The sequence below is a fragment of the Peribacillus sp. NPDC056705 genome (assembly GCF_043656335.1).
In genome coordinates this window covers 312,072-369,742 of sequence record NZ_JBHTYI010000001.1, presented here as the reverse complement: position 1 = coordinate 369,742, position 57,671 = coordinate 312,072, and the positions used below count along the sequence as shown (strand labels likewise).

General features: G+C 42.5%; 51 protein-coding genes, 1 tRNA gene and 1 other RNA gene (1 of these 53 only partly in view). 9 read left to right on the top strand and 44 right to left on the bottom strand.

Annotated elements, in window-relative coordinates; all coding sequences use genetic code 11:
• The 5 genes from ltaS to ACFRAK_RS01695 form a co-directional block, all read right to left on the bottom strand.
• On the bottom strand, positions 1 to 1,788 hold the 5' portion of the coding sequence (gene ltaS, locus ACFRAK_RS01715; protein WP_394571204.1) for a lipoteichoic acid synthase. It extends 186 nt beyond the left edge of the window; the window shows 1,788 of its 1,974 coding nt (coding positions 1–1,788); it begins with the start codon at positions 1,786 to 1,788; the stop codon falls past the left edge of the window.
• A gap of 1,068 nt (positions 1,789 to 2,856) precedes the next feature.
• A complete protein-coding gene (locus ACFRAK_RS01710) occupies positions 2,857 to 3,801 on the bottom strand; it encodes a siderophore ABC transporter substrate-binding protein (RefSeq protein ID WP_483878277.1) in 945 nt (314 codons plus the stop codon).
• Positions 3,802 to 4,011: 210 nt separating this feature from the next.
• Positions 4,012 to 4,770 carry an iron ABC transporter ATP-binding protein gene (locus ACFRAK_RS01705; RefSeq protein ID WP_387604090.1) on the bottom strand — a complete coding sequence of 253 codons (759 nt, stop codon included), beginning with the start codon at positions 4,768 to 4,770 and terminating at the stop codon, positions 4,012 to 4,014.
• The gene (locus tag ACFRAK_RS01700) at positions 4,764 to 5,711 is read right to left on the bottom strand and encodes an iron chelate uptake ABC transporter family permease subunit (protein ID WP_387604092.1); all 948 of its coding nucleotides are present in this window, start codon (positions 5,709 to 5,711) and stop codon (positions 4,764 to 4,766) included. Before ACFRAK_RS01700 ends, ACFRAK_RS01705 begins: the two co-directional genes overlap by 7 nt.
• The gene (locus tag ACFRAK_RS01695) at positions 5,704 to 6,654 is read right to left on the bottom strand and encodes an ABC transporter permease (RefSeq protein WP_387604094.1); all 951 of its coding nucleotides are present in this window, start codon (positions 6,652 to 6,654) and stop codon (positions 5,704 to 5,706) included. The genes ACFRAK_RS01700 and ACFRAK_RS01695 overlap by 8 nt, the downstream gene beginning before the upstream one ends.
• Positions 6,655 to 6,919: 265 nt before the next feature.
• Between ACFRAK_RS01695 and ACFRAK_RS01690 the strand changes: the two genes are divergently transcribed.
• The 3 genes from ACFRAK_RS01690 (at position 6,920) to shc (ACFRAK_RS01680) (ending at position 11,194) form a co-directional block, all read left to right on the top strand.
• The gene (locus ACFRAK_RS01690; RefSeq protein WP_387604096.1) at positions 6,920 to 7,261 is read left to right on the top strand and encodes a DUF1450 domain-containing protein; all 342 of its coding nucleotides are present in this window, start codon (positions 6,920 to 6,922) and stop codon (positions 7,259 to 7,261) included.
• A 219-nt stretch (positions 7,262 to 7,480) separates the two neighbouring features.
• Complete coding sequence (locus tag ACFRAK_RS01685) at positions 7,481 to 9,130, top strand: M14 family metallopeptidase (RefSeq protein ID WP_394571203.1); 1,650 nt, start codon at positions 7,481 to 7,483, stop codon at positions 9,128 to 9,130.
• Positions 9,131 to 9,298: 168 nt separating this feature from the next.
• On the top strand, positions 9,299 to 11,194 hold the full coding sequence (gene shc / locus ACFRAK_RS01680) for a squalene--hopene cyclase (protein WP_387704276.1): 1,896 nt from the start codon (positions 9,299 to 9,301) through the stop codon (positions 11,192 to 11,194).
• 225 nt (positions 11,195 to 11,419) lie between these two features.
• On the opposite strand, the gene ACFRAK_RS01675 is transcribed toward shc (ACFRAK_RS01680), so the two are convergent.
• The 16 genes from ACFRAK_RS01675 to ACFRAK_RS01600 all read right to left on the bottom strand — a co-directional run bounded on the left by ACFRAK_RS01675 (position 11,420) and on the right by ACFRAK_RS01600 (position 26,526).
• Positions 11,420 to 11,902: a tetratricopeptide repeat protein gene (locus ACFRAK_RS01675; protein ID WP_387704278.1), complete on the bottom strand. Its 483-nt coding sequence runs from the start codon at positions 11,900 to 11,902 to the stop codon at positions 11,420 to 11,422.
• A gap of 251 nt (positions 11,903 to 12,153) precedes the next feature.
• The gene (locus tag ACFRAK_RS01670) at positions 12,154 to 12,702 is read right to left on the bottom strand and encodes a PepSY domain-containing protein (protein ID WP_387704280.1); all 549 of its coding nucleotides are present in this window, start codon (positions 12,700 to 12,702) and stop codon (positions 12,154 to 12,156) included.
• A gap of 65 nt (positions 12,703 to 12,767) precedes the next feature.
• Positions 12,768 to 14,123, bottom strand: coding sequence for a sensor histidine kinase (locus tag ACFRAK_RS01665; protein ID WP_387704282.1), 1,356 nt, complete (start codon positions 14,121 to 14,123; stop codon positions 12,768 to 12,770).
• Positions 14,120 to 14,815, bottom strand: coding sequence for a response regulator transcription factor (locus ACFRAK_RS01660; RefSeq protein WP_387604108.1), 696 nt, complete (start codon positions 14,813 to 14,815; stop codon positions 14,120 to 14,122). Before ACFRAK_RS01660 ends, ACFRAK_RS01665 begins: the two co-directional genes overlap by 4 nt.
• Before the next feature lie 136 nt (positions 14,816 to 14,951).
• Positions 14,952 to 15,473, bottom strand: coding sequence for a peptide-methionine (S)-S-oxide reductase MsrA (msrA, locus tag ACFRAK_RS01655; protein ID WP_387604110.1), 522 nt, complete (start codon positions 15,471 to 15,473; stop codon positions 14,952 to 14,954).
• A 119-nt stretch (positions 15,474 to 15,592) separates the two neighbouring features.
• Positions 15,593 to 16,201, bottom strand: coding sequence for a response regulator (locus ACFRAK_RS01650; protein WP_387604112.1), 609 nt, complete (start codon positions 16,199 to 16,201; stop codon positions 15,593 to 15,595).
• A gap of 12 nt (positions 16,202 to 16,213) precedes the next feature.
• Entirely contained in the window at positions 16,214 to 17,335 is a 1,122-nt protein-coding gene (locus ACFRAK_RS01645; protein ID WP_387604114.1) for a sensor histidine kinase, read from the bottom strand.
• Positions 17,336 to 17,595: 260 nt separating this feature from the next.
• Positions 17,596 to 18,303, bottom strand: coding sequence for a response regulator (locus ACFRAK_RS01640; protein WP_260286267.1), 708 nt, complete (start codon positions 18,301 to 18,303; stop codon positions 17,596 to 17,598).
• Positions 18,303 to 19,892 (bottom strand): ATP-binding protein, encoded by a 1,590-nt coding sequence (locus ACFRAK_RS01635; RefSeq protein ID WP_387604117.1) that lies wholly within the window; start codon positions 19,890 to 19,892, stop codon positions 18,303 to 18,305. Before ACFRAK_RS01635 ends, ACFRAK_RS01640 begins: the two co-directional genes overlap by 1 nt.
• A gap of 79 nt (positions 19,893 to 19,971) precedes the next feature.
• On the bottom strand, positions 19,972 to 21,498 hold the full coding sequence (locus tag ACFRAK_RS01630; RefSeq protein ID WP_387604119.1) for a tripartite tricarboxylate transporter permease: 1,527 nt from the start codon (positions 21,496 to 21,498) through the stop codon (positions 19,972 to 19,974).
• An 18-nt stretch (positions 21,499 to 21,516) separates the two neighbouring features.
• Positions 21,517 to 21,972: a tripartite tricarboxylate transporter TctB family protein gene (locus ACFRAK_RS01625; protein ID WP_387604121.1), complete on the bottom strand. Its 456-nt coding sequence runs from the start codon at positions 21,970 to 21,972 to the stop codon at positions 21,517 to 21,519.
• Between the two features lie 56 nt (positions 21,973 to 22,028).
• On the bottom strand, positions 22,029 to 23,051 hold the full coding sequence (locus ACFRAK_RS01620; protein ID WP_387704285.1) for a Bug family tripartite tricarboxylate transporter substrate binding protein: 1,023 nt from the start codon (positions 23,049 to 23,051) through the stop codon (positions 22,029 to 22,031).
• A gap of 159 nt (positions 23,052 to 23,210) precedes the next feature.
• Positions 23,211 to 24,137, bottom strand: coding sequence for an AEC family transporter (locus tag ACFRAK_RS01615; protein WP_387704286.1), 927 nt, complete (start codon positions 24,135 to 24,137; stop codon positions 23,211 to 23,213).
• 155 nt (positions 24,138 to 24,292) lie between these two features.
• A complete protein-coding gene (locus ACFRAK_RS01610) occupies positions 24,293 to 25,165 on the bottom strand; it encodes a LysR family transcriptional regulator (RefSeq protein WP_394571201.1) in 873 nt (290 codons plus the stop codon).
• A 145-nt stretch (positions 25,166 to 25,310) separates the two neighbouring features.
• Positions 25,311 to 26,108, bottom strand: coding sequence for a formate dehydrogenase accessory sulfurtransferase FdhD (fdhD, locus tag ACFRAK_RS01605; protein ID WP_260286273.1), 798 nt, complete (start codon positions 26,106 to 26,108; stop codon positions 25,311 to 25,313).
• 55 nt (positions 26,109 to 26,163) lie between these two features.
• On the bottom strand, positions 26,164 to 26,526 hold the full coding sequence (locus tag ACFRAK_RS01600; protein ID WP_076368224.1) for a Na-translocating system protein MpsC family protein: 363 nt from the start codon (positions 26,524 to 26,526) through the stop codon (positions 26,164 to 26,166).
• Positions 26,527 to 26,859: 333 nt separating this feature from the next.
• Between ACFRAK_RS01600 and fdhF the strand changes: the two genes are divergently transcribed.
• Together fdhF and ACFRAK_RS01590 are read left to right on the top strand one after the other, a co-directional pair.
• Positions 26,860 to 29,799: a formate dehydrogenase subunit alpha gene (fdhF, locus tag ACFRAK_RS01595; protein WP_394571200.1), complete on the top strand. Its 2,940-nt coding sequence runs from the start codon at positions 26,860 to 26,862 to the stop codon at positions 29,797 to 29,799.
• A gap of 18 nt (positions 29,800 to 29,817) precedes the next feature.
• Positions 29,818 to 30,294, top strand: a complete 477-nt coding sequence (locus tag ACFRAK_RS01590; protein WP_387604130.1) for a helical membrane plugin domain-containing protein — start codon at positions 29,818 to 29,820, stop codon at positions 30,292 to 30,294.
• Between the two features lie 119 nt (positions 30,295 to 30,413).
• On the opposite strand, the gene ACFRAK_RS01585 is transcribed toward ACFRAK_RS01590, so the two are convergent.
• From ACFRAK_RS01585 to shc (ACFRAK_RS01570), 4 genes are all read right to left on the bottom strand, one after another.
• Positions 30,414 to 31,382, bottom strand: coding sequence for a nuclease-related domain-containing protein (locus tag ACFRAK_RS01585; RefSeq protein WP_394571199.1), 969 nt, complete (start codon positions 31,380 to 31,382; stop codon positions 30,414 to 30,416).
• Positions 31,383 to 31,835: 453 nt separating this feature from the next.
• Positions 31,836 to 32,738 carry a TIGR01777 family oxidoreductase gene (locus tag ACFRAK_RS01580; protein WP_387604133.1) on the bottom strand — a complete coding sequence of 301 codons (903 nt, stop codon included), beginning with the start codon at positions 32,736 to 32,738 and terminating at the stop codon, positions 31,836 to 31,838.
• A 36-nt stretch (positions 32,739 to 32,774) separates the two neighbouring features.
• Positions 32,775 to 33,320, bottom strand: coding sequence for an HXXEE domain-containing protein (locus tag ACFRAK_RS01575; protein ID WP_387604135.1), 546 nt, complete (start codon positions 33,318 to 33,320; stop codon positions 32,775 to 32,777).
• Positions 33,321 to 33,421: 101 nt separating this feature from the next.
• Complete coding sequence (gene shc, locus ACFRAK_RS01570) at positions 33,422 to 35,290, bottom strand: squalene--hopene cyclase (RefSeq protein WP_387604137.1); 1,869 nt, start codon at positions 35,288 to 35,290, stop codon at positions 33,422 to 33,424.
• Positions 35,291 to 35,389: 99 nt separating this feature from the next.
• Here shc (ACFRAK_RS01570) and ACFRAK_RS01565 point away from each other — a divergent pair, with 99 nt between their 5' ends.
• Positions 35,390 to 36,544 (top strand): DUF2515 family protein, encoded by a 1,155-nt coding sequence (locus ACFRAK_RS01565; protein WP_387604139.1) that lies wholly within the window; start codon positions 35,390 to 35,392, stop codon positions 36,542 to 36,544.
• 324 nt (positions 36,545 to 36,868) lie between these two features.
• Here ACFRAK_RS01565 and ssrA read toward each other — a convergent pair.
• The 5 genes from ssrA to secG form a co-directional block, all read right to left on the bottom strand.
• Positions 36,869 to 37,230: a transfer-messenger RNA gene (ssrA, locus tag ACFRAK_RS01560) on the bottom strand.
• A gap of 123 nt (positions 37,231 to 37,353) precedes the next feature.
• Positions 37,354 to 37,821 (bottom strand): SsrA-binding protein SmpB, encoded by a 468-nt coding sequence (gene smpB, locus ACFRAK_RS01555; protein WP_387604141.1) that lies wholly within the window; start codon positions 37,819 to 37,821, stop codon positions 37,354 to 37,356.
• A 66-nt stretch (positions 37,822 to 37,887) separates the two neighbouring features.
• The gene (gene rnr, locus ACFRAK_RS01550; protein WP_387604143.1) at positions 37,888 to 40,245 is read right to left on the bottom strand and encodes a ribonuclease R; all 2,358 of its coding nucleotides are present in this window, start codon (positions 40,243 to 40,245) and stop codon (positions 37,888 to 37,890) included.
• 33 nt (positions 40,246 to 40,278) lie between these two features.
• Positions 40,279 to 41,025, bottom strand: coding sequence for an alpha/beta hydrolase (locus tag ACFRAK_RS01545; RefSeq protein WP_387604145.1), 747 nt, complete (start codon positions 41,023 to 41,025; stop codon positions 40,279 to 40,281).
• Between the two features lie 140 nt (positions 41,026 to 41,165).
• Positions 41,166 to 41,399, bottom strand: coding sequence for a preprotein translocase subunit SecG (gene secG / locus ACFRAK_RS01540; RefSeq protein ID WP_057912046.1), 234 nt, complete (start codon positions 41,397 to 41,399; stop codon positions 41,166 to 41,168).
• Positions 41,400 to 41,574: 175 nt separating this feature from the next.
• On the opposite strand from secG, the gene ACFRAK_RS01535 reads away from it, so the two are divergent.
• Positions 41,575 to 42,117, top strand: coding sequence for a hypothetical protein (locus ACFRAK_RS01535; protein WP_387604147.1), 543 nt, complete (start codon positions 41,575 to 41,577; stop codon positions 42,115 to 42,117).
• Positions 42,118 to 42,172: 55 nt separating this feature from the next.
• On the top strand, positions 42,173 to 42,997 hold the full coding sequence (locus ACFRAK_RS01530) for a M15 family metallopeptidase (RefSeq protein ID WP_260286285.1): 825 nt from the start codon (positions 42,173 to 42,175) through the stop codon (positions 42,995 to 42,997).
• 212 nt (positions 42,998 to 43,209) lie between these two features.
• On the opposite strand, the gene eno is transcribed toward ACFRAK_RS01530, so the two are convergent.
• From eno to ACFRAK_RS01485, 9 genes are all read right to left on the bottom strand, one after another.
• Positions 43,210 to 44,505 (bottom strand): phosphopyruvate hydratase, encoded by a 1,296-nt coding sequence (eno, locus tag ACFRAK_RS01525; protein ID WP_063574712.1) that lies wholly within the window; start codon positions 44,503 to 44,505, stop codon positions 43,210 to 43,212.
• Between the two features lie 30 nt (positions 44,506 to 44,535).
• Positions 44,536 to 46,071, bottom strand: a complete 1,536-nt coding sequence (gene gpmI, locus ACFRAK_RS01520) for a 2,3-bisphosphoglycerate-independent phosphoglycerate mutase (protein ID WP_387601048.1) — start codon at positions 46,069 to 46,071, stop codon at positions 44,536 to 44,538.
• A complete protein-coding gene (tpiA, locus tag ACFRAK_RS01515) occupies positions 46,064 to 46,825 on the bottom strand; it encodes a triose-phosphate isomerase (RefSeq protein WP_106027029.1) in 762 nt (253 codons plus the stop codon). Before tpiA ends, gpmI begins: the two co-directional genes overlap by 8 nt.
• A gap of 46 nt (positions 46,826 to 46,871) precedes the next feature.
• Positions 46,872 to 48,056, bottom strand: a complete 1,185-nt coding sequence (locus tag ACFRAK_RS01510) for a phosphoglycerate kinase (RefSeq protein ID WP_192207076.1) — start codon at positions 48,054 to 48,056, stop codon at positions 46,872 to 46,874.
• A gap of 247 nt (positions 48,057 to 48,303) precedes the next feature.
• Complete coding sequence (gene gap, locus ACFRAK_RS01505) at positions 48,304 to 49,311, bottom strand: type I glyceraldehyde-3-phosphate dehydrogenase (protein WP_076368241.1); 1,008 nt, start codon at positions 49,309 to 49,311, stop codon at positions 48,304 to 48,306.
• 32 nt (positions 49,312 to 49,343) lie between these two features.
• The gene (locus ACFRAK_RS01500; RefSeq protein ID WP_098371545.1) at positions 49,344 to 50,378 is read right to left on the bottom strand and encodes a sugar-binding transcriptional regulator; all 1,035 of its coding nucleotides are present in this window, start codon (positions 50,376 to 50,378) and stop codon (positions 49,344 to 49,346) included.
• A 139-nt stretch (positions 50,379 to 50,517) separates the two neighbouring features.
• A complete protein-coding gene (locus tag ACFRAK_RS01495) occupies positions 50,518 to 50,760 on the bottom strand; it encodes a glutaredoxin family protein (RefSeq protein WP_394571198.1) in 243 nt (80 codons plus the stop codon).
• A 14-nt stretch (positions 50,761 to 50,774) separates the two neighbouring features.
• On the bottom strand, positions 50,775 to 52,112 hold the full coding sequence (gene rpoN, locus ACFRAK_RS01490; RefSeq protein WP_394571197.1) for an RNA polymerase factor sigma-54: 1,338 nt from the start codon (positions 52,110 to 52,112) through the stop codon (positions 50,775 to 50,777).
• A gap of 316 nt (positions 52,113 to 52,428) precedes the next feature.
• Positions 52,429 to 52,500 (bottom strand) — tRNA-Arg (locus ACFRAK_RS01485).
• A 289-nt stretch (positions 52,501 to 52,789) separates the two neighbouring features.
• On the opposite strand from ACFRAK_RS01485, the gene clpP reads away from it, so the two are divergent.
• Positions 52,790 to 53,398 (top strand): ATP-dependent Clp endopeptidase proteolytic subunit ClpP, encoded by a 609-nt coding sequence (clpP, locus tag ACFRAK_RS01480; RefSeq protein ID WP_063233960.1) that lies wholly within the window; start codon positions 52,790 to 52,792, stop codon positions 53,396 to 53,398.
• Positions 53,399 to 53,494: 96 nt separating this feature from the next.
• Here clpP and ACFRAK_RS01475 read toward each other — a convergent pair whose 3' ends face one another.
• From ACFRAK_RS01475 to ACFRAK_RS01455, 5 genes are all read right to left on the bottom strand, one after another.
• A complete protein-coding gene (locus ACFRAK_RS01475; RefSeq protein WP_048688029.1) occupies positions 53,495 to 53,752 on the bottom strand; it encodes an HPr family phosphocarrier protein in 258 nt (85 codons plus the stop codon).
• A 20-nt stretch (positions 53,753 to 53,772) separates the two neighbouring features.
• Positions 53,773 to 54,726: a DNA-binding protein WhiA gene (gene whiA / locus ACFRAK_RS01470; protein ID WP_387601062.1), complete on the bottom strand. Its 954-nt coding sequence runs from the start codon at positions 54,724 to 54,726 to the stop codon at positions 53,773 to 53,775.
• A gap of 67 nt (positions 54,727 to 54,793) precedes the next feature.
• Positions 54,794 to 55,780, bottom strand: a complete 987-nt coding sequence (locus ACFRAK_RS01465) for a gluconeogenesis factor YvcK family protein (RefSeq protein WP_387601064.1) — start codon at positions 55,778 to 55,780, stop codon at positions 54,794 to 54,796.
• Positions 55,770 to 56,669: an RNase adapter RapZ gene (gene rapZ, locus ACFRAK_RS01460; protein WP_141992821.1), complete on the bottom strand. Its 900-nt coding sequence runs from the start codon at positions 56,667 to 56,669 to the stop codon at positions 55,770 to 55,772. The genes ACFRAK_RS01465 and rapZ overlap by 11 nt, the downstream gene beginning before the upstream one ends.
• A gap of 43 nt (positions 56,670 to 56,712) precedes the next feature.
• Entirely contained in the window at positions 56,713 to 57,171 is a 459-nt protein-coding gene (locus ACFRAK_RS01455; protein WP_063233957.1) for an NUDIX hydrolase, read from the bottom strand.
• Positions 57,172 to 57,671 lie beyond the last annotated feature (500 nt).

Below are 57,671 nucleotides of genomic sequence, written 5' to 3'. Positions count from 1 at the left end.
CTCGACCAATTCCCCTGTTTTAGTATCGTAGTATTTACCTTTAATGGAAGTGACATCAGGTGTAACAAAATCACCATTCCTGAAAGGTACCACTTCATTATGATCTTTTGACAATAAATCCGAACCGAATTGTACATAATCTTTAGATTCGATTCCTAACAGATGCAATAGAGTCGGGAGAAGGTCGATTTGTCCTCCGTATTGGTGCATTTCCCCGCCTTCAACACCCGGAACATGAATCAATAATGGTACACGTTGCAATTGGGCATTCTCAAATGCGCCAACATCCTTGCCAAGCACTTTTGACATGGCTTCTTTATGGTTTTCGGAAATACCATAGTGATCACCATACATAACGATTACCGAGTTATCATATAGACCGGATTCCTTCAGATAATCGAAAAACTCTTTAAGCGCCTCATCGGCATAGCGTGCAGTCTGGAAGTAATTATCTACGGAAGCATCGCCTGTCGTATGCTTACCGATTGTTGCTTTTTCCTGGTCCATCGAATATGGGAAATGATGAGATACCGTTATGAATTTTGTATAGAAAGGCTGTTTAAGCGTTTCTAACATTGGAATCGATTCCTTGAAGAAAGGCTTATCCATTAATCCATAACTTAGTACTTCCTCTTTATTTTCCATATTATAATGGTTTGCATCGAAGAACTGATTAAAACCAAGAGACTTATACATATTATCCCGGTTCCAGAAAGATTTATAATTACCATGGAACACAGCCGATGTGTATCCTTGTTGTCCTAAAATCGCTGGTGCTGCTTGATACGTATTTTGGGAACGGTTTGTGAATGCTGCCCCCTGTGGTAAACCAAACAGGGAGTTTTCAAGCATGAATTCAGCATCCGCCGTTTTACCTTGGCCCACTTGATGGAAGAAATTATCAAAGCGCATGAAATCTGACTTATCATGTGCAAGTGAGTTCAAGAATGGAGTTACTTCCTCCCCATTCAACTTATAATCGATCAGGAAATTCTGCATCGATTCCAAATGCAGGTAGATAACATTCTTACCTTTGGCTGCACCAAAATATTTAGGGTTCGGTTCAGCGCTTGTTGCCTTCGTATAGTTGACGACTTCTGCGATATCCGTGCTGTTTGCAGTCGCACGCTGAGCGTATGTTTTAGTATTCTGAACGGCATCATAAACCGTATAGTTGAACATGCCCAAATATTTGACGATATAGTTCCGGTCGAATGTTCTTGATAATAATTGCGGGCGATCCTTTTCAGCAAGTCCCAAATTGATTGCGAAAATTGCAAGTCCCGCTAGGTAAACCATTCCAACTGTACGGCGTTTGACTTTGAAGTCTTCCACTTTAAAGTCTTTGAATCTGTACAACACGATCAAAAGAACCGTATCAAGGAAATAAAGTACATCATGGGGTTTAAATAATTCTAAAATACTCGGCCCCAAATCCCCTGCATTATTTTGCACTTGCGTCAAGGTTGGCAATGTAATGAAATCGGTAAATGAACGGTAGTATACAATATTGCAGAATAGCCATAAGGACATCAATAGGTTCAACCTGATGATCCATTTAAACGATTTCTTGCCTCTAGCCAATAGTGCCAAGCCAAAGAATAAAATGGCTGAACTAATTGGGTTTATGAACAGTAAGAACTGCTGCAGGCCATTTTCAATACCTAAGTTAAATTCAACTCGATATCCAATATAAGTTTTTATCCAAAACAAGACTACCGCAATAAAGAAAAAGCCTAGTATGTTATCTGCAAATAAATGCCGGCTTTTTTTTAGAAAATTATTCATGCTTTCACCTCTATTAATCTAGTGGTTTATTTATATAAATTTTTACAAACTTACAAAAGACGGAAAATCGGAAACACTATAATAGCATTCTTTCACTTGGATAGTCAAGATTGTGATAACCACCTTTTGTCACATCCATAACTCCTCTATCCAGAACACTTCTTTAGCTTATGAACAAGCCTTTGAAAAAATAACAGAGTTTCGCCCGTCTCGAATGTACAGCGCACCTATAACAAATATATAGGAACTCCATGTCTTAATCCAATAAATATCACCGTAACTTTTTGTGATGAATGCGGATGACAGTCGCTAATTAGTTTCACGTCCTTCAGGCTTTTACCATTATAAACGACTCTTTATAAAAAAACCAGTACATTACAAAATATGTAAAGATATAAATCTTCAATTGTTTAAAGACATGGAAAGATCCAGGATTTCTTTCCCGAAGATTCGACAGTTAAAAATGGATGGCCGGTTACATGGATGCATCTCTCCTCCGCACTTTTGATACCCCATCCAAAATCCACTCCTTCAAAAGTTTGACTAGTTTATTATTGGGTCCTGCCACCCCTTGAATTCCATTAAACAACAAATCAGTTTCGCGTAATATCGACATCATTCCCCTTCGGCAAATTTAATTAGCTTTTTCAAATAATTTTTCCTGAAAGTAATGTTCATATTCTGTTTATATTTTTACTTTCCAGGATAATTTACAATCCATAAAAGATCCAATTTACCAAATTTCACTTAAATTACAATTTTAAAATCCCTCCTGGAAACGGAAAGGATGCAAATGACATTATAATAGGAAGAAACTGAATTTTCCCATATCGGCTGAAGGATTATTTTCTTTCGATAGCAGCCCATATGACCATAGCCAGCGGTAAGAGGCTTGAATATAGGTCTTGTCTTTTCCAATCCCCTTAATGGTGGTTGTGGCGCCTTATAAGCTTACCTGTGTTTTGCAAGAAATCTTTTCGTCCCTTTGTTAGTATATTTGTTTCACCCAGCTTTATTATAAAAAATAAAAATCCTGCCCTCGATCGAGGACAGGATTCCTTATTTATATTACTTGATGCCTTCAGAAATTTCTTTAACCATAGCGTCAACAGATTCTAAACCGCCGCCTGATAGGTACCAGTAGTTAGGGTCTAGATAAATGATGTTACCTTCTTTAAATGCTTTTGTATTTTTCACAATGTCATTTTCAATAGTTTCTTTTGCTGCAGCTCCATCACCGGCAACCGCATCCCTATCCACAACGAATAGGTAGTCAGGATTCTTTTCAGCGATGTATTCGAAAGAAATACTTTGACCATGTGTCGATACTTCCAATTTATCATCTACTGCAGGCACTCCGAATACATCATGGATGATACCGAATCTTGAATCCGGTCCGTAAGCACTTACTTTTCCGCCGCTTGAAAGAACGATTAAACCAGTTTTGTCAGTTGGGGCTTTTTCTTTCAAAGCATTAATGTTTTCTTCAACACTTGCCAATTCTTTAGCTGCTTCGTCTTTTTTATCGAAGATTTTACCTAAAAGTGTTACGTTTTCTTCAAAGGATTCCATATACTTTGTTGTATCCACACCCACAAAAACAGTAGGAGCAATTTTGCTTAATTCTTCATATGCTTCAGATTGACGGCCAGAAATAAGGATTAAGTCAGGAGCAATTTCGTTGATTTTTTCGAAGTCAGGCTCTTTTAATCCGCCGGCATTTTCAGTTGTACCTTCATATTTAGAAAGGTATTCTGGAAGGCCATCATGAGGAACAGCTGCTACGTCCACACCCAATTTATCAAGAGTATCAAGAGCACCCATATCGAATACAACGACTTTTTCAGGGTTTGTTTTCACTTTCGTTTCGCCTAGTTGGTGCTTAACCGTGATTTCTTCGCTTTTAGCATTTTCTTTTTTCGCACTTGATTCTTCTTTTTCCTTATCTGATCCACAAGCTACAGCCACTACAGCCAGCATTGCAACCAAAAGCAGTAAGGATAATTTCTTAATCATTATGGTCACCTCGAAAATTTTTTTATTTAAAATTACATGTTGAATCCTCACCTTCACAGAGTTCACCTTCATCACTTTCCCTGCCGTATGAACAGGAGGCGGCTAAAGTCTTGGGCGCCCGCCAACTCTTAACTGCCTAAGAAGCGTATGAGGTGATTCCGGGAAGGCTACGAATACTGAAGTAATTTAAAACCAAATGGAATGTTCTTACGTGAAGTACACACAGATCTTATTGTCATTGATGCTTTGGATTTCAATATCCATATCATAGATTTCCTTTAATACATTGGAATTGATGACTTGCTCGGTAGGTCCATTATGAACAACCTTGCCATCCTTCAATGCAACAATATAGTCGGAATAGCAGGATGCAAAATTAATGTCATGAATGACGATGATGACCGTTTTCCCTAATTCATCGGCCAATCGCCTCAATACTTTCATGATTTGGACCGAATGCTTCATATCAAGATTGTTCAGGGGTTCATCAAGTAGTACATATTCCGTGTCCTGAGCAATAACCATGGCAATGAAGGCCCTCTGTTGCTGCCCGCCGCTAAGCTGGTCAAGAAACTTATCCTGCATGTCGGCAAGTTCCATATATTCAATCGCTTCATCGACGTGTTTCCAATCCTCTTTGGTCAGCTTTCCTTGTGAATAAGGAAAACGGCCAAAGGCGACGAGTTCACGAATCGTTAAACGGATATTGATGTGGTTAGCCTGCTTTAAGATGGCAATCTTTTTAGCAAGTTCATTGCTATTGAATTTCGCCATATCCTTACCATCGATCAAGACTTCTCCCGAATCCCGGGTAATGAGACGGCTGATCATCGAAAGGACTGTACTTTTCCCCGCTCCATTGGGACCGATGAAGGATGTGATTTTCCCTTTCACTATTTCAATGGAAACATCCTCGACAACCGTTTTACTATTATATTTTTTGAATAACTTTTTCACTTCTACCATGATTTATTCTCCTTTAATAGAAGATAGATGAAATAGACACCGCCGACAAAGTTGATGATGACACTTAGAGTGGTGGTGAACGTAAAGATCCTCTCGACAATGAATTGGCCGCCGACCAGGGCAATCACACTGATCAGCATGGCACCCGGGATGATATGTTTATGCTGATAGGACTTAATGAATTGATAGGCCACATTTGCAACAAGTAATCCGAGGAACGTGATCGGACCGATCAGGGCAGTCGAAATGGAGATCAAAACAGTAACGACGATTAAAACCCGCTTGGTGACAAAATCATAATCCACACCCAAGTTTATGGCTTGGTCCCTCCCAAGGGACATGACATCTAAATATTTCAAAAATCTCATGAAATATACCATTGCCGCTATCATGAGGATAATAGCTAACGTTAACAGGTCCGTGTTGACATTATTGAAGCTGGCGAACATTTTATTTTGAATGATTTGAAACTCATTCGGGTCAATCAATACCTGCATGAATGAAGACATGCTGCCGAATAAGGTTCCGAAGATGATACCGATCAGCAATAAGAAGTAAATATTGCGGTTTTTCTTGAACATGAACTTGAACAGCAGGCTGGAAAAAATAAGCATGGCCGCAAGTGTAATCAGGAAATTGAGATTTTTATTCATGATCATGATATGCGTTGAACCGAAGATGAAAATCACTCCCGTTTGGATCAGCATATACATGGAGTCCAACCCTAAAATGCTCGGTGTCAGGATTTTATTATTCGTGACCGTCTGGAAAATCACCGTTGAAAAAGCTATTGCACAGCCAACCACGATGATGGCGATGATTTTAATAACCCTTCTCGGCAGTGCATAATCCCAATTCGGGCCAAGATCCCAAAAGATATAACCTGCCGTTAAAGCTGCTGCAAGAACAGCCAATATAATGATCCTACTTTTATTATTCATATGCCTTTCTCCTCATTATCAGATAGATAAATACGGCGCTTCCTATCACACCAACCACGAGTCCGATCGGGATTTCAAATGGATATATGAGGATCCTGCCCAGAATATCGCAGAACAATAGGAATACGGCCCCTAGCAATGCTGTATGAGAAAGACTCTTTTTCAAATTGTCACCAAGGTAAAGGGATACAATATTCGGTACGATCAATCCTATGAAAGGAATCGTTCCCACCGTTAACAAAACGACAGTGGAGGATAATGCCACGATGATCAACCCAAAATTGACTATAAACTTATAATTGATTCCTAGATTGATGGCAAACTCTTCACCCATCCCTGCAACAGTGAATTTATTGGCAAAGAAGTATGCGAGAATAACTAGAGGGATACTTACATAAATAAGTTCGTACCTTCCCGACATGATCATCGAGAAATCTCCATTCATCCATGTGTTGAGGCTTTGAATCAAATCATATTTATAAGCAAAGAAAGTCGAGATGGATCCGACGATATTCCCAAACATCAAACCAACCAATGGAATGAAAATCGTATCCTTATATTTCACTTGATCAAGAATTTTCATAAACAAGAATGTACCTGCCAAAGCGAATATGAAAGCGAATGCCATTTTCTCAATAAGTGCTGCCGATGGAAAAATGATAATGGCAAGAAGAAGTCCAAGCCGTGCAGAATCCATGGTTCCAGCAGTCGTCGGGGAAACAAATTTATTGCGGCTCAATTGCTGCATGATCAGACCGCTTATGCTCATCACGATACCGGCAATGACTATGGTCACCATTCTAGGGAAACGGCTTTGCAGCATGATTTGCACTTTATCATCACTTAAATCCAATAAATCCAGGGGAGTAATATCTTTTACTCCAATGAATAATGACGTAAATGATAAAACAATTAACGCCATGACTAAATATCTTATCTTCATCTACATTTCCTACTCTTCCTATCTCATTTAATACAGCGATAATATTTTCAATTAAATATATTTGAATGAAGACTATCACAAAGTCACCTATTAAAGTGGAAATCATGAAGTCGCAATAGTTACAAGGTCTTCCCAATCATGATAATGAGATTCATTATCATTAACTCTTATTCTATCATTTCTCGGACATGTGTCAATATATACAAAGGAATTACTTTGATATTCTCACAATAGTCATATTGTAATGAATTTGGGTGAACCAATCATGCATTTCGTTACAGGAAGTGATAAAATCGAAATAACAAATATTTACTCTTCCAATGAAAGAAGCGATATGATGAAAAACTTGCTATCCAAAGTGTTCTCAAAAAAGGCGAAAATCCAGGTTGAATTTTGCCAAAATAATCTTGACCGCTTCCTTAATGAAAAAACAGTTGCTGATTATGGTAAGTTCTTGGCGAATCCAATGATTCAATATAAGGAGTATGAATGTTTGAGTGAGTGTAAACTTTGTAAGAAAACCCCCTATGCGAAAGTGAACGGCCACGTAATGAGCGGCGAAGATTCACAGGATCTTTTAAATAAGCTGCATGATGAATTGAAATGATACGGGCCAAGCAAATTGCTTGATCCGTATCATTTTGACTTTCCACCTGTAATTATACAGAATACAGGTGATGAACATCTATTAAAAGGAATTCCGAATCATGGCATGGAATCATTCATCTAGTCGTTAATTCCTGTTTTTCACTATTTCCTACGTTTTCACTGTATAAATAGCTTAATATATGATAATTTATGGAAAAAGATAGACAGGAGGACGTCCATGAAAAAAATCATTCCTACCATCGTATCAGCCGTAACACTAAGTCTTGTCACTGGTTTGCCTGGCCCCATAGCCGAAGCAGAAGAATTCACCCCTTATTATGGAAATGGTCCAAGCTACATTCAACCAGATAACCTCTCCCACCTTTTCCCTGAACCTAATGTATCTTTTAACACCCCTGCCTTTAAACAAAACAAGATCGCCTTTACGAGCCAGGAAGAAATGTTGGATCATATCAAGTCCCTTTCCCATAAATACAAGTACATCCAGTTCAAGACGATAGGCAAATCCACAGAAGGACGCGACATCCCGATGCTTCTTTTCAGTAAGGATTCAAAAAGACCGAATAAGGATTCACATAAACCATTGATTTGGATTCAAGGTCAGATCCATGGCAATGAACCCGCTTCAGGTGAATCAACATTAGTCCTTGCACAATGGCTGGCTGAAGGCAAGCTTGGTGATGTTCTCGATAAAGTGAATGTTGCCATCGTTCCACGCGTCAATCCTGATGGCTCTTATTATTTCAAACGATATACCGCAAATGACATGGATGCTAATAGGGACTACTTAAAGGTGGAATATCCAGAAGTACAGACGATTCATCAATCAATCGATGATTATGAACCGGAAGTCATTCTGGATGTACATGAATATACAGTGAATCCCGCTCCCCTGAAAAAAGTGGGAGCAAATGGATCGATCGCTTCCTATGATTTACTCATCTCCTCAGCCAAGAATTTAAATATTCCCAAACAGCTTCGAAAAGCTTCCGATGAACTGCTTTTACCTAATGTTTTTAAAGCATTGGAAAAAGAAAAGCTTTCGTACCACGATTACTATACACTGGCCACTTCTGATGATGGAGTCCTTACCTCCACGGAAGGAAGCACAGAAGCCCGGATTGGCCGAAACGCCCTCGGTTTGAAAAATACAATGACCTATTTAATTGAAACGAGGGGAATCAACATCGGCCGTACGGATTTTAAACGACGTGTTTTTGCTCAAGCTACAGCTCAGGCAGCCTTCATCAAAACGACAGCCGAACAGGCCGGTAAAGTTAAAAAGGCCGTTAAACAGGCCGAAACTGAAATCGTCCAAAAAGGGCGAAAAGCAAATGATCATGATAAAATTGTCATCACAAGTGAAAATAAATTGGTTAAGGATCAAAAATTGACAGTAGTCGATTTAGCAACAGCTAAAATGGCCGATGCCTCCATCGATTGGCTGGATTCTACCGATGCCTACCCTACCCTTGTTAGAGATCGTCCGACAGCCTATATCCTTCCACCGGAATATAAAAATATCGCCAAGAAACTTCAGCTATTAGGGGTAGAAGTTAAACAATTAAAAAAACCTATGAAAATAGCTGTAGAAAGCTATAGTGTCAAGGATTTAAACGTTTCCGCTGAACTGGAAAACGGACATTCCACAAGGGAAATCACGACCACCGTCACTTCAACAACCCGGGATTTCCCAAAAGGAAGCTATGTTTTCGACATGGCCCAGCCTGATGCCAACTTCATCCCCCTTGCCCTCGAACCTGAAGGCATTGACAGCTATGTGACATTCAATTTCATCCCGGCTGAAAAAGGAAAAGAACTGCCGATTTACCGCTATATGCAGCCATCTTCCTTACCAATTAAATGATGCATAGTATCTAAATGACGCATTGGCAGCTTTCATTGCCAATGCGTTTTTTAGTTTCCCCCTCCTTTATTCATGTGGGGCGACGCGCCTGACATGATTTCTTGAATGCGATGACAAGTTTTGAATATACATATAAACGGAAAATGTGTTTTTAGAGGAGGAAAATCATTGAACCAACATGTACAATTGGAAATCAATCGCCTTGTTCATCGCCTGAAACAAGACCAATCCGCTGATGGTTCGTGGAATTATCCCTTTGACACCGGGATAACGGCAGATGCCTATATGATCATATTATTGAAAATTTTAGATATGGAAGATGCTGCCCTTATAGAGGCTTTAGTAAAAAGAATTGAAAGCAAGCAAACGGAGAACGGTTCATGGAAACTATTCCAAGATGAGAAAGACGGCAATGTTACGGTTACGATCGAGGCTTATTATGGCCTTCTTTATAGCGGACTCCGCAATAAGAACGATCCCCATATGAGGAAAGCCCAACAATTCATTCTTTCCAAGGGTGGCATCAAACAGGCCAAAATGTTAACGAAAATGATGCTTACTGTCACCGGACAATATCCATGGCCGCGCCTGTTCCCCATTCCTCTCGAAGTGGTCTTGCTTCCTCCCACCTTTTTCGTCAGCATTTATGATCTTTCCGTATATGGGCGGGTCAACATGATTCCATTGCTATTGCTAGGACATAAAAGGTTTCAGATCAAAACCCCGGACACGCCAAGTTTAAAAGAATTATTTCAAACAAGGGAGGACCTTTCCGAAGAGCATGTGTGGGAAGAGTATCGTACAGAAGAATATCGTTCCTTCTTCTCCAAACTTCAAACAGGCGTCAAAACTTTGATTGGTTATCCCGATTATTTACATTCCCTAGCCTTGGATTCAACGAAGAGGTTCATGCTCGACAGGCTGGAACCAGACGGGACACTGTACAATTATTTCGGTTCAACCTTTTTCATGATCTTTGCCCTCCTTTCAATTGGATATTCGAAAAAGGATCCAGTGATTCTAAAGGCCATTGCCGGTCTGAAGGGGATGGCCTGCTCCATTGAGGGACACACACATATCCAGCTCACGACGCCCCATGTTTGGAATACTTCCTTAATAAGCTACGCCCTTCAAGAAGCTGGCATTCCTTCCAAAGACCCAACGGTCAAGGCCGCCAATCAGTACTTACTGTCACGCCAGCATTATATGTATGGCGATTGGCTGATCCATAATCCTAACGCGATTCCAGGCGGCTGGGGGTTCTCGGATTTCAATACCATGAATCCGGATGTTGATGATACGACCGCCTCACTGCGGGCGCTGGCTAAGCAACTGCAAGCAAAACCTGATAATCGGGACAGTTGGGAGCGCGGTGTCTCCTTCACGATATCCATGCAAAATGATGATGGCGGATTTCCAGCCTTCGAAAGGAATAACGATCATAAATGGCTGCATCTTCTTCCTATTGAGGGTTCGAAATATCTCCTGACTGACCCTTCTACCGCTGATTTGACAGGAAGAACGCTGGAATTCCTAGGGAACTATATAAATATGAAGATACCGGAAGAGGTCAGTAAAAGAGCGGTGGATTGGCTATTGGAAGACCAGAAGCGTGACGGCTCCTGGTATGGGCGCTGGGGCATCTGCTATCTATATGGCACATGGTCTGCACTGACCGGCATGAAGGCAGCAGGGCAAGCCACTGGACATCCATCCATCCAAAAAGCCTTAACTTGGTTGAAGAAAATTCAAAATGAAGATGGTGGCTGGGGTGAATCTTGTTACAGTGATATTAAGCAACGATACATCCCCCTCGGAGAAAGTACACTGACACATACAGCTTGGGCTGTGGATGCGTTAATATCGGCATCCGAAAAGCCGACAGCCGAAATGGAAAAAGGCATTGCCTATCTCATCCGTGCAGGCCAACAGGACAGCTGGACCAATGATTATCCTGCAGGCCAGGGAATGGCCGATTTTTTGTATATGCATTATCATAGCTATCGCTATATTTATCCCCTTTTAGCCTTAAGCCATTACAATAAAAAATACCTGAAGACTTAATTGACAGTTTTTTTATCATATAAAGGTGAATATGTGGATTACCTGTGGAAAAGTGGTGAATAACACCGGAAAGTTATCCACAATCCGAGGTTATCCACATTCATTTATCCGTAAATGTGTTAAAAGCAAGAAATTCCCCGTCATATTTGTTGATTAATTCATTTCAGATATGTAAGAATGACTTGTTTTATCCAAGCTTTGTGGATAGTTTGGGGATGATCACTATTATGTGAAGACTTTATCCAGTTTATCACTATAAAATTCTATGGCCTTAGCATAAGATTGTATGTCTCGATCCTTAGAGGTTTCGGCAATTATCTTCAATAAAGATTCCATTGCAAGATCGTGTTGGCTCAAATTATAAAAAGCCATGGCCCTGAATACCAATAAAGCCTTATGTTCAGGAAACTTCGCCAGCCCCGTTTCCAATGTCTGTTTTGATTTTTCATATTCCCCTATGGTGCGATATGTGCTTCCCAATCCTAGGTAGGCCCCTTTTGCATCCTCCTCCGGCAAACCCAATTTGAGTGCCTCTTCATAATAGGGCACCGCCATTGCCTCAAGTCCGAGAATATCCAAACTCCAGGCACACTGATACTGTATGACTGCATCGACGGGATTTTGCTTTGCCAGATCCATCAATAATAGATTGGATTTTTTGAACTCTTTCTTTCCTCGTAATGACAGTGCCATTTCCAAATTCCCCATTTACATTCCTCCATTATATAAGATTCCTTATTACCCCTATTCGCGATTCCTTTTTTAACTCCTTCATGACCGCGAATATTTTCAGAGGTCATCAGCTATTCTCCCCCCACCCGCCTCTTCATCTAAAAGTTTCTTCTTTTCCCCTAATTTCGCTTGAGAACCGTAATGGCATAAAAAAAGGATCTGCCATTCGGCAAATCCTTTCATGCACTTCAGTTCATGATCATTCTTAGATCACAGATTACCATCGATTAATCATCCAATTGGTTTTTCAATACTTTTCCCGTAGTGGCATCTACCACTACATCATATTCCTTTTGTCCTTGTTTTATTTCCAGCTCGTACACAAGGGTGCCATTCTCCGAATCAAGCTCCATGTCCGTTACTTGACCATCCACCGCTTCCAAGGCAATCTTTTCGGCTTGATCACTGCTGACTTTTACAGTTTCCGCCGCTTGTTGTTTGCTCAGATCGTCATCGTCACTGTCTTCCATTTCCTGAGAAAGTATCTCTCCCTTTTCAGCATCAACGTCAACTTCTTGATAGCCTTCTTTCGTTTTAACGGTCATCTCATAGGTCATCGGCTGGTCCCAATCCTTTTCAAATTGAGTGACTTCCCCGCCTAGTTTTTCTGAAATCATTTTGACAGCCTCATCCTCGGATAGGTTACCCTTATTGACTGCATATACCGCCGTTCCAGCAGCACCGCCGAAAAGTAAAACGGAGGCCATTGACACCGTCATGATCACCTTTTTCCTTTGAATGATACCTTCTTTAATCGTACTCCACTGTTTTTTCATGAATGAATTCCTCCTTTAAGTTATTACCTTAATAATAAGCATCCTTCATGAAATGAACATGAGCGTTAGATTAGAATTTGATGAGAAAGAGTAATCGTCACCAACGTTCCCTTTCCCACTTCGCTTTGGATCTCCAATTTACCGTCGAATGACTCGACAAGCGACCGGGCAATGGAAAGCCCGAGTCCATTGCCTCCCGTTTTCCTTGCCCTCGATGAATCCACGCGATAAAAACGTTCAAATACATGCGGGAGATGTTCTGGTGATATCCCTGCGCCGCGATCTTTCACACAGATGATAATTTCATCGGCCTGCCGTTTTATCATGACCTGTATACTTGAGTCACTGTATTTCATAGCATTGTCCAATAGGATGACAATCACCTGTTCAAGCTTACTGGAAATAGTCATTGCATATATTTCCTTAAACTCTGATTCTATCGTTATTTCACGATTCCCCGTCCTTCTGAATGTTTGGGCAATCGCTTCACAAAACGAAATAAGTTCTATTTTCCCTTCCACATCTGCTGAAGGTTCCGTCTGGGAGGCAGACTGCAGAAGATGTTCCGTCAGCTTTTTCATCCGCACGGCTTCATGATGGATTGCCTCCACCGCCTCTTCCTGAATCGCCTCATCCTTCATTCCCCAGCGTTTCAATAGGGAAGAGTAGCTTTCTATGACCGTAATCGGTGTTTTTAATTCATGTGAAGCATCTGAAAGGAATTGCTGCTGTTGGTTATAATTCCGCTCAAGCCTTTCCATCATCTTGTTGAATGCCAATCCCATCACCTGCAGCTCATCCTTTGATTGGTCCGATAGCGGTATCCGTTTGAAGTCCCCGCTTTTCTCAATATCCTTCATCGTTCCGCTCATGATCGATATCGGTTTGAGGATCAGGTTGGCCAGCCATTTACCTGCAAGAATGGATAAAAGAATGACAAAAAGCGATGCACCGCCTAAAACGAGGGCAAGCACCGATAAATTATCAAGGAGGGTATCTTGCGGCTGTGTGACCTCGATCATCCCTAGCTTCTTCCCTTCATCAGGATAAGGATAACGGTAGGTCATGACATATTCCCCGTCAGCTTTGGTAAAATCATAACCTTTCTCGTTAATGGCTTTAACCGCAAGCCCCTCAAGGTCCTCTTCATCGGTAAATGATTTTATCAACCTTCCATCAGTATCGAATATCCGCACCATTCCATCGTCAGGGATATACGGCTCCATTAAAGCGGGATCACCGGAGATCAAATCTTTCGCCAAGATATTTTCTTCAATTAATGAAGCTTGATTTTCAAGCAGGTCCCGTTCCCTTTCTACTGATATCCAAAGGAAGGCGATTAAAACGATGATACTCAACAATATAAGCATGACACTTAAAAAAAGACTGGAATACGTTTGGATCTTCGTCCGGATCTTCATACTGGCTCCTTCAAGCTGTAACCTACACCGCGGTAAGTATGAATGAGCTGCAGGTCAAAGGGATAATCTATTTTTTTGCGTAAATAACGGATATACACATCAACCACATTCGTATCCCCTGCAAAATCATATCCCCATACATGTGTCAGGATTTGCTCTCTAGAAAGTACTTGATTTTTATTTTGCAAAAGATAAACCAGCAAATCGAACTCGCGGGAAGTCAGCTCAATCCTTTTGCCTTGCCTGTGAATGTCCCTTGTACCAAGGTTCAACTTCAGATCATGAATCTTTAGTTCATCCACTTCCACTTCTGGTTGGCGCTCCCGTACATTGGTACGGAAACAAGCACGGATCCGTGCGAGCAGCTCTTCGATTTCAAACGGTTTCGTTACATAATCATTTGCACCATGGTCAAGGCCATTCACCTTGTCTGGCACAGCATCCCTTGCGGTTAGAAGGATGACCGGTGTTGATCCATTCTTTTTCCGGTAACGCCTAAGTACTTCTATGCCATTCAGCTCGGGCAGCATCACATCCAATAAGATTAAATCCCACTCCTCGGCTTCTGCCCTTTCCAGACCTGCCTTTCCGGTAAATGCCGATTCTGTTTGATAACCCTCATGATTAAGTTCCAGCTGGAGAACCCTCGCAATTTTTTCTTCATCTTCTATAATTAAAATTCTTTTATTCATGATCATCACCACCTACCCCTTAGTGTACTGAAGAAATATGAAAATATCATGAGAAATTGAACTCTATGACTTTAATTTTTGCGCCTTTAAAAAAGGTCAAAAAAAGAATCGGGTGTGAAAACACACCCGATCCTTTTCATTCACCGTTCCAATGCTGGTTAATGAATTCATCGCGGCCCGATTTCGCACGGTCCGCTTTATAGTCATCTTTGTTTTTTTTATGATAGCCTTGATGGTATTCTTCGGCAGGATAAAAGGGTTGGGCCGGAAGGATTTCCGTTACGATGGGTTTCTGGAACCTCCCGCTGGCTGCTACCTTTTCTTTCGATTCAAGAGCCAGTTTCTCTTGAGCTTCATCATGATAGAAGATGGCCGTCCGATATTGGCTTCCTCTGTCATGGAATTGACCGCCATCGTCGGTAGGATCAATTTGCTGCCAATATAGTTCCAGCAATCTTTCATAAGGAAATAACTGAGGATCGAAAGTGATTTCCACGACTTCATAATGTCCCGTAGTTCCCGTCTTCAATTCCTCGTAAGTCGGGTTTTCAATATGTCCTCCCGAATAACCGGATACGATTCCCCCAATCCCCGGTAGTTCATCAAATGGTGTCACCATGCACCAAAAACAGCCTCCAGCAAATGTAGCCTTTTGCATAATGGCCAGCCCCTTTCCTGTATGTAATAAAAATTAATATACCATATTCCAATCCTGACACTGTGCTTTTTTGATTTGAGAAGCCGCCATTAAATGCGCCAAAACTGATTTACCTTTGATCAATCTTTTGACCAGCCCTTTTCCTTGAATCTTACAATCGCTTCAACGCGGTTGCTTACATCCAATTTATCAAGGATGACCGATATATAATTACGAACCGTTCCGTTAGTCAAATAAAGCTGGCTTGCGATTTCTTTTGTTGTCTTACCATCCGCAATCAATTTGAGCACTTGGCACTCTCGTTCAGTCAAAGGGTTTTCTTCTTCGAAAGCCATATCCACCAGCTCAGGGGCATAAACGCGCCGCCCGTCCATGATGACACGGATCGAATTCGCCAACTCATCACTTGGGCTATCCTTCAGCAGATATCCACCTACTTCTGCCTTTCTGGCTCTTTCAAAATACCCAGGACGTGCAAAAGTGGTCAAAATGATGACTTTGCATTGATGGCCCTGATCCTTGATCTCCTCGGCTACATCGAGCCCGGTTTTAACTGGCATTTCAATATCGGTTATGCAGATATCCGGCTTTAATTGATTGACGAGATTCATTGCTTCTTCCCCATTGCTCGCTTTTCCTACAACTTCCATGTCACTTTCCAAATCAAGGATGGAACCTAGCGCGCCAAGCAGCAACCGCTGATCTTCGGCAATTACGATTCGAATCAATGTCAATCTCTCCTATCCATTATTTTTTATCGCATTCGGAACCCTTATATAAAGCGTCGTTCCATCTGTCGTTTGAATATCCAGGCTGCCATTAACGAATTCAAGCCTTTCTTTCATTCCATGAAGCCCATTGCCTTTAAAAAACTCTGATCTATGTGAAAGCCCCACTCCATTATCCTGTACTGTGATCGTCACCCCTGTTTGTAATTCTTCAATGACGATATGACAGCAGTCGGCTCCGCTATGTTTGACGATATTGGTCACAGCTTCTTTCAAGCACATGCTTAAAACCGTTTCAACAAGCAATGGGGTATCTTTCAATTCCGTGGTGCCTTCCAAATTGAATTCTATCCCTGCCGCTTTCAATATTTGCTTGACCCGGATGATTTCATCGCTAAGCTTGGCCCCACGCATTTCCGACACCATTTCACGGACTTCCTTGAGTGCCGTCCTCGCCGTTTGACGGATATCCTTGATTTCCTTCTTGGCCGACTCCGGATTCAAATCGATCAATTTCCCTGCAAGGTCACTTTTCAAGCCAATCAAAGACAGCTTTTGTCCAAGTGTATCATGTAAGTCACGGGCAATCCGCTGGCGTTCTTCAATTTTGCCAAGCTCTGATATTCTTTTATGTGCGTCCTCCAATTGTTCTTCCAGCCTGCCCCGTTTATTTCGATTATATGTGTTGAATGGGAGCAGGATCACGCCTACCACACAAATGAGCATAAAGGGAAATTGCGAAAAGAATGTAGGGTCCTTCATGATGAATCCAATATTGACCGACACGATGGTAGCCAATAGCTGGATCGAATATAATACGAAAAAACCAACCTTATTTTGAACATTCCCAATAAAGAATGCTAAAAACAGCGAAAAGTAAATGTAGCTGAAAAATATGGTCATGGATATGGATATGACTATTTGTATCGCCGTCCATACGTATACGGGCCATCCCTTCGAAACGAATGAGAGACCATATGATATGAAAAACAAAATGATCATGACGATTCCAAAGACTATCTCCAACATCGAAGAGGATTTGAAGATGAAATAAAAAGGAAGGATACAAAAAATGATCCAGACATAAGGGCTCAGCCCTGTGTTTTTCGGAAAGATATGATACCAACTTTGCATGGCGCCGCCTCTATTTCTTTTTATCCTAGTATATACTAAGGAGTTTCATCAAAAAACCATCCAATGGGAATTGTATGGTTTTTTGATGAACAGTTTATTGAAACCTGGACGTTCATTATTGATTTTGTTTTCTTTAAAACGACAGGCGTCTTGTTTTTGCCATTAAGCCTTCCGTAACATTTTGGTACGCAAGGACTAAGATTGTACGTGGTGAAAACCATCATATAGCCAAAAAAAGATCCGCCGTTTGGCGAACCCATTTATAACTTGATGGCATACACCCGTTCAGGGCGTCCTACCGTACCATATGTTAAATCGGCATCAATTTTTTCCTCTGACATCAAGTGCTCCAGATAACGCCTTGCCGTTGTCCTGCTCACCCCGATTTCCTTTGCCACTATTTCGGCCGTTAAGCCAGGGGAGGATTTCCCCAACACAGCCATCACCTTCTCCAAAGTCATCCGATCGATCCCTTTTGGCAGTGAAGACTGTTCCCTCTCATTTTCCTTCACTTCTTTTCGCAAAAGCTTATCAACCTGTTGCTGTGTTACTGGAAAATTGCCCTTTTCCAATTCCGACAGTTTAATGTGATACTCTTGATATCTGTGTAAAGACTGCTTGAAACGTTCAAATGCGACAGGCTTGATAATATAATCAAATATGCCGATTTTGATGGCTTCCTGGACTTTTTCTATTTCTTTAGCCGCCGTTATCATAATGACATCCATTTGTTTGCTTTGCTGCTTGATTTCTTTCAGGATATCGAGCCCATTCATATCCGGAAAATACATGTCGAGAAGCAATAGATCCGGCTGCATGATTTCAATGAAGCTTTTAGCTTCATCATAGCTTGAGGCGATCCCTATCGTTTGAAAACCCTCAAGCTTTTCGATGAATAGCTTTTGTATCTCGGCAATCCGCAGGTCATCTTCTACGATTAAAACTTCTATATCGCGATTGGCCATCATCAAATCACCCCTCTGTTTTTTGGCAGTGCTACAGTAAAAATCGTATATTCCCCTTCTTTTGTCGAAAAAGTGATATACCCCCCTAATCCATCTATCGCTTCCTGAACAAGTCTCAAACCTATACCTGAATTGGTTTGAAGGCTTTTCGTCGTAAAACCGTTCTGGAAAATCAGTTCGGTAACATCTGGATTCATCCCTTTTCCATTATCTTCAACCTCTATGATCAACTCTTTACCCAAGTCCGTGACGAACAACGATACCCTTTTTTCCTCCCTATCGTTTTCCCGTACAGCTTCGAAGGCATTATTGATGAGGTTGCCGATGATCGTCACCAATAAATCCCGATCTATTTCGGGCGGAATATCCTTAAAACTGCTCTCTCTATCAATTGTAAAATCAATTTTCAGCTCGCTCGCCAAACTCACCTTCCCTAAGATGAACCCAGCAATAATCGGATCAGGTATTTCCTTCATTAGAAAGTGAATGAAGCCTTGGGTGACATCGACTTCCTTCGATATGAAATCCATCGCTTCTTTATATGAACCAAGTTGAATCAGGCCTAGCAAAGTATAGAGCCGATTCGAATATTCATGTGTCTGGGCCCTCAGCCCTTCTGCATATGCCTTTACATGTGACAGTTCCTGAAGGAGATTGGATAGTTCCGATTTATTTCTCAAACTTGCAACGGCACCGATGATTTCACCCTGTCCATTCAAAATGGGAATCCGGCTTGCCAAAAAAACTTCACCGTCAATCATGAATTCCTGATCATACTCGGCCCGTGCCGTGCTGACTACATCCAGCAAATGTGTATGCGTTATGACTTCTTCGATTTTTTGCCCGCGAAGCATGACGTCTTTAGGGATATGAAGGATTTTATGCGCCGTTTCATTGACGACCGTGATTTTCCCATGAACATCAATGGCAATGATGCCTTCATGAATGGATTCCAAAATGGCATGCTTCTCTTGGAACATCCAGGCAATCTCTTTCGGCTCCAGACCCAATATCGCCTTTTTTATATTGAATGAAATGAAAAAGGCGATCAATAAACCGCCGATTAATATAAAAGAAATGATCCAGACAATCTTTCTTTGTATACTGGACACTTCTTTTTCAATATCATCCTGAAGGTAGCCAACAGAGACGACTCCGATGACTTTTTCATTTGCGATTATTGGGGCTTTCCCCCTTATGGAAGGACCCAATGTCCCAATGGACTCCGTGATGATGGATTTCCCATCCCACACCTCGGCGTTATCTCCCCCTACCATTTTCCTCCCGATCATGTCGGGATTTGGATGGGACAGTCGTGTTTCATTCTTATCGCCTATTACTATGAATTCCGCATCGATCTGCCTGCGAACCCTTTCCGCGATGGGCTGGATGATTACAGAGGGATTATCCGTTCGAAAAGCTTGTTTAATTTCAGGCAGCAAAGAAATGGTCTGGGCAACCGACAATGCTTTTTCCCCTGTTTCCTGCTTCAGGTTATTTTCCAGGATATTTATAAAAATAACTTCAAAGATTCCGCCCATTAAGATGATTAACGTACAGATCCCCAGCATCAACTTGGTGTGTAAACGCATTCAATCACCTCTACTTACATCATATAAAAAAAAACCCCTTTAAAAAAGGAGTTTTTTCACAACATTCGGAAAATATGAGTTAACCTTCAATATTGATGACAACATCCTTCCCTCTCTTTTTAAGCAAAACCGGAATGAGCAGCCATAATGCCGTTATGATCAGGAATGTCAGGGAAAGCGGCCTGGTAAAAAACAAACTGTAATCCCCATCGGATATCGTCAGGGCCCTGCGCATATTATTTTCTATCATCGGTCCTAAAACCAGCCCTAATACCAATGGGGCGATTGGATAATCATTTTTACTTAAGAAATATCCCAAGACCCCGCACCCTAATAATAGCAATAAATCATAAGTCGATACTTGTACCGCATAAACGCCAAAAATGGAAATCGCGATAATGAGCGGAATCAAATATTTCTTTGGCGTTTCAATGATTTTCGCAAAAACCCTAACGAGCGGGAGATTAAGGATCAGCAGCATCAGATTCCCGATGAACATACTGGCGATAAGCCCCCAAGCTACCTGAGGATGGTCCTCGAATAATAATGGACCTGGCTGAACATTGTACATCATGAGCGCACCCATTAAAATCGCCGTTGTACCGGAACCCGGAATTCCCAGCGTCAATAATGGAATCATCGCTCCGCCAGATGCCGCATTATTGGCCGTTTCAGGTCCAGCCACCCCAGCGATCGCGCCTGTGCCAAATCTCCAGGGTTTTTTTGAAATCCTTTTTTCCATAAGATATGAGAAGAACGAAGCAAGAGTAGCCCCTGCACCCGGCAAGATCCCTACAAAGAAGCCTAAGAGCGACCCCCTCGCAATCGGACCGGCGGATTCCTTGAATTCTTCTTTGGAAGGAATCAAATTTTTGATCTTAGCAATGTCCCCATCATCCTCTTCTTTTTCCAAGATTGTCTTGAATACCTCTCCAAGTGCGAATAGACCCACTGCGATCGTCAGGAACTCGACCCCTTGATAAAGCCAAGGTATGCCGAATGTAAAACGGGCGATCCCGGATACATTATCGATGCCTATCGTCCCGATCAGCAAACCGCAAACCGTCATGATCAGTGCCTTGGTTACGGATTTTCCCGCGAGGCCGCTGACGGCCGCCAACCCTAGAAGCATGAGTGAAAAATACTCCGCCGGACCGAATTTAATGGCAATCGTCGATAATGGCTGTGCCAAGGCAATCATGGCGATAAGGGTGACTATCCCTCCGACGAAGGAGCCGATTGCCGAAATGGATAAAGCACTCCCGGCCCTTCCCTTTTTCGCCATTTGGTAACCATCCAATGTGGTGACGACAGAAGAGGATTCGCCAGGTGTATTCAATAGGATTGAAGTTGTCGATCCTCCATACATCGCTCCATAATAAACACCTGCAAGTAAAATGATGGCGCTTGTTGCCGCTTGCTCTGGTGGAAGTCCCCCTGTAATCGAAGCGGTTACCGGAATCAAAAGAGCCACTCCGCTCATCGGCCCGATCCCCGGCAAAACGCCGACAGCCGTACCGATCAATACTCCGACAAATGCAAAAAGGATGTTATACCAAGTTAGTGCCGTTTCAAAACCATGCAATAAATAATCAAAAGTGCCCACTTCACATCCCCCTTCCTTTTATGAAAACCAGATTGGCCAACCCGGCAGTGTTCCCTTTAAAACATTCACGAATAAATAATAGATGATTCCGGAAAATCCTGCGGAAATGAGGAGCGATGTCATCCACTTATTCCGTTCCATCGTTTGAAAGCAAACAAACAAAAAGAGGAAGGTCGTAATGACATATCCTATCGTTTCCAATGTCAAAATATAAATCAGGGTGGAGAGCAGAATGATGATAAAGGGTTTATATTCCAGCTTTCCTTTACCCGATTCCTGCACCTTGCCCCGAAATGCCTCATAGAACAGGCGAATACTTAAAACAGCGAGAACGAGCCCCAATACAAAAGGGAAAATGTCCGGTCCTACCGAACTTCCATAAGAAGAACTGGCCAGTTTCCTGCTTCCTATCATGAACAGCACCCCGACAGCCAGAAAGGCTACAGATGCAAAGCGATCAAATTTCACGTCCATCTTAATCCCTCCATTTCAGAAAACAAGAAGAAGGTGAAGCACCTCCTTCTCCCCGATTATTTTTCCATGCCTAACGCTTCTAATAATTGCTGCACCTGTTTTTCCTGTTCTTCTAAAAACTTGCTGAATTCTTCACTATTTTTATATTCCCGTTCCCATCCTTGAACTTCCACTTCCTTCTTCCATTCAGAAGTTTCAACTAGCTTCGCAATGGTTCCGTCCCAAAAGGTTTTCGCTTCACCAGACATATTCTGAGGTCCAAAAACCCCTCTCCAAATCGTGAATTCAGCATCAACACCCTGTTCCTTTGCCGTCGGTATGTCTTTAAGATCGCCACCCAAACGTTCAGTCGAGGTTACGGCCAACACTCTAATCTTCCCTGCTTTTAAAAATTCCCTGACACTGGATGCATCCGTTCCGATCACATCCGCATTACCGCCAAGCAAGGCCGTAATCGCTTCCCCGCCCCCGTCATACGAAACGTATTTAAGTTCTGTTGGATTCAAGCCATATTCATAGGCTGGAAGAATGGAAATCAAATGATCCATGGATCCCGGAGCCGATCCTCCTGCAAACGTCAGCTTACGCGGATCTTTCTTCACCGCTTCCAGCACTGATTTCAAATCCTTGAATTCGGAATCCGCCTTTACCACTATCGCCCCATAATCCTTTGTCAGCTGCGCCAAAGGGGTCGTATTTTTATACCCATAAGGGCTGTTGCCTTCTTTTTTAAGGTTATTGATGATGACAGGCGGTGAATTCACGAACAGCATGTCATTATTATCCGCTTGCTGTGTTGCATAATCCGCCATGAATACAGCGCCCCCGCCACCGGGTTTGTTTTCGACGGTCAATGGCTGGTTCACCAGTTTGGTCTCACTCAAGACCTTTGTAAATGAACGGGCGGTTAAATCCCATCCCCCGCCTGCGCCCGATGGAGCAACGACCGATATGGATTTTTTCGGATAGCCTGTACTTTCTTTCTTTTCTCCTGATGTATCCGAACTGCTGCATGCACCTAAACTTAAAGCTAACGAACCTGCCAAAATGACCGCTGAAATCTTTTTACGAGAAAACATAATAATCCTCCTTTTGAAAGCGTTTTCTTGATTCTACAAAAATATCTTCCTTTTCTTTGATTATTAACCTAAGATGCATAAATTCCATAACCTCTATATTGTTCATAAAGTTTTATCGGGAGACATGGGAAAAAGGCCCGCCCATTAAGAGCAGCCCTGCTAGAATAGTATTTTTGATAGATAGACGGCCATCGTTACCGTTATACTGCTGAATAAAGTCGACATCAAGACTGCTTGTGCCGCATACTCCGGATGGTTGTCATATTCCAAAGCGAATAATGCGCTGTTTCTCGATGTTGGAAATGAACTTGCGATAAATAATCCCTGAGCGACAGTCCCTTCCAAGCCCAGCAGGAGGATGATAAGGAATGCGATGGATGGCGAGAGTATTAACCGGCCAATCAAGCTAAGGATAAGCGGAAGCGGGAATTGCGTAATTTTCAAATAGGCACTCTGTGCACCCAATGTGATCAAGGCAATGGCTATGAAAGCACTCGCGATATTTTCAATCGGGGTCCATAAGAACAGCGGAATGTCGAAAGAAGCGGAGTGTAATAGAAAACCGAGTAATAAAGCATAAATGACGGGGTTCTTCAAGAACTCGCGAATGGCGCCCTTCGCACTTTTTGTATGGACGGAAACGGAATTCATCAATCCATAGGTATAGGTCAACAGGTTTTGAAAAATGATCACGATGACTTGGATCGACAGGCCAAGAGGATTCCCATTAAAAACCATCTGGCTTACGGGTAACCCGAAATTGGCTGAGTTATTCAGGACTACACTATTTTTAAACGTGGCAGAAAGACTTTGATCAAACCTGGCAAGTTTAGCAATCACTGTACTCACGATGATAAGGCTTACTGCTTGAAGGGCAAGGAAGCTGAATATCTGGACGATCATCCCCCCGCCCATTTTACTTTGATAGATATTGACAAAGCTAATGGCCGGCATGAGCAGGAAATGATTCAATTTAGATAGCGTATTCATATCCAACTTGAATTTACGATGCAGGATGGCCCCAGCCCCTATTAGGAAAAAGACGGGCACAATGACATTCAGTACGATCAGAAACAGGACACTCACATGACTTCCTCTCCATTCCTAAGGCAAATTCATGATGATTTACATCTCCCATCTATCATAATCCCGGGATAACCATAGTTAAAATACCAATAAATTATCGTTATCCATTCATAAAAGGAATGACAAAAAAAGCACAGAGATATCTGCGCTTCCAGTTAAATATCACTCATGAAATCGACGTCTTTGACAAATTCGACAAACGCTTTGACCAGTTTTAATTCCAGTGACTTTTCATGATATAGCATCCACGTATTCCTGATAAGGGGATTACCCTGCTTATCCCTAAGGTCCATCTGACTTAGACTTTGGTCCTTCTCCAATAAAACACTGGGAAGGATGCCATATCCCAGGCCATTCCTGACCATTTCTTTGCATGTATCACCTTTGTCCACTTCCATCCCAACCAAAGGCGGTCCTGAAAAATTATCTCTCCACCAATTATCGATCATTGTTTTTAAAAGGGCGTCCGTCCCATAATCGATCCTCGGCAAGAAAGGCAGGTCCCGGACTTCGATTTCTTCCTTGGAAGCAATGCAAATCGTTTCCTCAAAAAGATGGTGCCTTGACCCTGCCCATTGATAGTCCCCCCGAACGATCCCTACATGCACTTCTTCCTTGTAAATGAGGTTCAGCACTTCTTTACTCCAACCAGTCGTCACATTGAAATCCACTTTAGGATATCGCTCACGAAATAATCTCAACAGGCCAGGCAATTTATGCAGCGTGATATAATTGGAAACACCCAGCCGTAATGTCCCACTGATCTCCTGACCCATATTGAACGCTGTCTCTTTTATCTGCCGGAGCCTGATCAGCATCTCATCTGCACAGTTGGCCAAATATTCCCCTTGAGGGGTGAACTGGACTCCCCTTGTTCCCCGCTCCACAATCTTTAGATTGAATTCCTTCTCTATTTGCTGAATTCGTTTCGTTAAAGAAGGTTGCGATATATATAAACTTTGCGCCGTTTTAGTAATATTCTTATGCTCATGCAACACCTTTAAAATATGCCAATCCCTTTCATTCATAACCCTTCCCCCGATACCGCCTTTTCCTTGAATGTCCTATCGAAACTGTATAACATAAGGCTTGTTGGATATATCCAAGCCATGCCGGCAAGGACTTTCCCAAAGCGCATTCTCCAGCCCGCCTTAGGAGCGGCATCTTTCACGCTCAGTCATTCAATTGTATTCTTTCAGGGCATGTATAGATATTCAGTGAATCATTACGAATGAACCCGACCGTGGTGATTCCCAATCCTTCAGCCAATTCCAAAGCCAATTCAGTTGGAGCGGACTTCGAAAGGATCAGTTCACAGCCGATTTTCGCCACCTTCAAGAGAATTTCCGATGAAATCCGGCCGCTGAACACGATAGCTTTCCCTTCTATCGAAATACCATTTTTCAAGCAATGGCCGTATATTTTGTCCAAGGCATTATGTCGGCCGATGTCCATCCTGCTTAATACGAGGCCATCGACATCACATAAAGCGGCATTGTGGACCCCTCCTGTGTTCTGGAAGGTGACAGCGGAATTTTGTAAATCCTTCATCAAGCGGAAGCAGTCATCGGGAGTCAGTTTCACCGAAACATTATCCATTTTCTTGGCAGTCAAAGCATCATTCACAAAGACGAACCCTTGTCTGCTCATTCCGCAGCATGATGTAATATACCGTTTATTTTGAAAGTCCTGGAAGTAGGGATTCACTTTATCTGTCTTCACATGAACAAAGCCTTCTTTTTCCTGGACCCAGATTTCTTTTATCTCATCATATTTTTTGATGATGCCTTCCGAAGCCAAATAGCCAATCACCATATCCTCGATGTATTCAGGTGTACAAACCATCGTGACGAATTCCTGGCCATTTATTTTGACAGTGACGGGATACTCCGTTACGATCGTATCTTCCGTCCGCCCGATGTTGCCTTTGGTTATCCGGATGATGTCCCTCTTGCTTTCAATCGCTTTCATGTTCCCACTCCTTTTACTATCCAGGAGCCAATTGACCACTATGTAAGGAACGTGGTCAATGCCCGTTGAGTTTGTCCGCTATATCCTTATCAAATACGAATACGGAAATCGCTATGTTCTCCTTGATTTTGATATCTGAAAACAAATGGACCAGTTTAGCCCCAACCAGTTCCTCCATTCCATCAGGAGGACTCTCCGAATACACATCCTGAACCATTTTGGTACGTGCAGAATGGACCATGTCCCTTCCTTCCTCCGATCTTGATATAAACATTTCCGTAGGAGTCAAATTCCCATATAACGTAGAAACGGCCATATTCTCCACGAAAACCGTGTGTATGCGTTCTGGTCCTTTACCGAATAATTCCTTGCGCAGCTTACGAATCATATCATTGAATTCATGGATAACCTTTGACACCGTTACGTCACTCCAATTCAAGAAAATTAAGTTCTCAATTTTCTAATCATAAATCAACGCGAAGAAAAACGAAAGGAATTTGGGAATGATAGCCTCTTTCCAGGATTGTTTCTTGCTAAAATTAAAGGTATACTATCAAAGAGGAAAGTTGGGAGCATAATAGTGTACTGTTGTGTCCTATCTTTTTTAAAAATCATCCATTATGGTATGGATTGGTATATTGGCAAGCTTTGCTATTAAACTATTCCACCATGACCTACATTTCCGTTCAGAGCCGGAGGTGTGATCATGGTGGTTTTTTTCGTGTTTTTGGCTATAAAAGGGGGAAATATAATGAGCGATTCAAACATCACCATCAAAATCAATGGGAAGGATTATACCGCTAATGAAGGAGCGACAATACTGGAGGTCATCAACCAAAATGAGATAGCTCATCCACAGATTTGTTACGTTCCTGAAGTGGATCCGATCCAAACATGCGACACATGCATCGTCGAAGTTAATGGGGAACTCGTCCGATCATGTTCGACAAAAGCAGCGGGCGGCATGGATATAGCCTTGGATTCAAACAAGGCAAAAGAGGCCCAAACCGAAGCCATGGACCGGATCCTGGAAAACCATTCTTTATACTGTACTGTATGTGATAATAATAACGGAAATTGCAAACTGCATAACACAGCGGAATTAATGGAAATCGAACACCAAAAATATCCTTACACACCGAAAGTGGAATTGGGTGCCGTCGATATGTCCCATCCATTTTACCGCTATGATGCCAATCAATGCATCGCATGCGGCCAATGTGTCGAAGTCTGCCAAAACCTTCAGGTCAACGAGACGCTGTCCATCGACTGGGAAGCGGAACGCCCCCGGGTAATCTGGGATGAAGGAACGGAAATCAATAACTCATCCTGTGTAGGCTGCGGACAGTGTGTAACCATTTGTCCATGTAATGCATTAATGGAAAAATCGATGCTGGGTGAGGCTGGCTTCATGTCAGGTTTGAAAAACGATATGCTTGAACCAATGATTGACCTTGTCAAAGAAGTGGAACCTGGATACAGCGGGATTTTTGCCATTTCAGAGATTGAAGCGGCAATGCGTGATACACGGACGAAGAAGACAAAAACGGTCTGTACGTTCTGTGGGGTAGGATGCACATTCGAAGTCTGGACAAAAGGCCGTAAAATCCTTAAAGTCCAACCTACCCATGAAGCACCCGTCAATGCGATATCCACATGTGTCAAAGGGAAATTCGGCTGGGACTTCGTAAACTCGGAAAAACGTTTAACCAAGCCCCTGATTCGGAAAAATGGGAGATTCGTAGAATCAGGCTGGGATGAAGCACTTGATTTGGTTGCATCCAGACTTGGTTCGATCAAACAGCAATACGGCGGAAATTCAGTAGGCTTCATTTCCTCATCAAAGATCACGAATGAAGAAAACTATGTGATTCAAAAACTGGCACGTCAAATGTTCGAAACGAATAACGTCGATAATTGCTCGCGTTACTGTCAATCCCCGGCAACAGACGGACTGTTCCGTACGGTCGGCATGGGCGGAGATGCTGGTACGATTAAAGATATCGCCGCAGCAGGTCTTGTCATCATCGTTGGCGCTAACCCTGCAGAAGGCCATCCCGTATTGGCGACACGCGTAAAACGGGCACACAAGCTTCACGGACAAAAACTGATCGTAGCTGACATCCGCAAAAACGAAATGGCCGAACGCTCCGACATCCATATCAGTCCAAAACAAGGAACAGACCAGGTTTGGTTGATGGCGGTTACAAAATATATGATCGATCAAGGCTGGCATGATCAAGAATTCATCAATGAAAATGTTAACTTCTTCGACGATTATCAAGAAGTACTTGAAAAATACACCCTGGAATATGCCGAAACACACACAGGCATTTCAAGAGAAACATTGATCCAAATAGCTGAGACCATTCGCGATGCAGACGGAACATGCATCCTCTGGGGAATGGGCGTTACACAAAACACCGGTGCTTCCGATACTTCAGCGGCAATTTCCAACTTGCTATTGGCTACGGGCAACTACCGTCGTCCAGGAGCGGGAGCTTATCCGCTTCGCGGCCATAACAATGTACAAGGCGCTTGCGATATGGGTACCCTGCCAACATGGCTTCCAGGATATCAGCATGTTACCGATGACGTGGCACGTGCTAAGTTCGAAAAAGCTTATGGAGTGAAAATCGATGGCAAACCAGGCTTGAACAATATTGAAATGCTTAAAGCGATAGAAAAAGGCGACATGAAGGCCATGTATCTCGTCGGAGAAGATATGGCACTTGTCGATGCGGATGCAAACCATGTTGATAAAGTGTTATCCGGATTGGATTTCTTTGTTGTCCAGGATATTTTCCTTTCAAGGACAGCCCAATATGCCGACGTGGTATTGCCAGGGGCCCCATCTCTTGAAAAAGACGGAACGTTCACCAATACAGAGCGCCGTGTACAGCGTTTATATAAAGCCCTTCCCACCATGGGGGATTCTAAAGCGGACTGGGAAATCACTCAAGAGATCGCCAACCGCTTAGGTGCAAATTGGAACTACACTCACCCTAGTGAAATCTATGAAGAAATGGCAAGCCTGTCACCGATATTCAGCCAAGCGAATTACGAGGTGCTGGAGGGGTGGAACAGCTTCCTCTGGGGGAGTCATGATGGATCAAACACACCGCTTCTTTATGTGGATGGCTTCAACTTCCCTGATAAAAAAGCGCGCTTTGCACTGGCTGACTGGGTGGAACCTCATAAATTCCCGGAAGAATATGACCTTCATATCAATAATGGACGCATGCTGGAGCATTTCCATGAAGGTAATATGACGAACAAATCCAATGGAATCCAATCGAAAGTACCTGATATTTTCGTTGAGGTATCACCGGAACTTGCCAAAGAACGTAAAGTAGGCGATGGCGGACTCGTTCGCTTAGTGTCTCCATTCGGGGCCGTTAAATTAAAAGCCCTGATTACAGACCGTGTAAAAAATAATGAGCTATTTTTACCGATGAACTCAGTCGATAAAGACTCTGCCATCAACTTCCTGACTGGTCCCATCTATGATCAACGCACAAGCACGCCTGCTTACAAACAGACGATGGTCCGCATGGAAGTATTAAGCGCAAGCGGAGACATCCCATTACCGGGTACCAATCCACGGAACAAAAAACGTCATCCTCAAAATGGTGTCGAGGTTGAACGTAAGTGGGCCCGTCCAGGGTATGTTCACTTAACGGATAAATAAACAGGGAGGGTGAAGATCATGGCAGCTCCTATTACGGAAATCCATAATCCCATTACTGAGGAAGAAATTAAGCTACAAAAACTCGAAGAACTGAAAACACTGATTACCCATAATGAAGAGGCATTGAACAATATGTTTAAAATCGTCAATGAACTGAATGACTCGGGAGTATTCGAAGCCGCGACCTCCATGCTTCAAGGAAAAGAACAAATCGCGAAAATCGCTCTTCAACAAATCACAAGGCAACCTGTCACAAACCTGATCAATACCCTAATGGGGGCAACAGGAGCCTTGATGAACGCCGATGCCGCACAATCCACGAAACTGCTAAACAGCGCACTTGCAGGAATCGATGAAGGAAACAAATTCCTTCAGGCCGATAAGAAGATCGGAGTTTTGGATTTAATGAAAACACTGAATGATCCAGACATAAACCGGGCTATCGGCTTTGGCGTCCACTTCCTAAAGGGAATGGGCAAGGAATTAAAAGAATAGAATCGGAACAAAGACTCAAGAGAAGCTTCTTTTGAGTCTTTTTTATCATGTTTGACGATATTGATGCAAAATTAAGGAATCTGGGGGATTTCCAAAATGTTGATGTACGTAGGGCCAAATCACTCATCAAAATAGAGGCTGTACACCCTCCCCTTATTCGCACCACTGCTTGTCAGATTCAATGATTGCAAGATCCTCGTTGCACTGGATGAAGAGGAAATGTTTAAAAAATCCCTCAACTGCCGATTCGTTATGGTCGAGCCTAATAGATAAAAATAATCTCGTAAAGCCGGGATATGTGCTTTTTTACTGGATAGTTGGCATTGAGGGCAAATCCATGTGCCATGCCTTCTACATAACTGATTCCCCTTGCAATTCTCACATATCACTCCTTTTATTAGGTCCTCTTCGGTAAGGTTGTATCGTTCCAGAATGGAAAAGTCCGCATCGATGTGGTGTTTATTCATTACGCGAACGGCTTTTTTCAAATCTTTTTCACTAAAAATGGAGTCTGTTATGGAGTCTTCCATTTGACTAATTTTAAAAGGAAGTGCATCGCGATGGATAACTTTATAGTGGAGTTTATGGTTACCAGGAGCTGTACGGATGATTGTTTGAGGATTACTGATGACAATTAAAGAAAGGATGGTAAGTGAGGGAAAACCATTTTTCAAGAACCAATTGGTTAACTGTGATTCCTGGCGGCTGACTTGTATGATGGGATCTGGAAATGCCGTCTCTTTTCCTTCTATCGTTCGAATGAGCTGGTTGAAATGCGGATCAAAATAGATTGCCCCTGCAATGTTCTTCACTTCAATAATAAGCGCATATTTCTTGGAGATCAATAAGGTATCCAGTTGAAAAAATCGTGATTGATCCTGCAGCCTTAAATCGTGGAAGATGTAATATCTTTTCGGTTCAAGAAAGCTTAATGGAAAATCAATGGAACATTCCCCTCTATGGCCCGCTTCCCTTTTTTTGAGATCGTTCATGATTAAGGCGAGTTTGGGGTGATTCGGAGGAAGCCTGTACGCTAATGCACGTAATTTTCGGATGGCAAGAGGAACTTTTCGCTTTTTTACAATCAATTAAATCGCTCCAATCTTGGTTTCTCCCAAATGATTCTACAGCAGGAGGGAATATTCCTTTAAATGATGACGATTGTACAATTTATCTGCGAATTTGGGAATATATCTTCGAAAATGGAGATATATCTGCGAAAACTCCTGATTTATCTGCGAATTATGCAATTTATCGATTTTTCGACAAAAACAACTAAAAAAACAAATTGCTATATTGTCATCATAAATTCGTAATCGATACCATAACAGATTTTGAAGATATCTCACCTGTACCTAATCCTAATAGGGGTACCGCCAACAATCCGCTTTTGTCTGACGGTACCCCAAATGCCAGTCAGTGTTTTCTACGAACAGCTGATTAAGGACAAAGCGTGCTATTCAACGCAGGGAGGGCCTGCCGTACTGTCATGACAAAAGCTTAATAATAATTTTCCTTCTTCATACCGGCGCAATGTATCTTTAGCCTAGAATATCAGAAAGTGCACTTTGTACGTTTGGAAATTGAAAGGAGTAATTGTGGTAAAGTGCTTTTTGAGGGAGTACCCGCTGCCCTTTTAATACCAACTGACTCATTTCACCAAGTACTACTTTTACTACAACCCCAGGAACATGAAGCCAATATGGGCGGTGAAGGACGTCTGCAATGGACTGTCCGTATGATGACATGCGTATTGGATGAGGCGAGGTCACATTCAACGGTCCATCTACTTCAGAATTAATTATGGCGAAGTAAACCATCTCAACCGCATCTTGAATGTGCACCCAGGAAATCCATTGCATCCCACTGCCGATTGTCCCCCCAATACCTAATTTATACGGTAGCACTATTCGCGGAAAGGCACCCTCTTGACCCAGAATGATGCCGAAACGCGCGAAGACCGTTCGAACGCCTAATTCTTTCGCCATTGCCCCTTCTTTCTCCCAACTCTTTACAACACTGGCCAAAAAATCATTTGCATCACTTTCGGAGGACTCATTAAACGTTTTGAAGTCTGACATCCCGTAGTAACTTACACCTGAAGCGTTAACAAGAACTTTTGGCCTTGGATGAAGATGTCTCAAAATTCGAATGACCTCTTTTGTGGCTGAAAGACGGCTATTCAAAATAGCCTCCTTTTTACTTTGGATCCACCGTCCGCTATTAATTGATTCCCCGGCTAAATTGACCATCGCATCGACATCCTTAAGTTCGTTTTCAGGTTGATGATCTGCAGAAAGCCAATCAACATAATGAACGAATTCACTTGTTCTTTTATGATCAGGAAGACGCGTTAATATGGTTACTCGATGGCCTTTTTGAGTCAACAGGTGTGTCAAGGCTTGACCTACAAACCCGCTTCCTCCCGTTATAACAACATGCAATTTCCTCACCGCCTTCTTCAGCTGCTTTCTTATAAGTTAGTGAATAACATAACGGCCTAAAAGATTGCCAACAAGAAAAATCGGGATCATGAGCAGGCTGACCGGGAGACTTGCAAAAAGTAAATGCCCGTCTATCAGACCGTGTTCGAACAAACTGTCATAGGCAATAAGACAGTAAGGGATGAGAAGGAATAGTGCCGTTATGATGCCAGGTGTGTAGCCTTTGAAAAAGATGGACTGAACAATATGCATGATCGCTTGCAGAATAAATAAATTGAGAATAGCTGTATATAAAAGAAAGCCCCCTCCGTTTAATGTGAGATGGGCAGTCACCACTGTAGTGAATGAAATAATCAACAAAATCCAAGTAGCCGAAACAGAAAGCTGGGCAGCGGTCGAACCTAGTTTTTCCCTCATATTTAATATTAGTTGGACGAAAGAAGATTTTTGAAACCTATTTTCACTTGCCTTCATGGAAGATTCAATGGTTATGATCTCTTCTAAGTCATGGAAAATAAAAATGATTGGGCACAACCAAATAATTGTATGAAGATCGAAAAATTGGCGGAAAGTTTCAAGCATCTTTTGCCTCCTGCTTGTTGTAGTTTTGTTCATTGAATTGGACAAACTTTAAAAATATGCAAATAGTCACTTGGAAGCTATTTGAATCCACAGATCCCTGTTTAGCTCCCTTCAGCTAATTTTTGATAATGGGCCAAGGCCAATAACGGAAAAACGTATTCGTAACAATGATAATTGATATAAAAGGCTCCCGCCATTCCCCTTCCTTTCGGGTAGGCCTTTGCCCAATCTTTTTCTTTTCCATCTACTAAAAAAGCTGCGCCGCGTTTAATGTCAGGTGTGACTTCAGCCGCGGCTGAGATAAGTGTATCAAGGGCCCATGCTGTATGGGTGCGGGTACTTTCGCCCAACGGCACATAACAATTTTCGATATCACTTTTACAGGATTCCCCCCACCCTCCGTCTTGATTTTGAATGGCTTTTAACCAGTTTACAGCCTTCTGAATGGCAGGATGCTTCGGGGAAATCCCAACCGCAACCATTCCCGTTACAGCCGCCCATGCGCCATAAATATAGACGCCCCAGCGCCCTACCCAAGAACCATCCGACTCTTGATTCTTTAACAGCCAACGAATCCCGCGTTTCACCATAGGATGATGAAAATCCAAATGGGTATAGTTCCCGAAAAACTCTAATGTCCTTCCCGTTAAATCAACTGTCGACGGATCGATCAACAAATCTTTTCCGCCCTCGATCGGTAACAGGTTCAATATTTTCTTATTTACATTCTTTTCGAATGCCGCCCATCCACCGTCATTGTTTTGCATGGAAATGAGCCAGCTGATTCCTCGATCCCATGCCTGTCGACAATCCACCCTTTCGATGGCTAACGTTCGAATCGCTCTTAGTGCTGCCGTTGTGTCGTCAATATCCGGATGGATTGTATTCATGTCCTCAAAGCCCCAGCCTCCCGGCAACAGGTCTGGTTCATGAATGACCCAATCCCCGTATTTGACATGTTGCCGGGAGAGGATATATCGGTTTGCCTTCTGGACGGTATTCGATGAATAAGGGATTCCGGATTCTTGCAGAGCGTAGCTGATTAACGTCGTGTTCCAGACCGTAGCCGTCGCATATTGGCAGTGGAGTTCTCCATCAATCCGGCAGGTCATCGCATTTAATCCTTGCAAGGCACGGGTAATCACCGGATGTGTATTCGAATATCCCCTCGCCAATAAGGCAAAAATCATCATAGAAGTTGAACCGAAATAATTACATAAGGTTCCATCCGGTTCTATTCTATCCAGCATATATTGTTCGGCGCGATTTAAAGCTAACTCGCGAAGATTTCCGGGGTAGTCTTTCAGGCCTTTTATCCCTTTTTGAATCGAATCGATAACCGAGCGGAATTCCGGATCTTCTGTAAAAAAACGATTTTCTTTTTTGAGATACAAATCAGAGAGATCAGGAGACCGCTGCGTTCTCCTGCTAAAACCCAAATTGGCCAGAATCAGTAACGGGATGATGTTCGTTCTGCCAAACATGGAGAAGTCAAAAAGATTTATTGGAAAGGAGTCCGGTATAAGCAGCACTTCAATCTTAATGGGGAAAGGCGGCCACTCGCACTGTCCGGTTAAAGCCAACAGGACTTTAAAAAACATATGGACTTCTGTAGCCCCTCCGTTGGCAAGGATAAACCGCCTGGCTGCCTGGATATCCGGGTCATCCCGATCCCGGTAACCGGAGTAAAGAAGGGCATAATAAGCTTCCACAGTGGACGTAAGGTTCCCTTTTCCTTCATCATAAAACAAACCCCATGAACCATCTTTCTGCTGTTTCCCTGCAATACGCTCCACCAGTTCTTTTATGAACGCCTCATCATTTATCTCCAATGTCCGCAATAAGATAATCATGTGACAGTCTGTTCCGATGCCGGTCTCAAAAGGATATTGCCAGGACCCGTCATCTGATTGGTCCCTAATGAACTGATCGACGATTCGGTTCATTTCCTCATTTACCCGATGTCCCATGTTACCCCCCTCTTTCGAATACTCACGTTGTATTCATATTCCTCTAGCAATATGAATATGCATTTCTTTAATGGGAGAATCGAACGCAGTTAAAATGAAATGTTGATAAGGGATGATGTATTTTTGCTTGATTCCTATTCGGATGTAAAGAAGGATTTGAAAAAAAAATTAAAAAGTAAATCTTCCGGCCTCCTGCCCTTTTTATCCGAAAACGATAAACAACGCATTCACTATATAAGAGAACAGACAAAACAACATAATCAAAACAATGTTACACGGACTCGGGCTTATTATAATTTTTATCTCGAGCATCCAGAAATCCATTGGGCCCTCCTTGGACATATGGTATCGAGGAACGTTGGCTGGAACATGACCGATTTAAAAGGGGATTTGCTGACAAAACTTCTGCCAGAAAGAGATCAGAAGGCGATTTATTCTTTTTTGGAACGCGGCAGCTGGTTGATTTTTCAGGATGTGTATCCCCAGTGTTTGATTTATGACCTAAGTGTGAAAGCCAACCAGGAAATGTTCCACCTTTTACACTTTTTTCACATTTCCACCTTTATGGAAACGATGTGGCGTTATTTTTGGAACAGCGGGGATTCCTACACTCTTGCGATTGCGACTGTGATAAATGAACAAAGTTATTTGGAAAAAAGAGTGATCCAAAATGATCATTTTAAAAAAACCGTAACCGGTACGGCCAGCTTCAAGTTGTATGATTTTTTGCGTTTCAATCACATCCTTTTTCCATACTGTGCAGAGGGAAATAGGCAACGAGCCTTACTAGCCGGCGCTACCTCGCGCCATTTCACTTCGCTTCACGAACGTATTTTATTCGGAAAAAGATTGTATGCCCTTCTTTTTCAGCGTACAAATATTTCAGCGGGCATTTTGAAATGGGCGAACGAACATCCCCATACGGGTTCACGAAAAGATTATTGGCCAGATTTGTTTAACGATGTAAACGAATTTTTCCCCCGTTCCCTTTATAAACCTCGGGTCAAGAATTGTAAGTTGAGAAAAGGCGCCGCCGACCGGTTGTACAGTCCACTGTTAAAATACGCCTGGCCGAATACTTCTCATGAAGATGCGGAAGGTGGTGACTGGTTTGAGGATTGGCATGTTCTGGACTATATTCATAAGGAAGTCGATGTGAATGGAGATATATTCGGGAATTATTGCAAAACGCTTGAAATAATTGAGCTTGCGGTCATGGGAAAGGAAGCCCTTCTGTTTCGGGAAGAGGAATAACCATCAACGTGCGGAGATTTTGACAGCTGTTCTATATATTTGCATTGGTCGCTCCTTTCATTTTGACTTTTATTCCTCGAATTGTTGATTGTGTACTTCGATTTAAGTGATCGGTTCCGTTATATACAGCAGTTCAAATTAGATAAATGAAACAACATTCTTGTAGACTTCAGAGCCCCCGACAACTCCAATAGAAGTTGTCGGGGGCTCTGTGTAATATTGGACTAGATTTACATTATAAACGAATTTATAAAGCATAAAGATGTTATGATGACAATTTTATGCTTCAAGTCACACAAAATAAAAAACCACCAATATATGTATTGGTGGAGACGGTGGGAGTCGAACCCACGTCCAGACATAACGGCACTTAAGCTTCTACGAGTGTAGTCGATATATTCGCATTTCGCGAACTCATTAGCCTATCGACAGGCGGCAGAGCAGCTAGTCTGATTGGTCTCTTCCTTCATCCTCAGACGGTGGATTCCGGCGTATCCCACTTAGAGTGAGTCCCTTACCCTACCACGTGGGCCATGGAGGGAGGAACAGCTATCGACTGTTATTAAGCAGCGAAAGCTAGGTTGTTGTTTTGTTTGCCAGTTATAGGCGTTGACGTTTTAACGAGGCCGATCCCCTCGACTCGCAACTTAAGCTCGAACTATCCCTGTCGAATCCGTAACGTCCCCATGATAGAAATGGAGCGTACGAGAAAAGAATAGTCAGCAAGTTGGCTGATATTCAATTGTCATCGGTACAGGATTAATTATAACAGATTGGTTCAAAAAATCAATTGTAAGGTCTTGGCAGTTCTACATCTTCTGCCGCTCACGGAAAGCACGTTCGATATCACGTTTCGCTTCCTTCTTCTTCAGGTCTTCACGCTTGTCATATTGTTTCTTCCCTTTACCCAGACCGATTAAAACCTTGGCAAAGCCATTTTTCAAATACATTTTCAATGGCACGATCGTGTAACCCGTTTCTTTCGTTTCGCCAATCAGCTTATTGATTTCCTTTTTATGCAGAAGGAGTTTACGCGTCCGCAAAGGGTCATGGTTAAACTGGTTTCCCTGCTCATATGGACTGACATGCATATTATGAAGATAGATTTCGCCATTTTCTATTTTAGCAAAGGCATCCTTCAAATTCACTCGGGCCGCACGGATTGACTTGATTTCCGTTCCTTTCAAAACGATACCCGCTTCAAACGTTTGTTCAATAAAGAAATCATGATAAGCTTTTTTATTTTGTGCTAGTTGTTTACCTGAGCCTTTTGGCATCTAACTCTCCCCTTTTTACATCCAATCGCGGCGAGAGGATGTAATGATCATCCCCCCGCCCAATCTTTATCTCTTTTTTGGTTTTCTCTTGCGCTTGGCAGCTGGCGCATTTTCGAAGAATTTTTTCTTCTTTTTCGGTTTTCTTCCAGAAGAAGGCGAATCTCCATTACGGCCGCCGCCATTTCCTTCCTTACGCCCTCCATTGCCGCCTCGGCCGCGTTTGCGTTCGCCTGAATTGGCTTTGAATATTTTCTTCTCGCCAGATGGACGCGGACGGCTTACCTTCATGCCGATGATTTCAAAATCGATGGCGCGTTCCTCTTTATTGACGTTGGAAACACGTACGTCGATCTCATCGCCAATCCGGAACACATTACCGGTACGCTCCCCGATCATTGCAAGCTGACGCTCATCGAAGCGGTAATAATCATCCGTCATGAAGCTGACATGGACAAGTCCTTCAATGGTGTTCGGCAACTCGACGAACATCCCGAAATTCGTAACCGAACCAATGATCCCGGTATATTCTTCGCCGATCTTATCCAGCATATATTCCGCTTTCTTCAGATCATCCGTTTCCCGTTCAGCATCTACTGAGCGACGTTCACGTTTCGATGTGTGATCGGCAATCTCAGGTAAATTGGCATTCCATTTCTCCTTCGTGGCTTCATCCATTTTACCTTCCACCAAGTAGGTCCTGATCAACCTGTGCACGATCAAATCCGGGTAACGGCGAATCGGCGATGTGAAATGTGTATAAAACTCAGCAGATAAACCAAAGTGACCTAAGCTCTCCGGATCATATTTCGCCTGTTGCATGGAACGAAGCATGACGGTGGAAATGACCGTTTCTTCCGGTTTACCGGCAACTGCCTCAATGATTTCCTGTAACGCCTTAGGATGGACGTCATTGGCCGATCCCCGTACAATATATCCGAAATTCGTAATGAATTCGAAGAAACGCTGCAGTTTTTCCGGCTTTGGATCTTCATGAATACGGTAGATGAACGGAACGTCAAGACGGTGGAAATGCTCTGCAACGGTTTCATTTGCCGCAAGCATGAACTCTTCAATCAGCTTTTCCGCAACCGACCTTTCACGTAAAACTACATCAGTCGGATGGCCCTCTTCATCAACGATGACTCTCGCTTCATTGAAATCAAAGTCGATCGCACCGCGGTTCATCCGGTTTTTACGAAGGATGGCCGCTAACTTCTCCATGTCCTGGAACATTGGCACCAATGCTTCATAGCGTTCGAGCTGTTCTTCATCTTTATCCACAAGGATTTTGTTCACATTGCCATATGTCATACGTTCCGTCGTCTTAATGACACTTTCAAAAATGTCATGATTGACGACTTTACCATCTGGCGTGATTTCCATTTCACAAGAGAGTGTAAAACGATCGACTTGTGGGTTCAAGGAACAAATGCCATTCGATAAACGATGCGGGATCATCGGAATGACCCTGTCCACCAAATAAACGCTCGTCCCTCTTTCCAAAGCTTCCTTATCAATTGGAGATCCTTCCTTTACATAATGGCTGACATCCGCAATGTGAACACCCAGCTTGTAATTGCCATTTTCAAGTTTAGAGACAGTGACGGCGTCATCCAGGTCCTTTGCATCCGCTCCATCAATCGTGACCAAAACATCATTGCGCAAATCCCTGCGGTTGCCTATTTCACTTTCTTGAATGGTATCCGAAACGGCATTGGCTTGCTCCATTACGTCTTCCGGGAACTCCATCGGCAAACCATATTTATGGATGACGGAAAGAATATCCACGCCAGGGTCATTTTTATGCCCCAGAATTTCAATGACTTCGCCTTCGGCACTTATGCGTCCTTCAGGGTAGGAAGTAAGCTTGACGACAACCTTATGCCCCTCTACCGCTCCATGTGAAGCGTGCTGCGGGATGAAGATATCGCTTGCGATCTTTTTATCATCAGGTATGACGAAACCAAAACTTTTACTTTCGGAGTATGTACCGACCACTTGTGTAATTCCGCGTTCAAGTATTCTGATGACCGTGCCTTCTTGCCTTGAGCCGGATGTTTCCGAAGATACTCGTACCATGACGACATCTCCATGCATCGCTGTGCCCGTTTCATTTGGCGGAATGAAAATATCATCCATTCCTGGGTTGTCCTCAGGTGTCACAAATGCGAATCCCTTTGCATGCCCCGTTAATTTACCGCGGAACAAATTCATTTTTTGCGGCAGGCCGTAACGATTGCTTCTTGTTCTGACCACCAATCCCTTTTCTTCCATTTTCACTAAAGCCTTAACGAAGTTCTTGAAATCTGCCGAGTCTTCGATTTTCAAAGCCTCTTCCAGTTCTTGTACCGTTAACGGCTTATACGCTTCATCCGTCATGTATGTCAGAAGCTTATTAATATGTTCTTGAATGTTATCTTCCATGAAAACCCTCCTATTCAGGGTATAATAAATTTGTTATTCGGACCAATCCAGACTTTCTAAAAATTCCAATACATCTTCATGCAACTGGTCTTTTTCTTTATCAAGAGTTATGACATGGCCGGATTCTTCATACCACTTGATTCGTTTGACCGGTGATTCAATGGAATCAATAATAATATCGGCACTTTTTGGATTGATAACATCATCATGCCGGCCCTGCACGACAAATGTCGGAGCGTAAATAAGGTCGACGTGCTCTCTTACATCCGTTATCAATTCCTGAAGGGCCTTCAATGTATTCATCGGTTTATCGGCAAGGAGGTCCATTTCAAGCTCTATTTGCTCTTGAGTTTTTCCTTCATACTTCTTAAATTCTCTGGCGTACTCCAATACTCCTTTAAACATCATTTCTTCACTTTTAATATGCATAGGCGCACACATCGATACGATACCCTTTATAGGTACAGTGTAACCTAATTTAAGAGAAAATACGCCTCCTAATGAGAGTCCGGCAACAGCAATTTCTTCATGGCCTTTGCTTTTCAGAAAATCATAGGCCATCATGACATCTTTCCACCAATCTTCCGGGCCCGTTTTCACCAGCTCCTCTGGCGGGACGCCATGCCCTTTATAGTGCGGGGCATGGCAGGTGTATCCCTGTTTCTCCAAGTAACGGCCCAGCATCCGTACATCCGCCGAATTCCCCGTAAATCCATGTAAAAGTAAGACAGCCCTTTTTCCGGCTTCAAAAGTAAAGGGCTGCTGCAGCTTGATTTTCATGACTTCAAACTCCTTTATCAGTAAATAGAATGAAAAATATCCCTATCCTATAATTAAGTACTAAAATCACTATATCTATTCATGCAACTATTGTGCAAAGAAAAAAGCCTAGCTAATTAGCTAGACTCATTTTTGATACATTACACATCAAAGAAAGCAACAAGTAAAGTTAAAGCAAAGAATAAAATCGCCAATACTATCGTTGCACGATGTAAAATCAGGTCCAAACCGCGTGCCTTTTGCTTTCCGAATAGCTGCTCGGCACCGCCGGCAATCGCACCAGATAAACCTGCACTCTTACCTGATTGAAGCAATACCGTCACAATGAGGGCGATACTGACAATCACTAAAAGCGTTATGAGAAATGCATGCATGCAATTACACCTCCTGAAGAACCAATAAACAATTACTTTAACTTTACCACACCCAATAAATATCCACAATCTTTGTTATACTATGATGGTAAGAATTCCTAAAACCCATAGTCATTTATTTCTTTTTGAAACAAAGTTTGAGATAATTTGTATAAATAGAGAAAGAGGTGTCAACATGTTTAAGTCCATACTTCGGATTCTTGATCTCCTGACCATCCTATTCTCGGCGGTTGCCGGCTATTCTTTATGGACAGGCGGAAGCAATCTTATCAGTGTCCTATTAATCATCCTATCACCGCTTTTATTGCTGCTGGCAAAGTATCACGGAAATCGATACTTATTATTTGCTGCATATATCACGACAACCGTTTATTTTACTGCTATTATTTATAATGGACTTTCCAATAGCGGTATCGACTTTTTCCAATCAAACTTCCATGTCCTCCTGATCGGGGCAGCAGCCGTCTTGCTGAGCATCATAGCAGCGGTCATCGGGTTTGGGACCAATACCCTTACGATCCTTTGGTTATCGCTGCACGGCCTTGTCACATTCGAGACAATCAGGATGTCATCTGGTTTCCTATCGCACTTTTGGTCTGATCCCGTCGTGCAAACCGCAGTCCGTAATGATTATCCTTTTTTGTTGATGGTGGTCTGGATTGGCTTATTTCTTGATAAATATCAAAGTGAATTAACAAGGGATTACTTATCACGATAATCTTTCAAAACCATTTTTATTGGAAATCTTATATTAAAAGCAAGGGGCCTTTCATATGTTAAAACCTATATTTGCAGCAACTGCTCTATCATCTTTCATTCTGATGGCTGGCTGTTCATTCGACCTGACCAGCGATGATAAAAAAGAGCCAAAAGAAGAACAGCCGAGCTCCCAGGATAAGGAGTCAGAAACTGATAAGAATCATGATTCAAATGAATCGGCCCAACGTCAGGTGGAAGTTGATGAAACGGTTAAACCCGCACAGGCTGGCCTTCAGACATTAGCCAACCCGGAAAGCATACCTGTACTTGTCAATAAACAATACAGCCTGCCGGAAGATTACAAACCTGATGACCTTATCTACCCAAAAGTGGATTTCATCTTTCAAGATAAAATTGAAAAAAGAATGATGCGCGAAGAAGCGGGAAAGGCTCTTGAAAAAATGTTCCAGGCTGCCGAAAAAGAAAACATGCACTTTGCCGGTGTTTCCGCGTACCGTTCACATCAAACACAAATCACGGTCTTTAATAACTATGTGGCAAAGGACGGGGAAGAAAAGGCGAAAACCTACAGTGCAATGCCTGGGACAAGCGAGCATGAAACGGGTCTCGCGATTGATGTTACGACCCACGACGGTGCATGTGCTGCCCAAGACTGCTTCGGTGATACGAATGAAGCGACCTGGCTTGCCGAGCATGCCCATGAATATGGATTTATCATCCGCTATCCGGAAGGCAAGGAAAACATCACAGGGTATAAATACGAACCATGGCACATCCGCTATGTAGGTGTCGATGCCGCAACTGAAATTTTCCAAACGAAGAGCACATTGGAAGAATACTATAATGCCGTACCAGTGGAAGCTGTATCGAATAAATAAAAAAAAGGTGCCCGAATGCGGCACCTTTTTTTATTAATCAAACGTTTGATTAACTCCTTTTATCAGCCCTGAACCAAGCTGGAATCAGTGACTGGACGACTAACGCTATAGGCAAAAAAACCTCCCATTCAATGTGCATTCTCACATTGAATGGGAGGTTAAAAGAAATCATTATAATGAATCCATCCGCTTCTTGCCAGAAGCGAAAATAATTACTTCTTCAAGTTATAGAAAGATTTCAAGCCGCCATATACAGCCAAGTCACCAAGCTGGTCTTCGATGCGAAGTAGTTGGTTGTATTTAGCGATACGGTCTGTACGGGACATGGAACCCGTTTTGATTTGGCCAGCGTTTGTTGCAACGGCGATGTCAGCGATCGTTGCATCTTCCGTTTCACCGGAACGGTGGGAAACGACTGCAGTGTAGCCTGCGCGTTTAGCCATTTCGATTGCATCAAACGTTTCAGTAAGTGTACCAATTTGATTCACTTTGATCAGGATGGAGTTACCAATGCCCTTTTCAATGCCTTCAGCCAATTTTTTCGTGTTCGTTACGAAAAGATCGTCACCCACCAATTGAACTTTAGAACCGATGCGCTCCGTTAAAAGCTTATGGCCATCCCAGTCATTTTCATCCAAGCCGTCTTCGATGGAAAGAATAGGGAACTCATTCACTAGCTCTTCATAGAAAGCAACCATTTCTTCGGATGTAACGCCATTGCGGCCTTCTCCTGCAAGATCATATTTGCCTGTTTCTTTGTTATAGAATTCAGATGAAGCTACGTCCATGCCAAGGTAGATATCTTCGCCTGCTTTGTAGCCAGCTTTTTCGATCGCTTCGATGATGACTTGCAACGCTTCACGGTTTGAACCAAGGTTTGGCGCAAAGCCGCCCTCATCGCCGACTGCCGTATTCAAGCCTTTGGCAGAAAGGACAGATTTCAACGCATGGAATACTTCAGCACCCATACGAACTGCTTCTTTGAAGCTAGGAGCGCCTACAGGAAGGATCATGAATTCCTGGAAGTCAACATTGTTATCGGCATGTGATCCTCCGTTAATGATGTTCATCATTGGAGTTGGAAGTTGTTTCGCATTGAACCCACCAAGGTAACGGTACAATGGTAAACCTGAAAATTCCGCAGCGGCATGGGCAGCAGCCATTGACACGCCAAGGATTGCATTAGCTCCCAGGTTTCCTTTGTTTTCAGTGCCATCCAATTCAATCATAGTAAGGTCAAGGCCTGCTTGGTTCGTTACATCCAAACCGATGACAGCTTCAGCAATGATATCATTTACATTATCGACTGCTTTTTGTACCCCTTTACCCAGGTAACGAGATTTATCTCCGTCACGAAGCTCAACCGCTTCATGTTCCCCTGTTGAAGCACCTGATGGTACGATCGCACGTCCGAAGTATCCGGACTCTGTTTGGATTTCTACTTCTATTGTTGGATTACCACGGGAATCTAGCACTTCGCGTGCATATACATGTTCAATGTACGGCATTATAAATCTCTCCTTTTCCTATTCACAATTTTATTTAGATAATAGGGATTTCCCTGTCATTTCAACAGGTTTTTCGACTCCAAGCAAATCAAGCATCGTTGGAGCTAAATCGCCTAAGATACCACCTGTTCTTAATGTTACCTGATTTTTTGTGATAATGACAGGCACGGGATTCGTAGTATGGGCTGTCATGGGGTCGCCTTCAAGCGTTACGACTTCATCAGCGTTCCCATGGTCAGCTGTAATGATTACTGTACCGCCTTTTGAGACGATTAAATCGACAATCCTGCCTAGACATTCATCCACTGTTTCAATCGCTTTAATGGTAGGCTCAAGCATCCCTGAATGACCAACCATGTCCGGGTTGGCAAAATTCAAGAGAATGGCATCAAAACGGTCAGCCTCAATCTGTTCCACCAATGCATCCGTCACTTCATAAGCACTCATTTCCGGTTTTAAATCATATGTAGCGACTTTCGGAGAATTAATTAAAATCCTCTCTTCACCAGGAAACTTCTCTTCACGTCCGCCGCTCATGAAAAACGTCACATGCGGATATTTTTCAGTTTCAGCGATACGAAGCTGGGTAAGCTGGTTTTGGGAAAGTACTTCCCCTAATGTATTATCAAGATTTGTCGGATTAAATGCAACATATCCGTCAACTGTTTCTGAAAAATGTGTTAAACAGACAAAATGGAGATGCTTCGGATGTCCAGGACCGCGGTCAAATGAGCGAAAATCCTCATTCGTGAACGTATTGGAAATCTGGATCGCCCGATCTGGACGGAAGTTATAAAAGATTACGGCATCATCATTTTTAATCGTTGCCACCGGTTTACCGTCTTCCGCCGTTATGACCGAAGGTATCACGAACTCGTCAAAAATGCCGTGTTCGTAGGAATCCTCGACACATTCCATCGCAGAAGAGTAAGCAGGGCCATCACCATACACCATCGAACGGTAGGATTTTTCCACACGTTCCCAGCGCTTATCACGGTCCATCGAATAATATCTTCCGGATATGGTCGCAAACTGACCAACACCGATTTCCTTCATTTTCGCTTCCGCTTCCTTAATATAACCCTTCGCCGTTTTCGGTCCCACATCACGGCCATCTAAAAATGCATGTACATATACATTTTTAACTCCTTCTTTTGCGGCCAATTTCAGGAGGGCATACATATGATCAATATGACTGTGCACGCCGCCATCTGAAAGAAGACCGAAAAGATGAAGGTCCGTGCCTTTTTCCTTAGTATGGCTCATGGCATCGACCAAAGTTGGATTTTGTGCAAACTCGCCTTCACGGATAGCCAGATTCACACGGGTCAGACTTTGATAAACGATCCGTCCTGCCCCGATATTCAAATGCCCCACTTCCGAGTTCCCCATTTGACCGGCAGGCAAGCCGACCGCTTCCCCGCTTGCCGTTAAATGGGAATGCGGATACTGTTCCCAATAACGGTCAAAGTTCGGTTTTTTCGCATGATAAACAGCATTTCCCTTTTCTTCGTTACGGCAGCCAAAACCGTCTAAGATAATAAGTGCCACAGGCGACTTACTCATAGTGACCAGCCTCCAGCAATTGTAAAAATGAATCGGATTTCAAACTTGCACCGCCAACCAATGCACCGTCTATATCAGGTTGTGCCATGTACTCTTTAATATTCTCAGGTTTTACACTGCCACCGTACTGAATGCGGATGGCTGCAGCTGCTTCATTTGAAAATTTGTCGGCAACAACTGAACGGATATGTGCACAAACTTCATTTGCATCTTGAGCAGATGACGATTTTCCTGTTCCAATCGCCCAAATCGGCTCATAAGCAATAACGGCTTGTTTCAATTGATCGTCGGATAATCCTGCCAAGCCTTTTTCAATCTGGCTGCCTACGAAATCATTCGTTTCGCCAGCTTCCCTTTGCTCAAGTGTTTCACCGCAGCATACGATCGGTGTCAACTTGTGGGCAAAAGCGGCATGAGCTTTTTTATTAACGGCTTCATCCGTTTCGTTGAACATTTCCCGGCGCTCGGAATGACCAAGTATGACGTAGGATACACCAAGATCAGCCAATGCGATTGGGCTGATTTCTCCTGTGAAAGCACCGCTTTCTTCAAAGTGCATGTTCTGCGCCCCAATTTTCACATCGGTTCCTTTTGCTGCTTGAACCAGCTGATCCAAAAATAAAGCTGGAGCACATACAACCGTATCGATTACATCTTGCTTCGGAATCAAATTGCTCACTTCTTCTAAAAAGGCAGTCGCTTCAGATAGTGTTTTATTCATTTTCCAGTTTCCTGCAATAATCGGTTTACGCATTTGGTTCCTCATCCCTTCTAAAGTTGAAATATGTAACGGATTGATCTTATTTATCGTTCAAGGCCACAACGCCAGGCAACTCTTTGCCTTCCATGAACTCAAGAGATGCACCGCCGCCAGTTGAAATATGGGACATCTTTTCTGCCAAGCCAAACTTTTCTGCAGCTGCGGCTGAATCCCCTCCGCCTACAATGCTGTACGTATCTTTCGCTTCCGCCAATGCTTCAGCAACAGTTCTCGTTCCATTCGCAAATTTATCGAACTCGAATACACCCATTGGTCCATTCCAAATGACAAGTTTAGAACTTTTGATCACATCCGCAAATAAATCACTTGTTTTTGGACCGATATCAAGAGCCATTTTATCATTTGGAATAGCATCGATATCGACATTCTCTGCCTCTGCATCAGGTGAAAATTCAGCCGTTACGACTGCATCGATAGGCAAGTGAAGTTTTACGCCTTTTTCTTTTGCACTTTCGATGAAAGATTTGGCCAATTCTATTTTGTCTTCTTCCAATAAAGAATTACCGATTTCATGGCCTTGCGCTTTAATGAATGTATAACCCAGACCACCACCAATGATCAAGTGATCGACTTTTTCCAAAAGGTTTTCGATAACGCCTATCTTATCCTTTACTTTTGCTCCGCCAATTATAGCTGTAAAAGGACGTTCCGGGTTCGATAGGGCTTTTCCTAGTACAGAAAGCTCTTTTTCCATCAGCAATCCGGCAACAGCTGGAAGATGGTGCGCTATCCCTTCAGTTGAAGCATGTGCACGATGCGCAGCTCCGAATGCATCGTTAACATAAACATCAGCCAGTGCAGCAAATGACTTCGCCAATTCTTGATCGTTCTTCTCTTCTCCTGGATAGAAACGAACGTTTTCCAACAACAGGATCTCGCCATTTTGCATGTTAGCAATGATTGATTGCACGTTCTCTCCATATGCTTCTTCTGCCTTTTGCACGTCTTTGCCACTAAGTTCGCTTAGTCTTTTTGCAACAGGTGCCAGACGCAATTCTTCAACGACTTGTCCTTTAGGACGGCCAAGATGGCTGGCTAGGATGACTTTAGCCCCCTGTTCCGTCAGATAGGAAATCGTCGGAAGTGCTGCTTTGATTCTAGTATCGTCCGAAATCTCCCCGTCCTGCATCGGCACATTGAAATCAACACGGCAAAATACGCGTTTCCCCTTTAATTCAATATCTTTAATCGACTTTTTATTCATAATCCAAGAACCTCCTTAGATATTGTTATCATATTTTTGATTCTTTTAGTCAAAAAGGGAGAGGGCAAATTTCCCAACTCCCCTTTTCTCTTTTTCATTATAGTCGGTTTCCAGGAAATTATCCAAAAACAAGAAATGTAAACGCTTGACTGATTAATGACTTACTAATAATATCATCTTCTGCCAAGTTTTTTTAGAGGTGTGATAAAAAAAACCTCACCTTGGTGAGGTTTTTTTATTATTCTAATTACAATCCTTTTTTAGCCAAATAGTCGATCAAATCAACAACACGGCTAGAATATCCTGTTTCATTATCATACCAAGATAATACTTTAACCATGTTTCCTTCCATTACCATTGTGGAAAGGGCATCAATTGTAGATGATGATGGGTTACCGTTATAGTCAGTTGATACTAGCGGAAGTTCGCTGTACTCAAGGATTCCTTTTAATTCGCCTTCAGAAGCCTTTTTGAATGCTGCATTAACTTCTTCAACTGTTGTGTCTTTTTCAAGCTCTGCAACAAGGTCGACAACAGACACGTTTGGAGTAGGTACGCGCATTGCCATACCATTCAACTTCCCTTTAAGTTCAGGAAGGACAAGTGCAACAGCTTTTGCTGCCCCAGTTGTTGTAGGAATGATATTCTCGGCAGCTGCACGTGCACGGCGGTAATCTTTATGAGGCAAATCAAGGATTTGCTGATCATTTGTATATGAGTGAACTGTAGTCATCATACCGCGTTTGATTCCGAATTGTTCATGAAGCACTTTAGCAAATGGAGCCAAGCAGTTCGTTGTACAAGAAGCATTAGAGATTACATGGTGGTTTGCTGCATCATATTTGTCTTCATTTACACCCATGACAATCGTGATATCTTCATCAGATGCAGGAGCAGAGATGATTACTTTTTTCGCGCCCGCTTCTAAATGCTTAGCTGCATCTGCACGTTTTGTGAAACGTCCCGTAGATTCTACAACTACTTCTACTCCTAGTTCACCCCATGCTAATTGTGCAGGATCACGTTCAGCCAATACTTTTACTTTGTGACCATCAACAACAAGGTAATCCCCATCAACTGTTACTTTTTCATTAAGAGATCCATGAATTGTATCGTATTGAAGAAGGTGCGCTAACATATTAGCATCCGTTAAGTCGTTAATAGCAACAATTTCTACCCCAGGATTACTCAAAGCTGCACGAAATACATTACGTCCAATACGTCCAAAACCATTAATACCAACTTTTACTGCCATGAAAAATTCCTCCTTTTAAGTTCGCAAATATATTAAGGGGTGTAATTCCCCTGAATTAACTCTTGTGCCGCCGCTTCATCCGTGATCAAAACGGTTGATGAAGGTGCGCCTTTCATGTAGGAGCGGATAGCCTTAGCTTTAGTTTTACCACCTGCCACAGTTATCACTCGCTTTTCAGGGCTAAGATCATCTAACTGAATGCCGACTGTCAAAACTTTATGAACAACTTTGCCGTTTTCATCGTAGTAATAACCGAATGCCTCTCCTACAGCATTTCCATCTAACAGCTTCTTTAACATTTCTGGCGAAGAATTTCTTCTCTCTGCCATCGCCATGGCATCACCGATTCCATGAATGATCATATCGGCAGATTTAATTTGCGAAATCACTTCTTTAATTGCAGGTTCCTTCTGAAACGAAGCATAAACCTCACCGCTTAATTGATCGGGTACATATAACACTCTGTATGAAGCCTGTGCCTTCTGTGCCATTTTTTCGACAATCGTATTGGCCTGATTCTGCACTGCTTCACCGATTCCCCCGCGGGCAGGGACAAATATCAATTTCTTCGACGCTTCATCAGGCGACAACGAATTGGCCACTTCGGCCATTGTCGATCCGCCAGTGACCGCAATGATATTCTTTGAGTTCCATTCCCGTTTCATACGGTTTGCACAAGCTTTACCCAATTCTTTTTTCACCCATGGGGTCTCATCACAATTTCCTGAGACGATAATGACCTCATCCACTTGTAACAAATCCTGCAATTGCCGTTCCATTATGTCTATACCCATTACTTCACGCATTATTCCTTCTAACTTATCCAGGATTTCAATCCCTTCATCAGTCAGCGTCATGCCAGAGCTGAATATGTTAACCAGGTTCTGACTTTTCAGAAAATCAACCTCGCCTCTAAGCGTCCGTTCTGTCAAATTAAGGCTCACGGACAGACTGCGCCTTCCAACCGGCTGCATCATTTTGATATAACGCAGGATATCATATCTTTTTTGCATAACCAGAAGGAAATCTGGTAATAATTTTCTTTGTACCTCGAGTAATGTACGCATATTTAAAACTCCTAAAAAGTTAAGTTGGACACTTATCGTCCCGTGTAGTCATTTTTTGTCCCACTTAAAACAAAAAAATATTCCTGCTACATATTTTATTCTAGCAGGAACGGAATGTTTCTTCAAATGATTTGAAAAATTATTTTTCCAAAAGCCTATTTAGAGCTGATTTATCAACATTTCCAAATTGAACGATATCATCTTTCCATTTTACGACAGGAATCATCAGCCCGAATTTCTCTAGCAAATCATCATCGGTATGGATATCTATTTCCTTAAAGCCTATGCCCGACTCCGCCTTCACTTCATTAAGTACCTGCTTGGCTTTATCACATAACGGGCATTTATCCCTACTATATAAAACAAACGCATTTGATTCCAAACCACTCATCCTTTTCAATCATATCTTTTTCGTTTAGATGAAGAAGGGATCCCTAATTGTTCCCGGTATTTGGCAACGGTTCGGCGTGCCAGGATAATTCCATGCTCTTCTTTCAACCGTTCTGCCAGATCTTGATCCGAAAGCGGCTTTTGTTTATTTTCCCCATTGATGGCTGCCTGCAGGCTCTTTTTTGCTTGCATGCCCGACATATCCTCATCAAGGTCGACTGATTGTAAAGAAGTGGTGAAAAATATCCGCATCTCTATCGTGCCAAATGGTGTCTGAACGTATTTCCCTTTAACCGCCCGGCTTACTGTGGACTCATGTATACCAAGTTCGTCAGCTATTTCTTTCATCGTCATCGGCTTCAAATAGTTCAGGCCATGATGAAAGCACGCCGGCTGTTTTTCGACGATGCACTGAATGACCTTCAATATAGTTTCCTTTCTTTGTTGGATTCCTCTGGAGATCCATTGGTATTCCTGCCACTTATCCTGGATAAACCGTTGGACTCCCTGATCCTTATGGCTCTTCATTCGGTTTAAATACCCTTTATCCACATTAAGATTGGGTGTGTTACCATCATAATTCCCGACAAGCAGCATGCCATCCCGAACTTCCACGACAACATCCGGCACTATATAAGAAGGCTTTTCCTGAAAAAAGAGTGAAGCCGGACGCGGGTTCAACGTCTGGACATAATCAAAGACTTCTTGAATCTCCTTCATTGTAACACCGATTTTCTTACTTAGGTCTTTCCAGCGCTTTTCAGCAAAATCGAGGAAATGATTTTCTATGATCGATTCCGCCAGCAGGTTCTCCCCTTCTGCTTTCACCTGAAGCAAAAGGCATTCTTGAAGGTTTCTCGCCCCAATGCCATGCGGCTCGAGTTCCTGTAAGAACGAGAGACTCTCTTCCAAAGCGGCCGGAGATATGCCTGGGACGCATATATCATCCAGCTGTGTCCTTAAGTAACCGTTTTCATCAAGGTTATGAATTAATAGCAGCATTGCCTTCTGCTGCTCACCTGAAAACTGCTGGTGATTCACCTGGGACATGATATGCTGTTCAAGCGATAAAGTATCTTCACTGATCTGTTCAATCCAATAATTGGCATCATACGTATTTTTAAGAGTCCGTTTACCCTTTTTCCGGTCAAAAGTTGGCTGAAATAAAGAAGCTGTTGGCTGATCTATGGACAGTAATGGATTCTCCACCATTTTATTTTCTAAAAAAGCCGATAGCTCCTGCGAGGAGTATTGCAGCAATGTAATAGCTTGCATAAGCTCCTGGGTCATTGCCATCTTTAATGTTTGCTGTTGAAAAAGTCCTGCTTTCATATTCATACTCATCGATTCATCCCTCCCCTCCTCCATTTTACATTATCAGGAGAAAATTCTACACAAAAACCCATGAAAACGCTTACGATTTTTTTCTGAATAGTTTATTTGTTTTAAATACTATATGTTAGAAATGCAAATTTAACAACTACTTTTATTGAAAAATCACCATTTTTCAATAGTGTGGGCGAATATTTTCAAGACGGGAATGACATTACAGGATTCGATGGATTATTACGGAAAACGAGTGAATTCGCCAAAAATCTTAGGGGACACTTAAAAATGCCCAATAAAAAATCCCCCGCTTTATTAAGCAGAAGATTGGTAATGCCCTCGGCAGGAATCGAACCTGCATTTCAAGCTTCGGAGGCTTGCGTTCTATCCGTTGCACTACGAGGGCGTAATAGAAAATATTTTTTTAACAGATTTCATTATATGATAGAATCCCCTTCTTTGCAAGGGTTATCAGGTTTAAAACTTCGGCTTTTGGGTATTATGGGTAATATGGAAATTCATCCCTGTGCGGCATAATAGATAAAGTAATCTATCGGGAAGGAGCCTTAGCCAGAAAATTGTCGAACAAATTATTCATTATAGGGTTTGTTTTGTTTGACCTAAATTGACCAAAAAGTGTATCATACATACATAAAGAATTTAAATGATTCTCTTAATCGAAGGAGGAAATGAACATGAATTTAATTCCTACAGTTATCGAACAAACAAGTCGTGGGGAGCGCGCCTACGATATTTACTCCCGTTTATTAAAAGACCGGATCATTATGCTAGGAAGTGCAATTGACGATAATGTTTCCAACTCTATTGTTGCTCAATTACTATTTTTAGAAGCAGAAAATCCTGAAAAAGATATCACTCTATACATCAACAGCCCTGGCGGGAGCATCACTTCCGGTATGGCCATTTACGATACTATGCAATATATCAAACCAAATGTATCCACAGTATGCATCGGTATGGCCGCTTCCATGGGCGCTTTCCTATTGGCTGCTGGCGAAAAAGGCAAACGTTATGCGTTGCCAAACAGTGAAGTCATGATTCACCAACCGCTTGGAGGAGCTCAAGGTCAAGCTACAGAAATTGAAATTGCTGCCCGCCGTATCCTTCACTTGAAAGATAAACTGAACCAAATCCTGGCAGAACGTACTGGTCAACCTATTGAAGTTCTTCAAAGAGATACGGAGCGTGATAACTTCATGACTTCCGAAAGAGCACTTGAATATGGCTTGATTGACAAAGTCATCACGCGCAGCATCCTTGATGACAAAAAAGACTCTAAATGATTATGCAACAAAAGGCTCCGGAGATCGCCTCAAGCGACTTCCGGAGCCTTTTTACATGATAAAAGAAAAGGATGCACTTTTAGGCATCCTTTTCTTTTAACCCTCTTGCTGAACGAACTCTTCCAATGCCTCTAACGCTTCTTTTTCATCGCGTCCTTCGACGATCAACTTCACGGACACGCCAGAACTGATGGCAAGGCTCATTAACCCCATTATACTTTTTGCATTCACTTTCTTTCCTTCTTTTTCAAGAAAAACATCTGAATGAAAGCGGTTAGCTTCTTGTACAAAAAGAGCAGCCGGCCGCGCTTGCAAACCCGTCTTCAATTTTACCTCAACTTGTTTTTCCACCATCTTGATCTCCCCTGTTAGCTTTATTTTTTCGCAGCAATAGCCTCTCCCCCACGGAGTCTGTCAGCTATTTCATCAATCTTTCGTAATCGGTGATTAATCCCGGACTTACTGATGGTTCCCCCGGATACCATTTCCCCAAGTTCCTTTAAGGTTATATCCTGAAACGCTACCCTAAGCTCCGCAATTTCCCGAAGCTTATCCGGTAATATGCTTAGCCCTACCGTATCCTCGATATAATGGATATTTTCGACCTGGCGCAATGAGGCCCCGATCGTTTTGTTCAAATTGGCTGTTTCACAATTCACAAGCCGATTCACTGAATTACGCATATCACGGACAATCCGTACATCCTCGAACCTTAATAAAGCTGAATGGGCGCCAACTATGCTTAAAAACTCGGCAATTTTTTCGGCTTCTTTCAAATAAATGATGTACCCTTTCTTGCGTTCAAGTGTCTTGGCCTTCAAGCCAAACTTATTCATTAGCTCACATAGGGCATCATTGTGCTCTTTATAAAGTGAGAAAATCTCGAGGTGATAGGAAGACGTTTCCGGGTTATTTACCGAGCCCCCCGCAAGAAATGCACCTCTCAGATAAGAACGCTTACAGCATTTCTTCCCAACAATAGTATCGGATATATCATGGAGAATTTCAAAGCCATCGCCTAAAATTTCCAAATCGGTTAAAACCCGCTGCCCTCCGGATGACATCCTTACAATATATACATTATTCTTTTTAAGCTTCATCTTTTTACGGACCAACAGCTCGACCTGGACCTCATAACTTTTTTTCAGCAGCGTATAAATCCTTCTTGCAATCGCAGCATTTTCAGTTTGAATATCCACAACAAGCTTCCGATTAGAAAATGAAAGGGATCCGTTCATCCGGATAAGCGCACACAATTCCGCCTTACCGCAGCAATCCTTTCCCTCTAATGTAGTAAGCTCTTTTTTCGTTTCTGAAGCAAAAGACATCCATTTCACCCCCAATCGAACGCAAGTAATCTATTTTTATCAATCAAAAAACCGGCCCCGCTTATATCTACGGTATTATGGGGCTTTTAGTTTCATTTATAAGCATGTTATAAAGCAAATCCGCCACTTTTTTCGTGTCATGGCGTATTACATTCCCCTCATAGCTGAAAATGCGTTCTTGTATGATTTCAAGACCCATCCGTTTTAAACTTTCCACATCATACATGACCGGTTTGGCATATTCAGCCTGATAGCGTTGCTGAATCTCGGTTGGTATTTCTTCATTGTTAACAAGTATCCTGTCAATATATGCATTCCCCATATGGTCATATATCGCTTTTATATGATCGCTCGCACTATAATCCAGCGTCTCGCCGGCTTGTGTCATCAAATTGCAAATGTACACCTTTTTAGCCTTGGAACGGGCAACCTCTTCTCCTAGGCCAGGGACAAGTAAGTTAGGCAGAATGCTAGTATATAGACTTCCTGGACCTATGACAATAAGATCTGCCTGCTTGATTTCCTGGAGAGTTTCACTGAGCGGCTTTATATGATGAGGAGATAGAAAAACTTTTTTTATTTTCTTTCCTGAGAAGGGGATCTTGGATTCTCCTGTAACAATCGTTCCGTCATCCATCTCCGCATGGAGAACCACACTTTGGTTGGCAGCCGGAAGCACTTTACCTCGGACATTAAGGAATTTGCTCATTTCCTGGATCGCATGGACGAAATCGCCTGTCAACGAAGCCATTGCCGCCAGTATCAAATTCCCCAGCGAATGCCCGGACAACTCATTTCTACTCTGAAAGCGATGTTGAAACATTTGTTCAACAAGGGGCTCTACATCCGATAATGCAGCCAGCACGTTACGAATATCACCCGGAGCGGGGATATCCATATCCTCGCGAAGGCGGCCTGAACTGCCACCATCATCAGCTACCGTAACGATTGCCGTAATATCCACTGGATGCTTCTTTAACCCTCTCAGCAAAACGGGCAGGCCGGTTCCCCCTCCAATGATCACAACCTTAGGTTGTTTCTTATTATTTAACATCTGCTTTCCCCTTACTTTTCTCGATATCGCGATGTGATACTTGAACCCTGTAATCTTTTTTGAAGTGGTTTGAAATATACTCCGTCAATGCTACCGAACGGTGCTGACCGCCTGTACAACCAATCGCAACAACAAGCTGTGCCTTCCCTTCACGTTTATAATATGGAAGCATGAATGCAAGCAGATCGGTCACTTTTTCCAAGAACTTTTGCGTCTCGCTCCATTTTAAAACGTAACTCGACACTTCCTGTTCCAAGCCAGTCCTTGGTCTCATATGGTCAATATAATATGGATTGGGCAGGAAACGCACATCAAACACTAGGTCGGCATCTATGGGCAGACCATGCTTGAACCCGAACGACATGACATTGACTGTAAAGCCGACACTTTTATCGGCAGAAAATTCCGAAGCGATTTTCTCCCTCAATTCGCGCGGTTTCAGTTGGGAAGTATTAAAGATCAATTGAGCCCTTCCCTTCAATTCGTCCAAAAGTTCCCGTTCCATTTTAATGCCTTCCAATGGCCGTCCTAATGGAGCAAGTGGGTGGGTCCTTCTCGTTTCCTTATATCTGCGTACCAGGGAATCATCATCAGCTTCAAGAAAGAGGATTCTTGGTGATACTGCAGCAGTATCCGTTAAATTATCCAGTGCAAGAAATAAGGAATCAAAAAACTCCCTCCCCCTTAAATCCATGACAAGGGCCACTTTATTCATCTTATTCCCGGAGTCCTTCATTAACTCCAAAAACTTTGGCAATAACGTGGGCGGCAAATTATCGACGCAAAAAAAGCCGAGGTCTTCAAAACTTTGAACCGCCACTGTCTTACCCGCTCCGGACATTCCGGTAATGATGACCAATTGCGTTTCACTCATCTGCCCTGTACTCATAGTTTCTCCGCCCCCCATGTATATCTTTTTTTATATTTAAAAATTAACCTGGATCCAATCGGTAAGAAAGCAGCTTAAATTCAGGCGTATAGGTAAATGTTCCATAGATGATCCCACTTCCATGAACCATATAGTCAAGGATGTGAAAATCCCCTTCGGCCATCATCAGCTTTTTAACATCTTCAACCGGATGCCAGCTAAGCTCCCCTTCTTCACAAACATCCACATTTACACCATCGGAATCCGTTGCAAAGAAAGTGAACATCATCCATTCTGACAAAACTTTATCTCCGTCCTTCATAATGAAGGTGAAAATACCTTTGATGGAAGGGTTTTTTAAATAAACACCCGTTTCTTCGCGATATTCCCTAATGCAAGCATCGCGTACAGATTCCCCAGGTTCCATCTTGCCGCCTGGAGCTACCCACCATCCGCGTCTAGGCTTTTTCAATAAGAGGATTTGATTATCTTTTATCAATACACAGTTTGTGACACGTTGCACGTTCTTCACCTCAATTGGCTCTGCTCGACTATAGAAACTTTCCCCCCATGTTGGAGAGATTCAGTTTATATCCTTAAACCGCCGCTAGATATCCATTTGGCGATTTACAAATGCTAATAGTTCAAACAAGTTGTATTTTTTCATCTTCTTACCATTATGAAAGATTATGTTTAGTATATCTTATCATTATACTATTTTTGAAATGAGCTAACAATAAAGTAAACTTCCTGCATTGGGGGAATATTCATTCGCAAAGAATCACATAGGTAAGCCTTTATCCTGCTTAACTCCTATTCTTCTCCACTTTCGCTGCCTAAATGCAAAGGGCTAGCTTATTTCACATTAAATACCACCTAAAAATTGGAACCAAGGATATAGTCTCAAAGCAGGAAAACAAAAAAAAGACACAGAAACTCAATCTGTGTCCTTAAACGTTTATAATTAAAGGGGGTCAACTTCTACCCATACTATACCCAATAATTATTTCATGCGTGTTACAA

Bases quoted from the DNA above. Each gene is read 5' to 3' on its own strand.
- ACFRAK_RS01620 (WP_387704285.1), bottom strand. From the start codon at position 23,051: ATGTTTTCTCGTAAAAAGATTTCAGCGGTCATTTTGGCAGGTTCGTTA.
- ACFRAK_RS01645 (WP_387604114.1), bottom strand. From the start codon at position 17,335: ATGCAAAGTTGGTATCATATCTTTCCGAAAAACACAGGGCTGAGCCCT.
- fdhD (WP_260286273.1), bottom strand. From the start codon at position 26,108: ATGAAAGCGATTGAAAGCAAGAGGGACATCATCCGGATAACCAAAGGC.
- tpiA (WP_106027029.1), bottom strand. From the start codon at position 46,825: ATGCGTAAACCGATTATTGCAGGAAACTGGAAAATGAATAAAACACTA.
- ACFRAK_RS01665 (WP_387704282.1), bottom strand. From the start codon at position 14,123: ATGAAGATCCGGACGAAGATCCAAACGTATTCCAGTCTTTTTTTAAGT.
- eno (WP_063574712.1), bottom strand. From the start codon at position 44,505: ATGCCGTACATTGAACATGTATATGCACGCGAAGTGCTAGATTCCCGT.
- whiA (WP_387601062.1), bottom strand. From the start codon at position 54,726: ATGTCTTTTGCTTCAGAAACGAAAAAAGAGCTTACTACATTAGAGGGA.
- ACFRAK_RS01575 (WP_387604135.1), bottom strand. From the start codon at position 33,320: ATGCTTGAAACTTTCCGCCAATTTTTCGATCTTCATACAATTATTTGG.
- fdhF (WP_394571200.1), top strand. From the start codon at position 26,860: ATGAGCGATTCAAACATCACCATCAAAATCAATGGGAAGGATTATACC.
- ACFRAK_RS01660 (WP_387604108.1), bottom strand. From the start codon at position 14,815: ATGAATAAAAGAATTTTAATTATAGAAGATGAAGAAAAAATTGCGAGG.
- ACFRAK_RS01675 (WP_387704278.1), bottom strand. From the start codon at position 11,902: ATGGGGAATTTGGAAATGGCACTGTCATTACGAGGAAAGAAAGAGTTC.
- ACFRAK_RS01670 (WP_387704280.1), bottom strand. From the start codon at position 12,702: ATGAAAAAACAGTGGAGTACGATTAAAGAAGGTATCATTCAAAGGAAA.
- ACFRAK_RS01590 (WP_387604130.1), top strand. From the start codon at position 29,818: ATGGCAGCTCCTATTACGGAAATCCATAATCCCATTACTGAGGAAGAA.
- ACFRAK_RS01700 (WP_387604092.1), bottom strand. From the start codon at position 5,711: ATGAATAATAAAAGTAGGATCATTATATTGGCTGTTCTTGCAGCAGCT.
- ACFRAK_RS01530 (WP_260286285.1), top strand. From the start codon at position 42,173: ATGTTAAAACCTATATTTGCAGCAACTGCTCTATCATCTTTCATTCTG.
- rnr (WP_387604143.1), bottom strand. From the start codon at position 40,245: ATGGAAGATAACATTCAAGAACATATTAATAAGCTTCTGACATACATG.
- smpB (WP_387604141.1), bottom strand. From the start codon at position 37,821: ATGCCAAAAGGCTCAGGTAAACAACTAGCACAAAATAAAAAAGCTTAT.
- secG (WP_057912046.1), bottom strand. From the start codon at position 41,399: ATGCATGCATTTCTCATAACGCTTTTAGTGATTGTCAGTATCGCCCTC.
- ACFRAK_RS01610 (WP_394571201.1), bottom strand. From the start codon at position 25,165: ATGAATGAAAGGGATTGGCATATTTTAAAGGTGTTGCATGAGCATAAG.
- ACFRAK_RS01510 (WP_192207076.1), bottom strand. From the start codon at position 48,056: ATGAATAAAAAGTCGATTAAAGATATTGAATTAAAGGGGAAACGCGTA.
- ACFRAK_RS01500 (WP_098371545.1), bottom strand. From the start codon at position 50,378: ATGCGTACATTACTCGAGGTACAAAGAAAATTATTACCAGATTTCCTT.
- rapZ (WP_141992821.1), bottom strand. From the start codon at position 56,669: ATGAGTACAGGGCAGATGAGTGAAACGCAATTGGTCATCATTACCGGA.
- ACFRAK_RS01690 (WP_387604096.1), top strand. From the start codon at position 6,920: ATGCATTTCGTTACAGGAAGTGATAAAATCGAAATAACAAATATTTAC.
- ACFRAK_RS01545 (WP_387604145.1), bottom strand. From the start codon at position 41,025: ATGAAAATCAAGCTGCAGCAGCCCTTTACTTTTGAAGCCGGAAAAAGG.
- ACFRAK_RS01475 (WP_048688029.1), bottom strand. From the start codon at position 53,752: ATGGTGGAAAAACAAGTTGAGGTAAAATTGAAGACGGGTTTGCAAGCG.
- rpoN (WP_394571197.1), bottom strand. From the start codon at position 52,112: ATGAGTATGAATATGAAAGCAGGACTTTTTCAACAGCAAACATTAAAG.
- ACFRAK_RS01640 (WP_260286267.1), bottom strand. From the start codon at position 18,303: ATGATGGCCAATCGCGATATAGAAGTTTTAATCGTAGAAGATGACCTG.
- ACFRAK_RS01695 (WP_387604094.1), bottom strand. From the start codon at position 6,654: ATGAAGATAAGATATTTAGTCATGGCGTTAATTGTTTTATCATTTACG.
- ACFRAK_RS01565 (WP_387604139.1), top strand. From the start codon at position 35,390: ATGTTGATAAGGGATGATGTATTTTTGCTTGATTCCTATTCGGATGTA.
- gpmI (WP_387601048.1), bottom strand. From the start codon at position 46,071: ATGAGTAAGTCGCCTGTGGCACTTATTATCTTAGACGGTTTTGGCTGC.
- ACFRAK_RS01465 (WP_387601064.1), bottom strand. From the start codon at position 55,780: ATGTTAAATAATAAGAAACAACCTAAGGTTGTGATCATTGGAGGGGGA.
- shc (WP_387604137.1), bottom strand. From the start codon at position 35,290: ATGGGACATCGGGTAAATGAGGAAATGAACCGAATCGTCGATCAGTTC.
- ACFRAK_RS01625 (WP_387604121.1), bottom strand. From the start codon at position 21,972: ATGGACGTGAAATTTGATCGCTTTGCATCTGTAGCCTTTCTGGCTGTC.
- ACFRAK_RS01705 (WP_387604090.1), bottom strand. From the start codon at position 4,770: ATGGTAGAAGTGAAAAAGTTATTCAAAAAATATAATAGTAAAACGGTT.
- gap (WP_076368241.1), bottom strand. From the start codon at position 49,311: ATGGCAGTAAAAGTTGGTATTAATGGTTTTGGACGTATTGGACGTAAT.
- clpP (WP_063233960.1), top strand. From the start codon at position 52,790: ATGAATTTAATTCCTACAGTTATCGAACAAACAAGTCGTGGGGAGCGC.
- ACFRAK_RS01535 (WP_387604147.1), top strand. From the start codon at position 41,575: ATGTTTAAGTCCATACTTCGGATTCTTGATCTCCTGACCATCCTATTC.
- ACFRAK_RS01685 (WP_394571203.1), top strand. From the start codon at position 7,481: ATGAAAAAAATCATTCCTACCATCGTATCAGCCGTAACACTAAGTCTT.
- ACFRAK_RS01635 (WP_387604117.1), bottom strand. From the start codon at position 19,892: ATGCGTTTACACACCAAGTTGATGCTGGGGATCTGTACGTTAATCATC.
- msrA (WP_387604110.1), bottom strand. From the start codon at position 15,473: ATGCAAAAGGCTACATTTGCTGGAGGCTGTTTTTGGTGCATGGTGACA.